Source organism: Candidatus Karelsulcia muelleri (genome assembly GCF_024818015.1).
Taxonomy (GTDB): Bacteria; Bacteroidota; Bacteroidia; order Flavobacteriales; family Blattabacteriaceae; genus Karelsulcia; species Karelsulcia muelleri_C.
Genome location: NZ_CP093908.1, coordinates 1 through 57,671, shown reverse-complemented (window position 1 = coordinate 57,671; position 57,671 = coordinate 1). Strand labels below are relative to the sequence as shown.

Below are 57,671 nucleotides of genomic sequence, written 5' to 3'. Positions count from 1 at the left end.
TTAAAACAACAGTCGGTAGAGTATTATTTAATAGAGTGGTTCCACCAAAAGTGGGTTATATAAATAAATTATTAACAAATCAATCTTTAAGAGAAATAATCTCTTCTATTTTATATCAAACTAATATCCCTACTACCGCAAGATTTTTAGATAAAATAAAAGATTTAGGATATTATCATGCCTTTAAAGGCGGTTTATCATTTAATTTAAATGATATAAGTATTCCAAAAGAAAAAAAATCTCTTGTCAAAAGAGCTATTGAAAAAGTTTCTTTGGTAAAAGACGATTATAATTTGGGATTAATTACTAATAATGAACGTTATAATAAAATTATAGATATATGGACTAATACTAATGTTAGTTTAACAGAAAAAGTGATTAATTATATGCGAAAAAGTAAACAAGGATTTAATTCAGTATATATGATGCTTGATTCTGGTGCTAGAAGTTCAAAAGAGCAAATCCGTCAATTATCTGGAATGAGAGGACTTATGGCTAAACCTCAAAAAACTAGTTCATTAGGTTCAGAAATTATAGAAAATCCAATTTTATCTAATTTTTTAGAAGGATTATCTATATTGGAATATTTTATATCTACTCATGGGGCAAGAAAAGGATTAGCTGATACTGCTTTAAAAACAGCAGATGCTGGATATTTAACAAGACGTTTAGTAGATTCAGCACAAGATGTCATTATACAAGAAGATGATTGTAAAACTTTAGTAGGAATTAAAATCTCAGCAATAAAAAAAAAAGAAAAAATAATAGAAACATTATCATCCAGGGTTTTAGGTCGTATTGCTATAAATAATATTTATGATCCTACTAATAATAAGATTTTAATAAAATCATCTCAAATGATAGATGAAAAAAATATTAATCTTATAGAAAAGGCTTCAATAGTATCTATTGAAGTAAGATCTCCTCTTACATGTAAATCTAAAACAGGTATTTGTATAAAATGTTATGGAAGAAATCTTGCAACAGGTTTAATGATTCAAAAAGGAGAAGCAATAGGAGTAATAGCTGCACAATCAATTGGTGAACCAGGTACACAACTTACACTTCGTACTTTTCATGTTGGAGGTACAGCTGGTAATATATATGAATATTCAAAATTAAAAGCTAAATATGATGGAATCATAGAATATGAAAATATTAAAGTAGTTAAAAACATAGTTATTTCTAGGTCATCTGAAATATTATTATTAAATAAAGATCAAGTTATTTTCATGAAAAAAAAAATTCCATATGGTGCTAAATTGTATGTTTCTAATAAACAATTAGTTAAAAAAAATGATACTATCTGTAGTTGGGATCCATATAATGCTGTTATTATTGCAGAATTTCCAGGAAAAATATTATATTCAAATATTGAAAAATCCGAACAGAAAGAAAAAGTAATATTGAAAGGTAAAACTAAAACACCTACTTTAAAAATAGTAAATCAAAAAAATGAAATCTTAAAAAGTTACAATCTACCTGTTGGTGCACATTTAGTAGTAAATAATGGAGACATTATAAATGAAGGAAGTATTTTAAGTAAAATCCCTATAAAGGATTTCAAATCAGGAGATATAACAGGAGGATTACCCCGTTTATCAGAATTATTTGAAGCAAGAAATGATGATGATGATAATGATAATGATAATGATAATGATAATGATCATGATAATGATAATGATAATGATAATGATAATGATCATGATAATGATAATGATAATGATAATGATCATGATAATGATAATGATAATGATAATGATAATGATCATGATAATGATCATGATAATGATAATGATAATGATCATGATAATGATAATGATAATGATAATCCTAATAATCCTTATAATGTTCTAAATGATATTTTAGACAGAAAAGGATTAAGAGCTGCTCAAAAAAAATTGATTAATGAAATCCAGGAAGTATATCGTTTACAAGGTGTAAAAATTAATGATAAACATTTTGAAGTTATTGTAAGACAAATGACACAAAAAGTAGAAATTATAAAATCAGGAGATACTTCTTTTTTAGAAGGTAATATTGAATTTACAGATGTCTTTTTAGAAGAAAATCAAAGAATTTTGAACATGAAATTTATTGAAGAATCAGGTGATTCTAAAAAAGTTTTTAAAGGTCAGTTAGTTAATTTTAATGAATTAAAAAAAGAAAATTGTTTATTAAAAAATAAAATATTATTTAGAGATGTAATCACCGCTATATCTAAACCCATAATTCAAGGTATAACTAAAGCTGCCTTACAAACTAAATCTTTTCTTTCTGCTGCATCCTTTCAAGAAACTACAAAAGTTTTATACGAGGCAGCTATAAGTAATAAAAAAGATGATTTAAATGGATTAAAAGAAAATGTTATATTAGGCAATAAAATTCCTGCAGGAACTGGATTAAAAAAATATTCTTATGAAGAAATTCTAATTGGTGATGGCAATCAAAAACTTAAAAAAAAAGATTCAGAAATGAAATTCATAAAAAATTTTAAAATAAATTAATATTTAATGGATAATTAATTTTTGTTAAAAACAGACCTTTTGCTGGTGCAGAAATTCCTGCAAGATTTCTATCTTTAGCATAGAAAATGTTAATAAAATCTTTTATTGTTATTTTTCCTACTCCTAACTCAATTATAGTACCTACTATAGATCTTATCATATTTCTTAAATATCTATTGGCTTCAATATTAAAAGATAATATATTCTTTTTTATATACCATTTAGCATTATATATATTACATATATATGTTTTATAATTACAGTTTTTTTTACAAAAACTAATATAGTTTTTATATATTTTAAGAATTTTAGCACCTTGATTTAAGGTATTTAATTTTATTTTGTTTTTTGATAACCATTGCCAACTTCTATCAAGATAAAAAGTATTTTTCCCTAAAGATATCCTATATACATATACTCTACTTATAGCCGTAAAACGAGCATGAATTGTTTTTTTAACAGGAAAAATATTTAGAATTTTAATATTTAAAGGTAAAAAAGAATTTAATTTAAATAGAAAATTTCGAGATAATAGAATTTCTTTTTCAGAAAAATCAAAATGAGCAAACATTTGTATAGCATGTACACCAGTATCAGTCCTTCCTGCGCCTATAATCTTTATACTTTTTTTTAATAAAAAACTTAAACAGTTTTCTATTGTTTCTTGTACAGAAATATTGTTTTTTTGGATTTGCCATCCATAAAATGAGGCACCATGATAAGTTATTTCTAAAAAAAATTTCATTATGATAAAAAAAAAATTTTAGTTAAAAAAAAAGAAAACTTAATAAGAATTGATACATATATCAAATATATTTTACATAAAAATAATAGAAATTTTCTACAAAAAATTCTAGAAAAAGGATTGGTTTATGTAAATAATATTTTAATCAAAAAAAATTATATAGTTAAAATAAATGATGTGATAGAAATTTTTCTTCCTGAAAAACAAAATATTATACCTGAAAATTTCAAAATAAATATCTTTTATGAAGATGAATACGTTATTATTATTAATAAACAATCTGGTTTAGTTGTCCATCCAGGTAAGGGAAATGAATCTATGACTCTAATTAATGGTTTACATTTTTATTTCTTAAAAAAGAATTTTTATAAGCAAATTCCAATTCTAGTACATAGAATAGATAAAGGAACAAGTGGATTAATTTTAGTAGCAAAAGATAAAAATATTTTAGCAAAAATTTCGAAACAGTTTTATATTAATCATCTAAAAAGAAAATATATTACTTTAGTATGGGGATATCTTAAAAAGAAGAAAGGAACTATTATATGTAATATAGGTAGAAGTTTAAAAAACAGAATATATATGAATGTTTTCCCTAATGGGATTTCTGGAAAATTTTCTATTACACATTATAAAGTAATAGAAAGATTTAAATATGTTACACTTTTAAAGTGTACTTTAGAAACTGGACGAACTCATCAAATTAGAGTACATTTAAAATATATAGGGCATCCAATTATTAATGATAAAGATTATGGATATATTGAAAAAAAATATATAAAAAGTATTGAAAAAAAAATAGCTTTACATGCTTATTATATAGAATATATACATCCGATATATAGAAAAAAAAATTATTTTATATGTCCTATTCCTGAGAGAATAAAATTTCTAATAAAAGATTTGCGAAATATTGGTGAACGTAGCTCAATTGGTTAGAGCATTAGATTGTGGTTCTAAGGGTTGCCGGTTCAATTCCGGTCGTCCACCCCTAAAAACTTATTTACATCATTAGAATTAACTATTTTTTCTTTAAAAGAATAATTCTTGTGTCTTTTAAACAGAAATATAATTTTAGTCATTCTTTTATATTTTTCTTTTTTCATATTATGATTTTATTTCTTGATGAATTGTATTTCTATTTAAAATAGAATTAAATTTTTTTAATTTTAATCTTTCTGGATTATTTTTTTTATTTTTTGTAGTAACATATCTAGATGTACCAGATAATCCACTATTTTTATGCTCTGTACATTCTATTATTACTTGAATTCTAATATCTTTTTTTGACATGACATTTTAAAGTTTTTTCAAGTCCTAATTTATTAATTGTTTTTATTCCTGCTGAAGATACTTTTAAAAGTATCCATTTTTTTTTAATAAAAAATCGTTTTTTACTTAAATTTAAATTAAAAGTACGTTTAGTTTTATTATTTGCATGTGATACTTTATTTCCCATCATTGGCTTTTTACCTGTTATTTGACATAATTTTGACATAAATTAATAAATTTTTTCAATTTTCATATATTTAATCAAAACTTTAGGAAGTATTATATAATTTTTATATTGATTATTTTCTAATATAGCTGAAATCATTCTGGGAATAGCTAAAGAACTACCATTCAATGTATGACATAATTTAATTTTTCCATCAAATGTACGATATCTTAATTTAAGCCTATTTGATTGAAAATTTCTACAATTTGATACTGAACTAACTTCTAACCATTTTTTTTGTCCAGGAGAATAAACTTCAAAATCATAAGTTAAAGCTGAAGTAAATCCTAAATCTTTTCCACATAACCTAATTATTCTAAATGGTAAATTTAATGATCTCAATAAAGATTTAATATGATTAACCATATCATTAAATGATAAATATGAATCTTTACATGTACTTATTTGTACAATTTCAACTTTATCAAACTGATGCAGTCTATTTAATCCACGAACTTTAGATCCATATGATCCTGATTCTCTTCTAAAACAAGAAGTATAAGTTGTTGCTTTTATAGGTAATTCTGATTCTTTAAAAATATTATTTTTAAAAATATTTATTAACGGAACTTCTCCTGTTGGAATAAGATATAAATTGTCAATATTATACATTTGAGATTTTTTATCTGGAATTTGACCTGTTCCATAAACAGAATTTATATTTACAATATATGGAAGAACATATTCTATGTATCCTGATGATATATTTTTTTCTAAAAAAAATTGTATTAAACTACGTTGTAGTAAGGCTCCTTTATTAATGAAAACATTAAATCCATTTCCAGAAATAATGGCACCTTTCTTTGTACTAAAAAGTTTAAATTTTTCTCCTAATTCCCAATGATCTATTTTTTTTTTAAAATTATTAAGAATTTCTCTCTTATAAAGAATTTCTTTTTCTTTATAATTTTTTTTTACTTCTTCAAATGTCAAATTAGGAATTTTAATAATTATTTCAAAAATTTTATTTTTAATTTTCTTTATAAGAAAAAGATTAATTTTTAATTTTTCTTTTAAAAAAGAAGAGTAATTACGTACTTCATTTAGTTTTCTGTTTTTAGAAAAATATTTAATATAATAAATTAAATTATCTAATTTAGATTTTATTTTGTTTTTCTTCTTATAAAGAAAAAGAATATAATTTATTAAATATACTTTATAAAAGTTTCTTTTTATTAAACCAATCATAATTATTTTTTTATTCCTTTCTATAAAAGAAACTTTTAGCATTTAAGTTTTTTTATTAAAAAATTTCTCATAAGTGTCTATTTTTCTTTTATAAAGAACCCCAAAAGGACATGGAGATCTTTTTTTTTCATAAAATAATTTTGATAAAAAAAATGCTTTATTGATATCGTAAATATCATGTATCCATATATTTTTTTTTAAAAAATTCTTCTTAAGAATAATCTTTATCTTATTATTATATAATGATATACATTTTTTTCCAAAAAATAATGGTTTTCTTTGCTCAAGATATAATGACTCTTTTTTTTTTACGAAAGAGTCAAAGACACCATTATTAAAAATGGTACAATTTTGATATATTTCTAAAAATGAAGTACCTATATGATTATTACTTGCTAGAAGCATTTTTTTTAAATGTTTTATATTTATATCTATACTACGTGCTATAAAAGTAGCTCCAGCTCCTAACGCTAATGACAAAGTATTAAAAGGTCTTTCAATAGTTCCTAAAGGAGAAGATTTTGTTTTTACTCCCAAAGAAGATGTTGGAGAATATTGTCCTTTTGTTAATCCATAAATTTTATTATTAAATAGTAATATATTAACATTTATATTTCTTCTAAATAAATGAATAAGATGATTCACTCCGATAGATAACCCATCTCCATCTCCTGTAATAATCCATACACTAAAATTTTGTTTTGATAATTTTATTCCTGTAGCAATAGAAGTAGCTCTTCCATGTATTCCATGTATACCATATGTATCTAAATAATATGGTAATCTAGAAGAACATCCAATCCCTGATACAAAAACTATTTTCTGTTTATTAACACCTATTTCTGGTAAAATCGATTGGATTTGTTTTAAAATAGAAAAATTTCCACATCCTGGACACCAGTTGACTTTATTCATTTTATATCTGATTAATGTGGTATCTCCCGGAATTGAACCGGGGCACACGAATTTTCAGTCCGTTGCTCTACCAACTGAGCTAAGATACCAGTTAAATAACAATATTTATAATTTTATTACGTAATATAAATATTTTTTTAGGTTTATTATTATTTAAATAATAAATAATCTTTTTATTATTTAATAAAATCTTTTCAAGATTCTTTAAATTTTCACATTTTTTAAATTTTATTTTAAAACGTAATTTACCATTAACTGTAACAGGATAATTAAATTCATCTTCTAAAAGAGAATTTATAGAAAAAAATGGAAATTTAGCAAAAAATATAGATTTTGTTTTTCCTAATTTATACCAAATCTCTTCAGAAAGATGGGGGGCATAAAAACTAAGTAAAATAGTTATTGGTTCTAATATCAGTCTTTTATAACATTTAATTTTTATTAATTTATTTAAAATTATCATAAATTCACTTATAGGTGTATTAAAAGAAAAATCTTTTATATTAGATCTTATTTTTTTTATAGTTTTATCTAAAAGTTTTAATTCTGCTATAGAAGGAGAATTTTCATCTACAGAAAATGTACCTTTTAAATGAAAAAAATGCCAAAATCTTTTTAAGAAATTCAAAATTCCATTAATCATTTTTATATCCCAAATTTTATATTTTTCTAATGGTCCTAAAGACATTTCATACAGGCGTAATGCATCAGCACCATATTGATCATAAATCAAATCTGGATTAACTACATTATACTTAGATTTAGACATTTTTTCAGTTTTACGATCACATATAAATCTTCCATTGTCTAATCTAAATTTAGAATTATTAAATTCATAACACAAATTATTTATTTTTTTTAGATCTACCTCATTATTCTTTTTAAGAAATTTAATATCTATATTAATTTCTTGTAGCCTTTTTTTTTCTTTTAAGTCTAAAAGACTAGATGAAATATATTCTTTTTTATTACAATAAATAATAGCAGAGTTTCCTAAAATCATTCCTTGATTCATAATTTTTTGAAAAGGTTCTTCTGAACTTACAAATCCATAATCTTTTAGGAATTTATGCCAAAATCTTGCATAAATTAAATGACCTGTTGCATGTTCTATACCTCCTACATAAAGATCAACATTTTTCCAATATTTTTCTTTTTTTTTTTTTACAAAAAAATCTGGATTCTTAGGATCCATATATCGGATATAATACCAACTAGAACCTGCCCAACTAGGCATAGTATTAGTTTCTAAAGAAAAAAGAGTTTTATTATTTATTAAATCTGTATATACAATCTTATTGAGATTTTTATCCCAAGCCCAAAATTTAGCTCTAGTTAATGGAGAATTACCATTAGGTAAATATGTCTCAATATTTGGTAATAATAAAGGTAACTTCTTTATTGTTTTCGGAATTTTCTTTTTAAAAAAAATTGGAATAGGTTCACCCCAATATCTTTGTCTTGCAAAGATAGCATCTTTTAATTTAAAATTAAAACTAATTTTTCCTAAATTATTATTTAGTATAATTTTATTAATATAATTAAAAGCATTTTTTCTATTTAATCCATTTAAAATTGAAGAATTGATACATATTTGATTTTTATAAAAAACTTCAAATATTTTTATTCCAAATTTTTTAGCAAATTTATAACTATTTATCTCATGAGCTGGAATACACATAATAGAATTTAAATTATAATCATCTTTTATAAAAGAACTTATATAAAGTGGAATTTCATTTTTAGTGAATGGATGTATCACGTAGTTTCCTGTAAAAATTCCAGATATCCTAACAGATTTTTTTTTCAAAGTAAAATCTAAGAGATATTTTTTAACTTTATTAATATATTGTTTATCAACAAAATTTTTTATATTTTTTTTTTTTAAAAAATAACTTTCTAATGGAATTAGAATAAATGTTACCCCAAAAAGACTATAAGGTTTATTCGTAAATATTTTAACTTTTATATTGTTATTATTTTTTAATGTAAAAAGAATGTTTATCCCATATTTTTTACCTATCCAATAGATTTGAGATTTTTTTAGCTTTTCAGTAAAATTAACTTTTTTTAAACCATTTAAAAGTCTTTCAGAATATGCACTAATTCTAAGACTCCATTGTAGCATTTGTATTTTATAAACAGGATATCCTCCTCTTTTACTTAAATTATTTTTGATCTCATCATTTGCTAATACTGTCCCTAATTCAGGACACCAATTTACTGATCTTTTTGATAAAAAAGCTAAACGATAGTTTTGTAATATATTTTCTTTTTCAAAAGAATTAAATTTTTTCCATGTATATGCATTGAAATTTATTTTACTTGTAGAACAAGCATTAATATTAAAATTTCCATTTCTATTAAATTCAGAAATTAAGATCTTAATAGATCTAGCTTTTTTTAATGTATTATCATACCAAGAATTAAACATTTTAATAAACATCCATTGAGTCCATTTAAAATATGAACTATCACTAGTAGTTAGTTTTCTTTCCCAATTAAAAAATATACCTAATTTTAATAATTGTAATTTATATCTTTTAAGATTAATTCTTGTAGTAATGTTAGGAGAAATTCCTGTTTGTATTGAATATTGTTCTGTGGGTAATCCAAATGAGTCAAATCCTATAGGATTAATTACATTATATCCTTTAGATTTTTTATAACGTGCATATATATCAGATGCAATATATCCGATAGAATGGCCAACATGTAATCCATCTCCAGATGGATAAGGAAACATATTTAATATATAATATTTTTTGTTTTTATAACCAAATTTTTTATTTAAAATATTTTTATCTTTCCAATATTTTTGCCATTTGTTTTCTAATTTTTTAAAATTATAATCCATATTCATTTAAAAATTATACAATTTTTATCATAAAAAATTGTTTTTTTCCTCTTTGCAAAAGAATATATGATATAAAATTCTTTTTTTTTAAAATAAATTTTTCATCTATCTTTTTTTTATTTATAGAAATTGAATTTAATTTTAATTGTTTAATAGCTTCTTTTTTAGATTTGAAAAATTCACTTTTATTTACTAATAAATCTATTATTGGAATCTTCTTAGAAATATATATCTTTTTATGGGGAATATTTTTATAAATAAAAATAATATCATTTTTATTTATTTCGTTTATTCTTTTTTTTTTATTAAAAATAATATTTGATATAAATTTTATTTTTTCAAAAGTTTTTTTTCCATGTATAAAAATAGTAACTGCATCAGCTAATTTTTTTTGAATTAATTTTAATTTTGGATCATTTTCATGATAAAAAATAATTTCCTTTATTTCTTCTTTTTTAAGAAAAGTATAGATTTTAATATATTTTTTTGCTTGTTCATCGGCAATATTTATCCAAAATTGATAAAATTTATATGGAGAAGTTAAATTTTTATCTATCCATATATTTTCTCCATTTTCAGACTTTCCAAATTTTGATCCATCAAGTTTAGTAATTAATGGAAATGTTAATCCATTTACTTTAACACCTCTTTTTTTTCTTATAAGTTCTATTCCACTTGTAATATTTCCCCACTGATCAGAACCTCCTATTTGTAATGAACAATTTTTTTCTTTATATAAATAAAGAAAATCATATGCTTGTAATAATTGATATGTAAATTCTGTAAATGATATACTATTATTATTCGATATCCTTCTTTTGATTGAATCTTTTGTTAAAAGATAATTAATTGTAAAATATTTTCCGATATCTCTAGTAAATTCAATAAATAATTTGTTTTTTAACCATTCATAATTATTGAATATTTCATGATTTTTAAAATCTAGATATAAAGATAATTGTTTTTTTAAACAAAATATATATAATAATTCGTTTTTTTTCAAAATTCTTTCACCATCTTTTCCAGATGGATCTCCGATCATTCCTGTTCCACCTCCAATAACTGATATGATATTATCACCTGATTTTTTAAAATGTATTAACATAATTATAGCTACTAAATTGCCTATATGTAAAGATTTATAAGTAGGATCAAATCCTGTATATAAAGTAATTATTTCATTTTTTATTTGTTCACTTTCACTATAAGTAGTATCATGTATTAATCCTCTCCACAATAATTCTTGTATTAAATTATTCATTTTTTATAAAACAAATTATCTGATCAATTTTATTAATTTATTATTCGTATACTATAGTTAAAATATAATAAAAAGCAACATGAAAAAAAAAAGGATTCAAATCTTTGATACTACATTACGTGATGGAGAACAAGTTCCAGGCTGTAAATTAAACACATCAGAAAAAATAAAAATAGCTCGTCAATTAGAAATAATGGGAGTAGATATCATAGAAGCAGGTTTTCCTATTTCTAGTCCAGGAGATTTTCATTCAGTAGAAGAAATATGCAAATCTATATATGAACCAATAATATGTAGTCTTTCAAGAGCTGTAAAAAAAGATATAGAAATTGCAGCATTAGCATTAAAATATGCTAAAAATCCTAGAATTCATACAGGAATAGGAACATCTCCATATCATATTAAATATAAATTTAATAGTAATCCTAAAAAAATAATAGACATAGCAATAGAAGCTGTAAAGTATGCAAAAAAATTTGTAGAAGATGTAGAATTTTATGCAGAAGATGCTGGACGTACAGAAAATATATTTTTAGCACAAATTTGTGAAGCTGTCATAAAAGCAGGGGCAACAGTAATTAATATTCCAGATACTACAGGTTATTGTTTACCTGAAGAGTATGCTGAAAAAATAAAATTTTTAAAAGAAAATGTTTATTCAATAGATAAAGTAACAATATCAACTCATTGTCATAATGATATGGGATTATCTACTGCAAACTCAATAGCTGGAATAATTAATGGAGCTCAACAAATAGAATGTACTATTAATGGAATTGGAGAACGAGCAGGTAATACTTCTTTAGAAGAAGTAGTAATGATAATTAAACAACATAAAGATTTAAATTTTTATACAAAAATAAATACAAAACTATTGTATAAAACAAGTAAATTGGTATCTGAATGTACAAGTATGTTTGTACAGTCTAATAAAGCAATAGTAGGAGCTAATGCTTTTTCACATTCTTCAGGAATACATCAAGATGGATTAATAAAAAAAAGAGAAACTTATGAAATAATTGATCCAAAAGATGTAGGAGTTAATAAATCATCTATTATATTAACAGCTAGAAGTGGACGTTCAGCTTTAGCTTATCGTTATAAAAAATTAGGTTATTCATTTAATAAATCAAAATTAAATGTAATATATAGTCTTTTTTTAAAGTATGCAGATAAAAAAAAAGAAATTGATGATGAAGATTTAAAAAAAATATTAAAGAAAATATGAAGAAAACTCTTTTTGAGAAAGTTTGGGAATCACATGTAGTTTTTAGTTTAAATAAAAAAATAGATGTTTTATATATTGATAGACATTATATACATGAAGTAACTAGTTCACAAGCATTTGAAGAACTAAAAAAAAGAAAAATTTCAATATTAAGAAATAATAAAATTATAGCTACTACAGATCATAATGTTCCTACAAAAAATCAACATTTACCAATAAAAGATGTACTTTCTAAATTTCAAATAGAAACATTAGAAAAAAATTGTTATGATAATGGAATATTATTTTTTGGATTAAAACATGATTTTCAAGGAATAGTACACGTTATTGGTCCTGAACTTGGAATTACACTTCCTGGAATGACAATAGTTTGTGGAGATAGTCATACTTCTACTCATGGTGCCTTTGGATGTATAGCATTTGGTATAGGAACTAGTCAGGTCGCTATGGTAATGGCAACTCAATGTTTACTACAAACAAAACCTAAACAAATGCGTCTCAAATTAGAAGGTAAATTAAATTTAGGAGTTACTGCAAAAGATATAATCTTATATATTTTATCAAAATTAGGTCCAGATGGAGGAACAGGTTATTTTATAGAGTATAGTGGATCTGTCTTTAAAAGAATGAATATGGAAGAACGGATGACAGTGTGCAACATGAGTATAGAAATGGGAGCTAGAGGAGGTATGATAGAGCCCGACTCAACTACTTTAAAATATTTAAACCCCAAAATTTTTTCCCCAAAAGAAAAAGAATTAAAAAAAATATGTAAAAATCTGAAAACAGATAAAAAAGCTCTTTTTGAGAAAGAATATAAATTTAATTCAAATAAGATTTATCCGATGATAACATATGGAACTAATCCAAGTATGTGTATAAACATATCTGATCCAATAGGAGATAAAAATATTCAATCTTTGAAATACATGGGATTAAAAGAAGGAGAGTATTTATTAGGATTAAAAATAAATTATGTTTTTATTGGAAGTTGTACTAATTCTAGAATAGAAGATATTAGGTTAGTATCTAAACTAATAAAAAATAAAAAAAAAGCAGATAATGTCTCTGTTATGGTAGTACCTGGATCAAAACAAGTATATAAAGAAATTCTAAATTCTGGAATAGATTTAATTTTATTAAAAGCAGGATTTGAGTTACGTAAACCTGGATGCTCAGCATGTCTAGGAATGAATGAAGATAAAATCCCTTATGGAGAATATTGTTTATCTACATCAAATAGAAATTTTGAAGGACGTCAAGGAAAAGGGGCACGCACTTTGTTAGCTAGTCCTTTAGTTGCCGCAATTACAGCTATTGAAGGAAAAATTGTTAATATTACAGAATATCTTCAAACCAATTATATGTAATTATGGAAAAATTTATTACTTTATTTAGTACAGCAGTTCCTCTATTTATAGATAATATAGATACTGATCAAATTATACCAGCTCGATTTTTAAAATTAACAACTAAATCAGATTTAGGAAAAAATTTATTTAGAGATTGGCGGTATGATTCAAATGGCAAAATCAAAAAAAATTTTATTTTAAATCAAAAAAAATATTCTGGAAAGATATTAATAACTGGAAAAAATTTTGGATGTGGTTCTAGTAGAGAACATGCAGCGTGGGCAATTAGAGATTATGGATTTAAAGTTGTAATCTCCAATATTTTTGCTGATATTTTTAAACAAAATGCTTTAAATAATGGATTATTAACTATAGAACTTAAAAAAGATTTTATCAATTTAATTTATAAAAAAATTTTTTTAAATACAAATCTTTTATTTGAAATCAATTTGGAACATCAATATGTTCAATTTGAAAACAATAAAGAATACTTTAAAATAGACGATTTTAAAAAAAAATGTTTTATAAATGGATATGATGATATTGAATTACTTTTTAGTATAAAAAAAAAAATAGAAATTTTTGAAAAAAATAATATTTATAATTAAATATGGAAAAAAATATAGCAGTTTTATCAGGAGATGGAATAGGGCCAGAAGTAATTAATCAATCTTTAAGAGTATTAGATGCTATAGGGGAAAAATATGATCATAGATTTATCTATCATAAGTGTTTAATAGGAGGAATTTCTATAGAAAAAACTGGTATTCCTTTAACAAAAGAAACTTTAGATACTTGTTTAGGATGTGATTCTATTTTGTTGGGTGCTATAGGAGATCCTAAATATGATAATAATTTAAAAAATAGACCGGAACAAGGTCTATTAAAACTTAGAAAAAAATTGGGATTATATTGTAATATAAGACCTATTAAAGTTTATAAATCTTTATTAGATAAATCTCCAATAAGAAAATCTTATATAAAAGATGTAGATTTTCTTATCTATAGAGAACTTACTAATGGTATATATTTTGGGAAAAAAAGAATTTCTAAAAGTGGAAAAAGAGCATATGATATATGTTCTTATAATAAAAAAGATATATCACGTATAGCGATTTATGCCTTTAAAGCAGCTTTAAAACGTAAAAAAAAAATAACATTAGTGGATAAGGCAAATGTTTTAGCAACTTCTAAATTATGGCGTGAAACTTTAAAAGAAATAAATAGAAAATATAAAGAAGTACAAATAGATTATCTATTTATAGATAATGCTTCTATGCAAGTGATTATTAATCCTAAACAATTTGATATATTATTAACTGAAAATATGTTTGGAGATATTCTTTCAGATGAAGCTAGTGCTATAGTTGGATCATTAGGATTAATCCCTTCTTCTTCTATTGGTGAAAAAACTCCCATGTATGAACCGATACATGGATCATATCCAAAAGCTGCGGGTAAAAATATTGCCAATCCATTGGGGGCTATATTATCTGTATCTATGATGTTAAAAGATTTTGGGATGAAAAAAGAAAGTTTATTGATCAATAAACTTGTAAAAAATTCATTAAAAAATGGAATTTATACTAAAGACATAAATTATAAGAATCCTTCTTCCACTAAAGAAGTAGGAGATTTTTTAATTAATTCTATAAAGGTAATAAATAAATTTTGAATATGCAAGACATAAGAGTATTATGTACATGTTTTATGGTATTATTTAGTATTATAGATGTAATCGGTAATGCTCCCATTATTATAGGATATAAAAAGAAAGGAGATATAATAAATCCTACTAAAGTTACTTTATTCTCATTGGTAATCTTTTTATTTTTTATTTTTTTAGGAAATTTTATTTTAAATACTTTTGGTATTGATCTATATACTTTTTCATTAGCGGGCTCAATAATCTTATTCTTTATTTCATTAGAAATGATTCTAGGAATAGAATTCTATAAAAGAGATAAAAGTACTAGTGCTCAAGTATCAATTATTCCTATATCATTTCCATTAATAGCAGGACCAGGTTCTGTAACAACTTTAGTGTCTTTAAAAAAAAATTATGATTTGCAAACAATATTAATCTCATTAATATTAAATATAATAATTGTCTATTTTGTAATAAAAAAAATTTCGGAGATAGAAAATCATATTAGTAATGAGAATTTAAATATTATAAAAAAAGTATTTGGAATAATATTATTATCTTATTCGATCAAATTATTTGGACGTAATATATGTAATATATTTAATACTGAAAGTGTAATAACAATTGTTTAATATGTTGATTTAAAGAAAATGAAAATCTATAAATTTGGAGGCTCTTCTGTAAAGAACTCTAAAAGAGTAAAAAAATTATATAATCTTCTAAAAGAAGTAGGTCATAAAAAGACTTTAATTGTAATTTCAGCTATTGGTAATACTACTAATAAGCTTGAAAAAGTAGTAAATAAATATTTTTTAAAACAAAATACAGAGATTCAAATATCTGAAATAGAAGGTAATCATTTAAAAATGATTAATGATTTATTCCCTTACAATCATAAGATAAATATCTATATAAAAAATATTTTTAATGGAATCAAATATTTTTTTAAAAAAAATAAATATAGGAAATATAATTTTCTATATGATCAAGTAGTTGGATCTGGTGAATTAATTTCAACTAAATTAATTAGCGAATATTTCAATTTCATAGGAATGAAAAATATTTGGTTAGATTGTAGAAATTATATAAAAACTGATAATTCATATGGTGAAGCACATGTTAATTGGACAAAAACAAATAAAAAAATAAAACAATTAAAAAAAAACTATTTATATATAACTCAAGGTTTTATAGGAGCTGATTATAATTATTTTACTACAACTTTAGGAAGAGAAGGATCTGATTATACTGCATCAATTTTTTCATATTGTTTAAAGGCGGAAAGTCAAACTACTTGGAAAGATGTTTCTGGAATATTAAATGCAGATCCTAGATTTTTTTTAAAAAACAATTTATTAAATAGTCTTTCTTATGACGAAGCTCTTGAATTATCTTATTATGGTGCATCAGTTATACATACTAAAACCTTACATCCTTTAAAAAAAAAACAAATTCCATTATATGTTCGTTCTTTTATTTACCCTAAAAAAAAAGGAACCTTAGTGAGTAAAAAAAGAAATAAAGAAATTATAAAACCTTGTTTTATAGTAAAAAAAAATCAGAAATTAATATCTTTTTATATGAAGAATTTCTCTTTTTTTCTAGAAACTAATATTAGGGATATATTTACTATTATATCAAAATATCAAATAAAAGTTTTTTTAATTCAAAGTTCCTCAATTAGTCTTTCAATTTGTGTAGAAGATCAATTTAATAATTTAAATATTTTAATTAATAACTTAAAAAGTGATTTTATAATAAAATTATTAAATAATGTGTATTTATATACAATCTTACATTATAATAATTATTATTTTAATTTTTTTTTTCAAAAAATTAAAATAATTTTAAGACAAATTAATTCTGATACAGCTCAATGGATTATAAAATAACTTTTTCTTCTAAAAGGATCTTTATTCAAGAAGTAATCTTTTTTTTTATGCGATTGGCTAATTCCATAATCATTATGTTATTTAAATATAAAAAAAAAATTTGTTTTTTATTTATCTTTTGTTTTTGGGTTAGTAATTTAACTTGTTTACATTCTCAAAAATTAAATTCTAATAAAACGTTTAATCCAGCTTTTTTTATAAAAAGTCATATTAATGATTCTCATGAATGGCATTTTAAAAAAAATGTTTATATTTCATTACCTATAATCCTTTTTGATAAAGGATTTAAATTATTTATGTCATCAAAATTTGATCATGGAAATAATTTAGTAAATATAAATAATAATTATTATAGATTAATAAATAATCAAATATATAAAACCAATAAATTTGGTTTCTTAAAACTAGATTCTAATGGGAAGATTCTTAATAATCTGCCTTTAGATTTTTCTATTACAAAAAATGTATTAACATTGATTATATCTATCTTTATTTTATGTTTAATTTTTATTAAATTATCTCTTTCTTATAAAGAGAAAAAACCTAATTATAAAACCGGTCTCTTATTAGAATCTATTTTTTTTTATATTAAAAATGAAATAGCTATTCCTAATTTGGGAATAAAAAATTCTAAACTGTATTTTCCTTTTTTTTTAACACTATTTTTTTTTATATTAATCAATAATTTGATAGGTCTCTTACCTATAGGGCCTAATATTACAGGTAATATTAGCGTTACTTTATCATTATCAATGATAATCTTTTTTATCATTATTTTTAGTGCTAAAAAAAAATACTGGAAACATATTTTTTGGATGCCAAAGGTTCCATTAATAATAAAATTATTATTAATTCCAATAGAAATATTTGGAATATTTCTTCGTCCTTTGACTCTTTGTATACGTTTATTTGCAAATATTACAGCTGGACATATCATTTTAATCAGTTTTCTTTCTTTAATTTTTATATTCAAAAACATTTATTCAATAATTATATCTATACCTTTTTCTATTTTTATTTTCTTATTAGAAATAATGGTAGGTTTTTTACAAGCATTTATATTTACATCTTTATCTGCCTTATTTTTAGGTATAGCAATAAAAGATTAAATTAAATGGGTTTATATGTAGGATTATCAGCTATAGGGGCAGGTATAGCCGTATTGGGAGCTGGGTTAGGAATTGGAAAAATTGGTAGTTCTGCTCTGGAGGCAATAGCTAGACAACCATCAGTTTCAAATCAAATACAAACTGCTATGATTATATCTGCCGCTCTTCTAGAAGGAGCATCTTTATTTGGAATAGTAACTGTTTTGTTAGCAGTCTTAAAATAACAATTTATGGATTTAATGACGCCTTCTTTAGGTTTAATATTTTGGCAATCAGTAATCTTTTTAATCTCATTTATTATTCTTAGTAAATTCGCATGGAATCCTATAAATAAATTGTTAGAAAAACGTGAAAAATATATTATTGATTCAATCAATAATGCAGAAAAAGCAAAAGAATCTCTAAAAAAGATAAAAGTAAAAAAAAGAAAGATTTTAAAAAATATAGAAAAAATGAAAAATTTAATTATAAATGAAGCTTTAAAAAAAAAAGAAGAAATAGAAAAAGAAGCAAAAAAAAAAGCAAAATTAGAAAGTGATTTAATCATAAATAAAATTCAATTATTAATTGAAAATAAAAAAAAAATAGCAATAGAAAAGAGAAAAAATGACATATTCAATATATCTATTATAATTTCAGAAAAAATCTTAAATAAAGAATTATGAATTTTTCATATAAAAAACTTTTGATTAAAAGATATGCAAAAGGATTTTTTTTTTTAGTTTTTAATTCTAAAAAAGAAATTTTTCTAAAAAATGAAATAGAAAAAATTTTCTTTCTTCTCAGAAAGAATTATATAAAACAAATAATTTTCAATACACATTTTTTTAAAAAAAAAGAAAAGATAATTGTTTTTAATAAATTAATGATAGATAAGATTTTATTAAAATTAATTCAATTGTTAATTGATGATAATAAAGAATTATTGTTTATATCTATTTGTTTAGAATATATAAAATATTTGAAAAAAAAATTATCGATAATAGATTTATTTTTTTTATCTAAAAAACCTATTATTAAATATAATATAATTTTTATTTTAAATAAAAGAGAGAAAACTTTTATTATTAATAATAATATAGATAATATTATTGGTGGTTTCCTCTTAAAAGGAGAAGATCAATATTGTAATTTTACAATTAATAATTTTTTAAAAAAAATAAAAACTTATGTTGGATATAAAATATGCTGATATATCAGCCTTAATAAAAAAAAAAATTTCAGACTTTCATTATAAAAATGAAATAATTGAATCAGGGATAATAATTAATATAGGAGATGGAGTAGCTAATGTCTATGGATTATTTAATGCAATATATGGAGAAATAGTAGAATTTGAAAATGGATTAAAAGGAATTGTTCTTAATTTAGAAGAAGAAAATGTCGGAATTATATTAATTGGGTCTTCGAAAGGAATAAAAGAAGGTGATAAAGTTATAAGAACAGGGATGATATCGTCTATAAATGTCGGAGAAGGTATGTTAGGTCGTGTTATAAACAGTTTAGGTGTTCCTATTGATGGAAAAGGTCCTATATCTGGAAATTTATTTCTAATGCCATTAGAAAGAAAAGCTCCTGGGGTAATTTATAGAGAACCAGTAATAGAACCTCTCCAAACTGGTATAAAATGTATAGATTCTATGATACCTATAGGTAGAGGACAAAGAGAATTAATAATAGGAGATCGACAAACTGGAAAAACAACTCTAGCAATAGATACTATAATTAATCAAAAAAAATTTTATGATATGGGAAATCCCGTTTATTGTATTTATGTATCAATTGGTAAAAAAGCATCTACTATAGCTAGTATAGTGAAATTATTAGAAGATAATGATGCTCTATCGTATACAGTTATATTAACTGCAAATGCTTCAGATTCTGCAGCTATGCAAGTGTTTGCTCCTTTTTCTGGTACGGCAATAGGTGAATTTTTTCGTGATACTGGACGATCAGCTTTAATTATATATGATGATTTATCTAAACAAGCAGTAGCATATAGAGAAATATCTTTATTATTACGTAGACCACCCGGTAGAGAAGCATATCCAGGTGATATTTTTTACTTACATTCACGTTTATTAGAACGTTCATCTAAAATAATAAGTGATAATAAAATAGCTTATAAAATGAATGATGTACCAAAAAGTATAGAAAAAAAAATTTTAGGGGGAGGTTCTTTAACTTCCTTACCAATAATAGAAACCCAATTTGGTGATGTATCTTCATATATTCCTACAAATGTTATATCTATAACAGATGGACAAATTTTTTTAGAAACAAATCTTTTTAATTCAGGAATCCGTCCTGCTATAAATGAAGGAATATCGGTTTCAAGAGTAGGTGCTTCTGCACAAATTAAATCAATGAAAAAAATATCAGGTACTTTTAAATTAGATCAAGCACAATTTAGAGAATTAGAATCTTTTTCTCAATTTGGTTCTGATTTAGATTCTACAACCAAAAAGATTATTGAAAAAGGAAAAAGAAATATAGAAATATTAAAACAATCAATTAATTCTCCTTATAGATTAGGCTATCAAATAGCAATAATATATGCTGGGACAAATAATCTTCTTAAAGAAATACCTATTAATAAAATTAAATTTTTTGAAAAAAAATATTTAAATTATTTAAATGAGAAATATTCATCAATTATAGATTTATTAGAAGAAGGTGAAATAAATGAAAAGATATTTTCAATATTAAACAATATTGCATTAAAAATAATGAATTATTATTTGATTAAATCTAAAGATAATGTATAATTTAAAAGAAATAATAGGTAGAGTTAAGACCGTAAGTTCTATTGTAAAAATTACAAATGCAATGAAAATGGTTTCATCTGTAAAATTAAAAAAATATCAAGAGAAATTATATAAATGTAAAATTTATAAAAAAAAAATAGAAGAAATCTTTAGATTATTATATCATTATCCTTATACTTATAATAAGAAAAAACCTATATTATTAATAGTAATTACATCAAATCGTGGACTTTGTGGAAATTTTAATAATTTATTATTAAAAAAAACAGAAAAATTAATTGAATCTTGTCAAAAAAAAATATATATATTATCTATTGGAAAAATAGGTAAGGATTTTTTAGATAAAAAATATCCTATATATTTCTATAATAGAGATTTAATTGAAAATCTAAATGAGATTAATTTATCTAATATAGTAGATGATATTTATCAAAAATTTTTAAATGGGTATTTTAGTAATATAAAAATTATCTATAATAGTTGTAAAAAATTAATTTCAATTAAACAAATATTACCTTTTAAAATGAAAAAGATTAAAAATCCGAATTATTTATTTGAACCATCTGAAGAAGAAATATTCAAATATTTATTTCCGGAAATAATAAAAATTAAGATATATAAATATATATTAGAATCAATAACTTCAGAACATTTATCAAGAATGATAGCTATGCATAAAGCAAAAGATAATGGGATTAAAATAAATCATGAATTATTATTTATTTATAATAAATTAAGAAAAGAAAATATTACAAAAGAAATACTTGAAATAGTTGGAGGTATATAAAAACTAGATCTGATCAAGTTTTAGACAATTTTCCTTTTCCCTTGACTTTGACTTTGACTTTGACTTTGACTGATGCAATTACATCATTACAATTATGAAGTATAATATACTTAGGATTATATATATCTTTTATAGATAAATTCTCTCCTATATCTAAATTACTAGTATCTAGATCCATATGATCTATTAGAAATTCAGGAATTACTTTTAAGTTGATTGTTTTTAGAAAAATTTTATATTCACCTCCTTTAGAGACTCCTAAAGAATGACCTACAGATATTATTGGTACTGAAATAATAATATATTTCTTTTTTTTTAATTCATAAAAATCAACATGTATGACATCATCATTTATTGGGTTAAATTGTATCTCTTTTAAAAGAGCTTCAATTTTATATTCATTTTTGATTTCTATAATCACTTTATATACTTTCAAAGTATAAATCACTTTTTTTAGTATTGATAATAAAATATAAAATTTTATATTTTTATTTATACCATATACTATGCAAGGAATATAACCAGAATTTCTTAATTCACGATTATTTATCTTTTTTAAAAATTTGTTTTTTTTCCCTTTAAGGTTTACACAATTCATATTTTGGAGTTTTTATGCATAACTTGTGCAAAAATTTTCGCACAATTTAAAATTGTGATTTTTTTTGAAATTTTTTTAGAATTTAATTTAATTGTATTAGTAACTACAAGTTCTTGTAAAGATGAATTTTCTATTTTTTCATATGCATATCCTGACAATATTGGATGCGTAGCAATTGCACGTATACTTTTAGCACCTTGTTCTTTCATAAGATTTGATGCTATTAAAATTGTGTCTGCTGTATCTACTAAATCATCTACAATAATTACATTTTTATTTTTTACATCTCCAATAATATTCATTAAATCTATATTATTAGCTTTTTTTCTTTCTTTATAACATATTACTACATCAGCATTTAAAGATCCAGCATAGCTTCTTGCACGTTTTACTCCTCCCATATCTGGAGAAGCAATTGTTAAACAATCTAATTTCAATTGTTTGATATACTCTATAAATAAAGTATAAGCATCTAAATTTTCTAAAGGTATTTCAAAAAATCCTTGGATTTGATCGGCATGTAAATCCATTGTAATTACTCTTGTAGCTCCAGAAGCTGTAATTAGATTAGATACTAATTTTGCTCCAATAGGAGCTCTCTTTTTTTCTTTTCTATCTTGTCTTCCCCACCCAAAATATGGTATAACTAATGTAATATTTCTTGCAGAAGCACGTTTTGCTGCATCACACATAAGTAATAGTTCCATAAGATTATCAGCCGGAGGCATAGTAGATCCAATTAAAAATACATTAGCCCCTCTAACAGATTGTTCAAAAGATGGTTCATATTCTCCATCACTAAACTCCAAAAAATTTATTTTACCTAAAATATCACCATAATAATGAGCTATTTCTCTTGAAAGGTGTAAACTTTTTCTGGTAGAAAATAAAATAGCTTTTTTATTCATATAAAAAAAATTAATTATATATAATTAAATATATTAATTTAATTTTTATAATTAGATTAATTGGCACCGTGGCCGAGTGGCAAGGCAGAGGTCTGCAAAACCTTTTACAGCGGTTCAAATCCGCTCAGTGCCTCTAGTCTTACCTTGTAAGATTATAACAAATTCTCCTTTTGGTTTTTTGTTTTCAAAAAAAAAAATTATATCATTTATATTCCCTATAATAGTTTGTTCAAATTTTTTAGAAATTTCTCTACAAATAGAAATTTGTTTATTTCCTATATAATTTTTTATTATATATAAAGTCTTTAAAATTCTATAAGTACTTTCATAAATAATTATTGTTCTACTCTCTTTACAGAGAGTTTTTATTTTTTTTTCTTTACTTTTTTTATGCGGTAAAAATCCAAGAAATGTAAATTCATTTATCGAAAAACCTGAATTTATTAATGCTGGTATAAAAGCAGTAGCTCCTGGAAGACAAGAAACTTTTATATTATTTTTTATGCAATGTCTTACTAATAAAAAACCTGGATCAGATATAATAGGTGTACCAGCATCAGTAATTAAAGCTATATTATTACATTTTTTTAAAAAAAGTATTATATTCAATATAATTTTCTGTTCATTATATATATTATATGATAATATCTTATTTTTTATTTTAAAAAAATTTAATAATTTTTTAGAATTTAAAAGATTTTCTGCTAAAATAAAATCTACTTCTTTTAGAATACGAATTGCTCTAAAAGTGATATCTTCTAAATTACCTATAGGTGTAGGAACAATATATAACATATATGGATTAATGATAAATTATTATTATGAAACAAAATTTAATTTATATAATGAATTTTATTTTTCAAAATGGATTTTTTTTGTTGTAAGTAAGGAAAAGGAATTTATAAAAGAACTAAATTTTATTTTTTGTAATGATCAATATTTGATTAATATTAATAAGAAATATCTTAAGAAAAATTATTATACAGATGTTATAACTTTTGATAATTCTGAAGAGAAAAATATAGATGGAGATATATTTATTAGCATAAAAAGAATTAAATATAATTCTTTAAATTTTAAAAAATCATTTTATGATGAATTAAAACGTGTTATTATACATGCTGTATTGCATTTACTAGGATATAAAGATAAAAAAGAAACTGAAAAATATATAATGTCTAAAAAAGAAGAGATTTATTTATTTTTTTTTAAAAAAAAATATGTTTGTTAAACAATATGATGTAATTGTAGTAGGTGGTGGACATTCTGGATCAGAAGCAGCTTTAGCTGCTTCTAATCTAGGATCAAATACTTTATTAATTACAACAAATTTATATAATATAGGACAAATGTCATGTAATCCAGCAATTGGAGGAATTGCAAAAGGGCAAATTATTAAAGAAATTGATGCATTAGGAGGTTATTCAGGAATAATAACCGATAAAAGTATGATTCAATTTAGAATGTTAAATAAATCTAAAGGTCCTGCAATGTGGAGTCCAAGAGCACAATGTGATAGACTAAAATTTTCTAAAGAATGGCGTTTAACTTTAGAAAAACAAAAAAAATTAGATTTTTTTCAATCTACAGTTGTCGATTTAATTATAAAAAATTATAAAGTCATTGGAGTTAAAACAATTCTTGGGATTTCTATTAAAAGTAAATCAGTAATTCTTACAAATGGAACATTTTTAAATGGTATTATTCATATAGGAGATAAAAAAAATAGTGGCGGAAGAATTTCAGAAAATTCAGTAAAAGGATTAACAGAAAAATTAAAAAAAATTGGATTTTTCTCAGGAAGAATGAAAACGGGAACCTCTCCTAGATTAGATGGCCGTTCTTTAGATTTTTCTAAAATGATTGAACAATTAGGAGATTTTCCTATAGAACCTTTTTCTGATTTAAGTAATTTAAATATTTTAAAACAAAAAAAATGTTATATTACGCATACAAATTTAGAAACTCACAAATTATTAAGTAAAGAATTTAATAGCTCTCCTATTTTTAATGGAAAAATTAAATGTGTAGGTCCTAGATATTGTCCTTCGATTGAAGAAAAGGTATATAGATTTTCTAATAAAGAAAATCATCAAATATTTGTAGAACCAGAAGGTGTTAACACTATAGAAGTTTATATTAATGGATTTTCTACTTCTATGCCAGAAGAAGTTCAATATAAAGCATTATTAACGATTCCTGGTTTTGAAAACGCAAAAATGGTTAGGCCAGGATATGCTATAGAATATGATTATTTTCCTCCTACACAATTAAAAAATAATTTAGAAACAAAATTAATTGAAAATCTTTTTTTTGCTGGTCAAATAAATGGAACTACAGGATATGAAGAAGCAGCAGCACAAGGATTAATAGCAGGAATAAATGCTAATTTAAAAATTAATGAAAAAGATCCATTTATTCTTAAACGTAATGAAGCATATATAGGTGTACTTATTGATGATTTAATTTATAAAGGGACAGAAGAACCATATAGAATGTTTACTTCAAGAGCTGAATATAGAATATTATTAAGACAAGATAATGCTGATGAAAGATTAACCCCTATGGGGATTAATCTAGGATTAGTTAGTAATGATAGAATCAAAAAACTAAAAAATAAAAATAAAAAGAAAAGACATTGTTTTTTCTTTTTTCAAAGAAATCAAGCCAATTTAAAAGAAAATCTTAAAATCTGTGATTTATTATCTAGGCCAGAAATATCTATATATGATATAATTAAATTATATTTAATAAAACATTTTAGAAAAAAAAATAATATAGATGAAAAAATTTTAGAACAAATATCTCTTTATATTAAATATAAAGGCTATATTCTAAAAGAAGAAGAAAATGTCAAAAAAATGTATAAATTAGAATCCATACGTATACCAAATAATTTTGATTATAATCAAGTAAAATCAATATCAATAGAAGCTAGGGAAAAATTATTAAATTATAAACCAAATTCTATAGGAGAAGCATCTAGAATAAGTGGAGTCTCTCCTTCAGATATAAGGATTTTAATTATTTTTTTAATAAAAAAATAAATATTATGAAAATAATAAATATATTCGATAAAATTATAGAAAAAGATTTAGAGTCAGGATTTCCTAAAAAAAAATTACTTTTTAGATTTCCACCTGAACCTAATGGTTATTTACATATTGGTCATGCTAAATCTATTTATTTAAATTTTAAATTAGCAGAAAAATATAAAGCTTCAGTAATATTAAGATTTGATGATACTAATCCAATAGAAGAAGAAAAAAAATTTATTAATTATATAAAAAAAGATATTTTTTGGTTAGGTTTTAAATGGAATAAAGTAACTTATGCTTCTAATTATTTTTCTAAACTTTATGACTTAGCTAAAGTCATTATAGAAAAAGGAAAAGCTTATGTAGATGATCAAAAACAAGATAAAATACAAGAACAAAGAAAAAATCCTTTTGAGGATGGTATAGAGAGTCCCTATAGGAATAGATTGATAAAAGAAAATATTTTTTTATTTAAAAAAATGAAAAATGGATATTTTAATGACGGTGATTGTGTTTTACGTGCCAAAATAGATATGAAATCACCAAACATGAATCTTAGAGATCCTATCATGTATCGTATTATAAAAAAAAAATTACATTATAGAACAAAAAATAAATGGTGTATATATCCGACTTATGATTGGACACATGGGCAATCAGATTATATAGAAAAAATATCACATTCTTTATGTTCTTTTGAGTTTGAAAATCATAAACAATTATATAATTGGTATATTTATAATATAAATAAAAAAAAGAGTCTAACACCTAGACAATATGAATTTTCTAGATTAAATCTAAATTATAATGTTTTAAGTAAAAGAAAGTTACAAATTTTAGTAAAAAAAAATCTTGTAAATGGATGGGACGATCCAAGAATGCCCACTCTATCAGGACTTAGAAGAAGAGGTTATACTCCAGAATCAATTAAATATTTTATTAAAAAAATTGGAATATCAAAACGATATAATCAGATAGATATATCTATTCTAGAATTTAGTATTCGAAAACATTTAAATCAAATTTCATCTAGAGTAATGGTTGTAATAAATCCATTATTAATAATAATTGAAAATTATCCTACTTTTAAAGTAGAATGGTTAAAAGCGGAAAATAATCCTGAAGACATAAAAAAAACTTATAGAAAAATCCCTTTTTCAAAATTTCTCTATATAGAGAGTGAAGATTTCATGGAAAAAAATACAAAAAATTTTTTCAGATTATCTTTAGGAAAAGAAGTACGTTTAAAAAATGCTTATATTTTAAAAGCTAATAATATATCTCGTAATCTAGATGGTAGCATTAAAAGTATATATTGTTCTTATGATAAAAACAGTTTATCTAAAACTGGTTTATCAAGTAAAAGAAAAATAAAATCTACATTACATTGGGTCTCTAAAATTCATGCTTTAAAAATTAAAATAAATATTTTTGATCAAATATTTAGAAAACAAATTCCTGAAAAATCTCAAAAATTTATTGATTTTCTCAATCATGATTCTTTAAAAACTAAAATAGCATATGCAGAACCCTCGTTAAGGACAGCTACAATTAAAGAGAAATTTCAATTTCAACGTATTGGATATTTTTGTTTAGATAAAAAAAGTAATAAAAAAACAATTTTATTTAATAAAACAGTAAGTTTAAAATAAATTCCTCAGTAGCTCAGTTTGGTTAGAGCACCTGACTGTTAATCAGGGTGTCGCTGGTTCGAATCCAGCCTGGGGAGCTTAAAATAGTAGCGGGTACAGGACTCGAACCTGTGACCTTCGGGTTATGAGCCCGACGAGCTACCAACTGCTCCACCCCGCAATATAAATATACAATTTGTTTTTTAAAAAAACAAATTTTTTAAAAGCTAGCAAGCAAAATGAAATCATTTACAGATAATTGTTCAACTCTTTTTTTTAAAAGAGGATTTTTATAAAACTCAGAAGATAACGATAATTTTTTTAATGAATTATATAATTTTTTTCTTCTATAAAGAAAAGCTGTTTTAACTATTTTAATAAAAATATCTTCTTTAAGAATAAGATTATCTTTTCTTTTTAACATTCTTACAACTGCCGATTTAACCTTAGGTTTAGGTATAAAAACAGTATTATTAACTGTAAATAAGTATTCTATCTTATAGAAGGCTTGCATTATTACAGATAATTTTCCATAGGATTTATTCATCTGTTTAGATGTAATACGATCAGCAACTTCTTTTTGAAACATTCCTATACATTCTGGTATATATTCACGATATTTAATTATCTTAAACAAGATTTGTGATGATATCTTATATGGAAAATTTCCAATTAATGTAAAAGAATCTAAAAAAAAATCCTTTGGGTTCCAAATTAAAAAATTTTTATTAAAAATATTATTTTTTATAATAGGATATTTAATTTTAAGATATTCGACATATTTTTTGTCTATTTCTATAAGAAATAGATTTTTATTATTTAATAATAAATATTGTGTTAATATCCCCATACCTGGACCAATTTCTACAATAGTTTTTGATTCTTTAAAAGAAATACTATTCACTATTTTTTTAGCAATATTTTTATCATGTAAAAAATATTGACATAATTTTTTGTTAAAAAACATATATATTATTATTATTAATATTAATTTTTTTAAAAAATGATTAACAAAGGTAAAATAATACAGATTATAGGTCCAGTGGTTGATGTTTTATTTGAAAATGTTTCATCATTACCTATGATATATGATTCTTTAGAAGTTTTTAATCCTAAAGGAAATAAAATTATATTTGAGGTCCAACAGCATATTGGAGAATGTACGGTACGTTGTATATCTATGGATATAACTGATGGCTTAAAAAGAGGACAAGATGTTTTTTCTCTAGGAACTACTATTAGTATGCCAATAGGGGAAGAAATAAATGGAAGAGTATTTAATGTCGTAGGAAATACGATAGATGGTTTAGGTGACTTAAATAATTCTAAAAGAATTTCAATTCATAGAAATCCCCCAAAATTTGAAGATTTATCAACAAATATTGAGATATTATATACAGGGATAAAGGTAATTGATTTAGTAGAACCTTATATAAAAGGTGGAAAAATAGGTTTATTTGGTGGTGCTGGTGTTGGAAAAACTGTCTTAATACAAGAGTTAATTAATAATATTGCTAAAGGATATGGAGGATTATCTGTTTTTGCAGGTGTAGGAGAAAGAACTAGGGAAGGAAATGATCTTTTAAGAGAAATGATTTCTTCTGGAATTATAAAATATGGTGATTCTTTTTTAGAAGATATGAAAAATGGAAAATGGGATATCTCTAAAGTTGATAAAAACGAATTAAAAAATTCTAAAGCAACATTTGTCTTTGGCCAAATGAATGAACCGCCTGGTGCAAGAGCAAGAGTAGTATTATCTGGATTAACATTAGCTGAATATTATAGAGATAGTTTTCTTTCGGGAAGGGGAAGGGGAAGGGGAAGAGGAAGAGGAAGAGGAAGAGAAAGAAAAGGAAGAGATGTTCTATTTTTTATAGATAATATATTTCGTTTTACTCAAGCAGGATCTGAGTTATCTGCATTATTAGGTAGAATGCCATCAGCTGTAGGTTATCAACCTACTTTAGCATCTGAAATGGGAACTATGCAAGAACGAATAACATCTACTAAAAATGGATCTATAACATCTATACAAGCAGTTTATATTCCTGCAGATGATTTGAGTGATCCTGCCCCAGCAACTACTTTTTCTCATTTAGATGCTACAACTGTTTTATCAAGAAAAATATCATCTTTAGGTATATATCCAGCTGTAGATCCGTTATCTTCTACATCACGTATTCTATCTATAGAATTTCTAGGTAATGATCATTATTTATGTGCACAACGTGTAAAACAAATCCTTCAGCGTTATCAAGAATTGCAAGATATAATCGCTATCTTAGGAATAGAAGAATTATCTGAAGAAGATAAAATTCTTGTTCATAGAGCTAGACGTGTACAAAGATTTTTATCTCAACCATTTAATGTTGCTGAACAATTTACAGGAATTACTGGAAAATTAGTAAATATAAAAGATACAATAGAAGGATTTAATCTTATTTTAGATGGGAAACTTGATAATATAGCAGAAGTACATTTTAACTTAAAAGGAACAATAAGTGAAGTAATTGATTCTTCAAAAGAAAAGATATAATGAAAATCTTAATTTTAAAAAAAGAAAAAACTCTCTTTGAGATAGAAGGATACGCCGTTTTTTTACCATCTTCAAAAGGGAAATTTGAAATTTTAAATAATCATTGTTCAATGATATCAATGATCTCATCTGGAATAATTAAAATTTATAGTAGTTTTTTGATGAAAAATTATCAGAATTCTGATATCAATATATCATATAATAATAATACAACAATTATCAAAGTAAAAATTAATTATGGTTTTTTAAATTTTAAAAAAAATATATTAACAATATTATTATGAATGAAATCTTCTTAAAAATAAAATCCATTATAATAGAAAAATTAGGGGTAGATGAAAAAAAAGTTATTCCTGAAGCTAGTTTTATAAATGATTTGGGGGCTGATTCATTAGATTCAATAGAACTAATTATGGAATTTGAAAAAGAATTTCAGATTATTATGTCTGATGATGAAAAATTCATGACTGTCGATGATGTAAATAAATATATAAAAAAATATCTCGATTATAAAAAGTGAATTAGTTCTTAATAAAACTAAAAATTCCTAATTTATAAGAATTTAATCCAAATCCAAATATACTGCCTTTGCAGACTTCTGTAATAAATGATTTATTTCTAATTTTTTCTCTAGAAAAAATATTTGTAATATGAACTTCAATTACAGGAGTGGATATAGATTTTATAGCATCTGCTATAGCTATAGAAGTATGAGTATATGCACCTGGATTAATTATAATCCCATGATATTCAAAACCTATATTATGTAATATATCAATAATTTCACCTTCATGATTACTTTGATAAAAAAAAATCTTAGCAAGATTCTTTATTTTTTTTTTTAATTTAAAAAGAAATTCTTCAAATTTGTATTTACCATATACTTCTGGTTCTCTTTTACCTAAAAGGTTTAAGTTTGGACCATTTATTATAGCTATTTTTTTCATATATCTTTTTCAAGAATTTTAAGAGCTGTTATCATTTCATTTATTTTTCCATTCATGAATTTATCTAAATAATAAATTGATTTATTTATACGATGATCTGTTACCCTTCCTTGAGGATAATTATATGTTCTTATTTTGGCGGACCTATCTCCTGTAGATATAAGATCTTTTCTCTCTTTAGAAAGTTTTTCATTTTTTATTTTCAATTCTGATTGATAAATTCTAGCACGTAAAACTTTCATTGCTTTTTCATAATTTTTATGTTGTGAACGTTCTTCTTGACATTCTGCTATTATCCCAGTAGGGATATGAGTTAAACGTATTGCAGATTCTGTTTTATTAACATGTTGACCTCCTGCTCCACTAGCCCTAAAAGTATCTCTTTTTATATCTGATAAAACTATCTTAATCTTATTGTTATAATCTTCTTCTGGAAGAATTGCTACTGTTATGGCAGATGTATGTAATCTACCTTGTGATTCAGTAGAGGGAACTCTTTGTACTCTATGTACACCTGATTCGAATTTTAATGTCCCATATACATTTTTTCCTTGTATTTCTATAATGATTTCTTTATAACCTTTTATTGTACCTTGCTGCATATTTAATATTTCATATTTCCAACATAATTCTTTAAAATACATAGTATACATTCGAAATATATTTTCTACAAAAATACATGCTTCATCTCCTCCTGTTCCTGCCCTTAATTCCAGAAGAACATTATTCGTATTATTCTTCTTCTTCTTCTTCTTCAAGAGATCTTCTATCTTCTTTAGAAGAAATTCTAATTCTAATAGATTGTTTTTTTTTTCAAAAATTGCAAATTCTAATAATTCTTTTTCTTTATCGTCATCTAATTTAATTAAATCTTCTATTTCTTTTAAAGATTTTTTTTTTTCTTTATAACTATTATAATAGTTAATTATTTTATAAATAATTTTATATTCTTTATAAAGTTTAACAGATTTTTGAATTTCAGGTTTTCTAAGTTCAGAAAATCTTTTTTTTAAAACTTCGATTTTTTTAAAGACAATCATTTTAAATGCAGAATGAATATAAATTTGAAGGTCTAGTAATTAGTGAAGGAGTATTAGAAATAATGCCTGAACATTATGGATTCTTAAGATTTCATTATTTATCATCAGATGATGATGTTTACGTATCACAATCTCAAATAAGACTTTTTGGAATTCAACCTGGTGATACTATAAGAGGAGAAGTTCGTACTCCTAAAAACGGAGAAAAATATTTTCCTTTAATAAAAATCTTCCAAATCAATGGACGTTTTCCATCTTCTATAATTTTTCGAAAGTCTTTTCAACATTTAACTCCATTATTTCCTAATGAAAAATTCAAAATTTCAGAAAAAAAAGTAACTCTTTCTACAAGAATTGTAGATTTATTTTCTCCTATAGGAAAAGGCCAAAGAGGTATTATAGTTGCACCTCCTAAAACTGGAAAAACAACTTTATTAAAAGAAATAGCAAATACAATATCTTATAATCATACAGAAGTCTATTTAATAATTCTTTTAATAGATGAAAGACCAGAAGAGGTTACAGATATACAAAGAAACGTAAATGGGGAAGTAGTATCTTCAACTTTTGATGAACCAGCAGAAAAACATGTAAAAGTTGCTAGTATTGTTTTACAAAAAGCAAAAAGAATGGTTGAATGTGGGCATGATGTAGTTATTTTACTAGATTCTATAACACGTTTAGCTAGAGCATATAATACTGTTTCTCCTACATCTGGTAAAGTTTTATCAGGAGGAGTTGATTCTAACGCATTACATAAACCTAAAAGATTTTTTGGGGCTGCTAGAAATATTGAAGATGGTGGGTCTCTTTCTATAATTGCTACAGCAATTATAGAAACTGGATCAAAAATGGATGAAGTAATATTTGAAGAATTTAAAGGTACAGGTAATATGGAACTACAATTAGATAGAAAAATTGCGAATAAAAGAATATATCCAGCTATAGACTTAGTTGCTTCTAGCACAAGAAAAGAGGAATTATTATTAAATGATAACACATTAAAAACAATTTTTTTTCTCAGAAAACGTCTTTCTGAGATGACTTCAATAGAGGCTATTGAATATATAATATTTCGTTTAAATAAAACAAAAAATAATAAAGAATTTATAACTACAACTACTCCTTTTCTATTTTTTTATAAAATCTGATGTATGAGAAACATAAAATGTTTTAATTTTAAAATTAAAATATATAATTTTAAATTTAGGATTTTTAAGTTCTACACCATGTTTTAAAATAGGCGCAAAAATTTTTATATTTTTTTTTTTTAATTTGATTATAGCTCCTTTATAAAAATATTTTCTAATTTTTCCAGTATGGATACTACCTATCATATTTTCATCCCAAAAATTTTTTATTAGTTGTTTACTACCAAAATTTATTTTACGTGTAATTAAGTCTAAACCTAACACAATTAGTTTAACTAAATCTCCTTTTTTATATATATCTATAGAATTATTTAGATTTTTAATCCATGAAATCTCATCATTGTATAATAAATATTCTAATTCTTCTAATTCTGATTTGAATTTTAATTCTAACTCTAATTCTGATTTGAATTTTGATTTGGATTTGTATTTGTATTTGGATTTGGATTTGGATTCTAAACGAACCCCAAAATTAGTAAAGCTTCTAACAGTTACAATATGAATTGAGCCCATTTTATATTTTGTTTTTATATTTTCCCATGGATTAGGTGTAAGTCTTTTCAGACTTAAAGACATTTTTTGATCTGAAATATCGTAATTTAATATTAAAACTTTAATTCTATCTCCAACTTTTACATAATCTTGTGAAGATCTTAATTTTTTAGCCCAAGACATTTCAGAGACATGTACTAATCCTTCTACACCTGGAAAAATTTCAACAAAAGCTCCATAATCTGTTACAACAGTTACTGTACCTATAACTACTTTCCCTTTTTTTATTTCATCTTCTAAAGAATTCCAAGGATTAGACTGTAATTGTTTTAAACCTAATTGAACTCTATTTTTGATTTTATCAATTGATAAAATCACAAAATTAATGGTTTGACCAATTTCTAATTTTTCTGAAGGATGCTCTATTCTTCCCCAACTTATATCTGTAATGTGACATAATCCATCTATTCCACCACCTATATCTATAAAACTTCCGTAATGTGTTATATTTTTTACTATACCTCTTAAAACTTGACCTTTTTCTAATTTAGAAATTAATTGTTTTTTTTTAATTTCAATATATTTTTCTATTAAAATTTTATGAGAAACAACAACATTTTTTTTTTTATTATTTATTTTTACTATTTTTCCTTCCATTGTCTTACCTACATAAAAATCAAAATCTTTTACAGGTTTTATATATATTTGTGATCCTGGTAAAAAACATTCAATTCCAAATAAAACTACTATTAAGCCTCCTTTTGTACGAGCTGCAACAAAAAATATTATTATTTCATTTTTAATAAATTTTTCTTGTATTATTTCCCAGGATTTTAATTTTTTGGCTTTATTATAAGATATAATACATCGGCCTTTATAATAAAGTTTCTCGACAATTACTTCAATTATATCATTTACTTTAGGTAGTTTTTTTTCATCACGAAATTCATTTAATGATATTACTCCTTCAGCTTTAAATCCAAAATCTATTACAACATTTCTATCAATTATTTTAATAATTTTCCCATTATAAATATAAAATTCATGTATACTTGAAATAGTATCAGAATACAATTTTTCCATTTTTTTTCTCTCTTCTTGTTCTTCTTTACTTAAACCCAGTTCATAAGAACTCCAATCAAAATTTGATAATTTCACATTTTTATTTATATTAATTATATCTTTTAATATAAGAGATTCATTTTTCTCTTCTACAGACAGATTTTTATCCATTTTCATTAATTTAAATTGCTTTCTTGTTTAGAATAGATAATTTTTAATACTTTCTTTTATTAATTCATAATCTACTTCAATATTATATAAACAATATCCTATTTCTTTTATTAAAGAAAATTTAATTTTTTTATTTTTATTTTTTTTATCATGTTTCATAAAATATAATATTTTATATATATCCGAATTATATATTTTAATTTTTTTATATAAAATTGATAATACGTTATATATTTCTTCAAATTCCGTTTTTTTTATAATTTTCATTTTATATGAAATCCAAGATTCACATATCATTCCTATAGCTATACTATGTCCATGGGATAATCTTTTATTTAAATTATAAATAAAATAACTTTCTATTGCATGTCCAATAGTATGACCAAAATTTAAAATTTTTCTTAATCCTTTTTCTTTATAATCTTTTTCTATTATATTAGATTTTCTAATTATAGATTTATATATAATCTCATCTTTCATTTTGCTAAAAACTATAATTTTTAATAAATTCCATAAATTAATATCATATATTAATCCATATTTTAGGATTTCTGATAATCCTGATTTTATTTCATCTTCTGATAGGGTTTTTAAATAATTTTTATCTATTAAAATTATTTTAGAATCGTTAAATAATCCAATTTCATTTTTTAATGAAAAAAAATTAATAGCTGTTTTTCCACCTATAGAAGCATCAATCATACTAAGAAGAGTAGTAGGAATATTAATAAAATTTAAACCTCTTTTAAAAACTGAACAAGCAAATCCCCCCATATCTGTAATTACTCCTCCTCCTAAATTTATAACAATACTATTTCTATCTGCATTTAGTTTTATTAATTTTTTCCATATTTTTTTACAAGTATCAATATTTTTTTCCTCCTCTCCTGAGAATATATTTATCAAATAATATTTATTAAATAAATTTGTTTTAGATAAAAAATAATCTAAACAATATTTTTTTGTATTTATATCTAATAAAAGTATTTTTTTTGAAAAAAAATTTTGATTTAAAAATATATTTTTTAATAATTTATAATATTTACCAAAATATATACCATAATATGGTTTATTTAAAATTTTCATAATTCCTTTTTGGAAAGTTATATCAATTATCTTATTTTCGCTTTTAGTTTTTTTAGAAATCTTAGTTTTAAACTATTAATAGTCTTCTCAATGAGAGCATCATTAAGATTTTCATACTTTGAAAAAAGATTTTGTGTTTAAAACCAAAATCCGACTATCATTTTAATTGTTTTCAAAACCAAATTATAAATAAAAATCAATTTATATTTTTCAACATTAAAACCAATATCCGTTAATAGATTACATATTATAGAAATATATTTTTTTAACCAATTGTAAGATCTTTTCATAATAAGAGGCATTAAGATTTCTATTTTGAAAATAGAAGAAAAATATTCTTTATCGTTAAAATTCATTTATCTTTTTTTTAAGAAGAAAAATCTTTTTAAGACAATCTAATTCTTTTTTTTTTTCTTTTTTAACTATATCTAATAAAGCATGTTCTAAAAATTTTTTATTATAAATTTTATTTTTAATTTGTTTTAAAAACATTTTTTTTATAAATATTTTTTTTTTTTGTTCTAATTTATTATAGTTTAATAATTTTGGGATAAAATATTCTTTCGTTTCGAATATTAAAGAATAATATTTTTTTTTAGGTTTTTTTTTTAAAACATGTAAGGAACTTAGATTTCCTAATTTTAAAATTAAAGAATAAAATAAGTTTTTTTTATTTTCGGATAAAATTAATAACTTTATTTTTTTCTGAATACGTAAATTCCGTATTATACTTATAAAAGTAATAGATTTTTTAAATTTTTTTATTAATTTCTTTTTAAAAAAATATTTGTTTTGCAAATTTGTAATGATTAAATCATTTTCATTTTTTTTTGATTTAAAATTTTTCCAAATTTTTTCTGTTATAAAAGGCATATAAGGATGAAATAATTTTATTATTTTTTTAAATAAAAAAAGAGTTTGATTAATTATTTTTTTATTTAAAAATCTTGAATTTGATTTTATTAATTCTAAATATAATGAACAAAAATCATTCCAAAATAATTTATATATCATCATAAATGATTCATAAAATCTATATTTTTTTAGATAAAATTCTATTTTATAGAAAAATTTATTAATTTTATTATCAAACCATTTGATAGCTAATTCAGCGTAAATATTTGTTTTTAAACAATTTCCTGATTTTAAAGTATTTATTAATATAAATGCATTCCAAATTTTATTAGCTAAATTACGTCCTTTTAAACAAAGATTTTCCTCAAAGATTAAATCATTTCCTGTATTAGCACTTAATAAAATCCCAACACGAACAGCATCAGCTCCATATTTATCTATCAAATCAATAGGATTAGGGGAATTACCTAAAGATTTAGACATTTTTAGATTTTGTTTATCTTTAACAACTCCGGTAAAATATATGTTTTTAAAAGGTGGAGTACCCATTAGATAATATCCTGACATTATCATACGAGTTACCCAAAAAAATAATATATCAGGTGCAGTAACTAAATTTTGAGTAGGATAATAATATTTAATTTCATTATTATTAGGAAACCTAATTCCATCAAATACAGATATCGGCCATAACCATGATGAAAACCAAGTATCTAAAACATTATTTTCTTGTCTAAGCTCTTTATAAGATAAAAAAATCTTATCACTTTTTATACGCGCTTCTTTTAAAGCTCCTTCAATTGTTTCAGAAACTACAAAATCTTCATTATTATAATAATAAACAGGTAGCCTATGCCCCCACCAAAGTTGACGTGATATATTCCAATCATGAATATTATAAAGCCAATGATTAAATTTTTTTATATTTTTTGGATAAAAATGAATTTTTTTATTATTTATAAAATTTAAAGTGGGAATAATAAAATCCTTCATATTTACAAACCATTGTATAGATAATTTTGGTTCAATAATAGATTTTGTACGTTCAGAAATCCCTATATTATAGATATAATTCTCAATTTTTACTAATCTTTTTTTACTTTTAAGAAATTCAATAATTTCTTCTCTAGCCTTAAATCTTTCTTTCCCATTAAAAATTAATCCATTTTTATTTATTATAGCTCTATCATCAAAAATATTAATAACTGATAAATTATGCCTATCAGCAATTAATTTATCATTTTTTTCATGAGCCGGAGTGATTTTTAAACATCCTGTGCCAAAATTCATATCAACGTAATCATCTTCAATAATAGGAATTGATCTTGAGCATAAAGGAATAATAACTCTTTTATTTTTTAAATTCAAATATCTTTTATCTTTTGGATTTACGCAGATTGCAGTATCTGCTAGTATAGTTTCTGGCCTTGTAGTAGCTACTGTTAAAAAGTTATTTTCTCCTTCAATTTTATATTGAATATAAAATAATTTCCCATTATATTTCTTATAAATTATTTCTTCATTTGACACTGTAGTTTTAGCATATGGATCCCAATTAACAATACTATAATCTCTATATATTTTTCCTTCTTTATATAGTTTAACAAAAATTTTTGTTACAGATTCATTCATAATACTATCCATTGTAAATTTCTTCCTATTCCAATCACAAGAACATCCTATTTTTTTTATTTGGTTAATAATAATTTGTTCATATTTATTTTTCCATTGACGTGCAAGTTTTAAAAATTCTTGTCTACCTATTTTTTCTTTAGAAAGACCTTTTTTCTTTAAGTAAGAAGCTATTTTTGCTTCAGTAGCAATAGAAGCATGATCGGTCCCTGGAATCCAACATGCATTATATCCTTTCATTCTAGCATAACGTATTAAAATATCTTGTATTGTGTTATTAAGAATATGTCCCATATGTAATATCCCTGTTATATTAGGTGGAGGCATTATTACAGTATATGGTTTTCTCTTATCTGGATAAGATGAAAAGTAATTTTTATCTATCCAATATTGATATATTTGATTTTCTACATTTTTATGATCATATAGTTTTCTATTATTCATAATTTAAAGAAATTTAATTTGAAATAAAAAATTTATTTTATTTTTAAAAATTAATTTTACTTCCAAAATATCAATATGATTTATTTTTTCTACATTTAGTGATGTAACACTTTTTTTTATTCCACATGGAATTATATTCTGAAAATAACTTAAATCTGTATTTACATTTAACGCAAAACCATGCATTGTTACAAATCTACTTACTTTAATACCAATTGCACATATTTTCCTAGTATATACCCATACCCCTGTTTCATGATAAATTCTATATCCTTTAACACAATAATTATATATAAGTTGAATTATAACTTCTTCAATAAGACGTAAATATTTATTTATGTCTAAAGACAAATTAATAATATCAAATATAGGATAACAAACTAATTGACCTGGACCATGATATGTAATATCTCCTCCTCTATCAATTTTATAAATTATAAGATTTTTATTATTCAATAATAAATTTTTATATGATCCTATTTTACCTAATGTATAAACATTGTTGTGTTCTACAAATAATAAATAATTAGGTACAATTTTTATTATTTTTTTAAAAAATCTATTATAGATTTTAATATTAATTATAATATAAAATATTTTGTTTTGATAAACCCAAGTAGATTTAAAATCTTTTTTATTCAAGTCTTCAAAAAAAACTTTATACAAATTTAATGGCGAATAATACATTTAGTATTAAATTAACTAAAAATAATACTTTACCTGCTGCACAAGCAATGCTGTATGCTACTGGGTTAAAAGAATATGATTTTAATAAAGCTCAAGTTGGCATAGTTAGTAATTGGTATGAAGGTAATCCATGTAATATGCATTTACATATTATTAGTAATAATATAAAATCATCTATAAAAAAAAATGGGATGGTGGGTTTTAAATTTAATACTATAGGAATTAGTGATGGTATGTCTATGGGAACATCAGGAATGAGATATTCTTTACCATCAAGAGAATTAATAGCTGATAGTATAGAAAGTGTTGTTAAAACTCACCATTATGATGGATTAATAGGAATTCCAGGATGTGATAAAAATATCCCTGGAATAGTTATGGCAATGTTACGTATGAATAGACCTTCTATATTAGTATATGGAGGTAGTATATCATCAGGATATTATAATGGGAAAAAATTAAATATAGTTTCTGCTTTTGAAGCTTTAGGAGAAAAAAATATAGGGAAAATTACAGAATTAGAATATAAAAATATAATTAAACATGCTTGCCCTGGTCCTGGAGCTTGTGGAGGAATGTATACAGCTAATACAATGGCTTCTTGTCTTGAAGCAATGGGAATTACAATTCCATATTCATCTTCATCATTAGCTAATACTAGCTTTAAAAAAAAAGAATGTATTAATATAGGTTATTATATAAATAATATTTTAAAAAATAATATTAAACCATTGGATATTATTACTTATAAATCTATAAAAAATGCTATAACTCTAGCAATAGCCTTAGGAGGATCAACAAATTTAGTAATACATATTTTAGCAATAGCTAAAACTGCTAATTTAGATCTAAAATTAAATGAGATTAAAAATCTAAATAATAATGTTCCAATTATAGCTAATTTAAAACCAAGTGGAGATTTTTTAATGGAAGATATACAATCTATGGGAGGTATTCCTATAATTATAAAATATTTATTAAAAGAAGGATATATAGAAGGAGATTGTCTTACTGTAACCGGAAACACAATAAAAAAAAATTTAGAAAATATACCTGATATTTCTTTTAAAGAAAAAATTATCTATCCTTTATTAAGACCTATAAAAAAAAATGGGCATATACGTATTATATATGGTAATCTAGCACCTTATGGGGCTGTTGCTAAAATTACTGGAAAAGAAGGTGATATTTTTTCAGGATTTGCACAAGTTTTTAATTCAGAAAACTCTGCTAATAAAGCAATAATTGATAAGAAAATTAAAGAAGGAGATGTAATAGTAATTAGATATGTAGGTCCCAGAGGAGGTCCAGGAATGCCTGAAATGCTTAAACCTACTTCTTATATAATGGGGGCTAATTTAAGTAAAAAAATTGCTTTAATAACTGATGGTAGATTTTCAGGAGGATCTCATGGATTTGTAGTAGGTCATATTACTCCAGAAGCTCAAAATGGAGGATTAATTGCTTTAATAGAAAATGGAGATATTATAATAATTGATGCAATAAGGAATACTATAACCTTAAAAATCTCAAAAAAAGAAATAAAAAATAGAAAAAAATTTTTAATTGCTCCACCTTTGAGAGTAAATTCAGGTTATTTATATAAGTATACAAAAACTGTATCATCTGCTTATAATGGATGTGTAACAGATATGTAATTATGAATCATGAGATGAAAGGATCAGAAATTATAATAAAAACACTGATTATTGAAAATACTAAATATATATTTGGATATCCTGGAGGCGCTATTATGCCTATATATGATGCATTATTTTTTTATAAAAAACATATATCACATATTTTAACACGTCATGAACAAGGTGCTATACATGCCGCTCAAGGTTATGCTAGAGTTAGTGGAAAAGTTGGCGTATGTTTTACTACTTCAGGTCCAGGAGCAACAAATTTAATTACTGGCTTAGCGGATTCGTTAATAGATAGTACAGCAATACTATGCATTACTGGACAAGTTTCATCTAATTTATTAGGTACTGATGCATTTCAAGAAACTGATATAATAGATATCTCTCTACCTGTTACAAAATGGAATTATCAAGTAACAAAAGCTAAAGATATATCATATATTATATCAAAAGGTTTTTTGATAGCTAAATCTGGAAGACCAGGTCCAGTTCTAATAGATATTACAAAAGATGCACAACTAGAATTCTCAAATTTAGAATATAAAAAATTTATTAAAATAAATAAAATTTTTTATAAAAAAAGTATAAATCGAAAAAGAATAAAAAAAGCAGCTACTGTTATTAAGAATTCTAGTCAACCTTTTATTCTTATTGGGCAAGGAGTAATTTTAGCTAATGCAGAAAAAGAATTACAAAAATTTATAGAAAAAACTAATATTCCTGCAGCTAGTACCCTTTTAGGGTTATGTGTGTTAAAAACAGGAAATATTTTAAACATGGGAATGTTAGGAATGCATGGGCATTATGCACCTAATATGTTAACAAACCAATCGGATGTAATAATAGCAATAGGAATGCGTTTTGATGATAGAGTTACCGGAAATATAACTAAATATGCTAAAGAATCTAAGATTATTCATATAGATATAGATGAATATGAAATTAATAAGAATCTTAATACAAATATATTTTTATTAGGAAATTGTAAAAAGATTTTAAAACAATTATTATCTAATCTTAATAGAGATCTAAAAATTAATCATCATTGGATAGAAAAATTTAATTTTTTAAAAAAAAAAGAAAAAAAAAAAGTTATAAAATATGATTTATATCCTCTTAATAGAGGAATAACTATGGGTGAAGTTATTAATTGTATTAATTTATATAAAAAAGATAATAGTGTTTTAGTAACAGATGTAGGACAACATCAAATGTCTGCTTCTAGATATTTTAATTTTACTTGTCAGAAAAGTCAAATTACTTCTGGTGGATTGGGAACAATGGGGTTTGCTTTACCAGCCTCTATAGGTGCTAAAATAGGTGCTAAAAATAGTCAAATAATATGTGTAGTGGGAGATGGAGGAATTCAAATGACTCTACAAGAATTAGGTACTATTCTGCAACAACAGATCTCTCTAAATATAATTATATTAAATAATAATTTTTTAGGAATGGTGAGACAATGGCAAGAATTATTCTTTGAAAGAAGATACTCACATACTAATATTGTCAATCCAGATTTTATTAAAATTGGTGAAGCTTATGGAATAAAGTCTAAAAAAATTCTTTATAGAAAAAAATTAAAAAAATATATTAAAATGATGTTAAATCAAACAAATTCATATTTACTTGAAATAATTATAGAAAAAGAATATAATATTTTTCCTATGATTCCTCCTGGGGATTCTATAGAGGAGATTAGATTAATTTTATGAAAAAAATTAATATAATAATTATATCAGATAATATAATAGGTTTATTAATAAGAATGATTCTAATCTTTAATAGAAGAAATATTAAGATTAATAATATTATTTTAATAAATAAAAAATTATATACTAATTATGTATACATTATAAAAATTGAAATAACAAATTATAAAATATATTATTTTAATAAAATTATTAAACAAATAAAAAGAATTTTAGGAATAAAAAAAATTTATTTTTATAATTTAAAATAAAATTTATGAAATTAAAATTTGGAAATATAGAAGAAGAAATTATAACAAGAAAAGATTTTTCTTTAGAAAAAGCTATAGATTTTCTTTTAAATGAAACTATATGTGTATTAGGTTATGGAGTTCAAGGTCCTGGACAAGCACTTAATTTACGTGATAATGGATTTAATGTAATAGTCGGGCAAAGAAAAAATTCAAAATCATGGGAAAAGGCTTTACAAGATGGTTGGATAGAAAATAAAACATTATTTTCTATAGAAGAAGGAGTAGAAAAAAGTACAATAATAATGTTTTTATTATCTGATGCTGGGCAAATTGCAGTATGGCCAAAAATTCAAAAATCTTTTTCTGAAGGAAAAGGTTTATATTTTTCACATGGTTTTGGATTAACTTTTAATAAAAAAACAAATATTGTACCTCCCAAAAATATAGATATATTTCTTGTTGCCCCAAAAGGGTCAGGAACTAGTTTAAGAAGACTCTTCAAAGAAGGAAAAGGTCTTAATTCAAGTTATGCTATATATCAAAATTATACTGGAAAAGCAAAACAAAGAGCTTTTTCAATAGGAATTGGAATAGGATCAGCTTATTTATTTGAAACAACGTTTCAAAAAGAAGTTTATTCTGATTTAACAGGAGAGAGAGGCACTTTAATGGGTGCTATACAAGGAATTTTTTCTGCTCAATATCAAGTTTTAAGAGAAAATGGTCATTCTCCATCAGAAGCATTTAATGAAACTGTAGAAGAATTAACACAAAGTCTGATGCCTTTAATAGCAGAAAAAGGAATGGATTGGATGTATGAAAATTGTTCTACAACTGCACAAAGAGGAGCTTTAGATTGGTGGAAAAAATTTAGAGATATTAATCTTCCTATATTCAGAAATCTTTATAAAGAAGTTTCTTCAGGAAAAGAAGCTGAAAAAACGATACTATCAAATAGTAAAAATGATTATAGAGAAAATCTTAAAAAAGAATTAAAAGAAATTAAAGAAAGTGAATTATGGAAAACAGGTGAAATAGTACGTAAACTAAGACCATAATTAATTTAGTTTAGGCTTATTTTAAATAAAGTAAAAAAATAAGCCTTTTAATAATATTTAATTTCTAAATAAGTGAATTCATCAATAAACGAATATTTTCCATCAGTTAAAGATATAATAGAAGCAAAATATATATTAAAAGATATAATCTATAATACTCCTTTACAAAAAAATACAATTTTATCAGAAAAATATAAATGTAATATTTTCTTAAAAAGAGAAGATTTACAAATCGTAAGATCATATAAAATTAGAGGTGCATACAATAAAATTAAAAGTATATCAAATGATGATCTGAAAAATGGGATTGTATGTGCAAGTGCAGGTAATCATGCACAAGGTGTAGCATATTCATGTAATAAATTAAAAATATTTGGTACAATATATATGCCTATAACTACTCCCAAACAAAAAATAGATAGAGTTAAAATGTTTGGAAAACATTATATTAATATAATCTTAACAGGAGATACATTTGATGAATGTAGTTATAAAGCATTTAAATCTTGTAAAAAAGAGAAAAAAAAATTGATACATCCATTTGATGATAAAAGAATTATAGAAGGACAAGGAACAGTAGGATTAGAAATTTTACAACAAATGAAAGATAAGATAGATTATATTTTTCTCCCTGTTGGAGGTGGTGGATTAGCTTCTGGAGTTGGAAGTTATTTTTATCATATAAGTCCATATACTAAAATAATAGGTGTAGAACCTAAAGGAGCGCCTTCTATGAGTTTTTCATTTATTGAAAATAAAGTAATTGAATTAAAAAATATAGATAAATTTATAGATGGTGCATCTGTAAAAAAAGTAGGATTATTAAATTTTAATATTTGTAAAAAAGTTTTATATGATATAAAACCTTTACATGAAGGTAAAGTTTGTACAACAATACTTGATTTATATAATTTAGAAGCAATCGTAGCAGAGCCTGCTGGTGCTTTATCTATATCAGCATTAGATATTTATTCTGATAAAATCAAAAATAAAAATGTAGTCTGTATCTTAAGTGGAGGAAATAATGATATTATTAGAACGGAAGAAATTAGAAAAAGATCTTTGATCTATAAAGGATTAAAACATTATTTTTTAGTTAGATTTCCTCAACGTGCTGGAGCACTTAAAGAATTTGTAAGTACTATTTTAGGTCCCAATGATGATATCACATATTTTCAATATTCTAAAAAAACTTCTAAAGAAGAAGGTCCAGCTGTAATAGGAATAGAATTATCAGATAAAGAAGATTTTTCAGGAATGATTGAAAAAATGAAACATTATAATATACATTATCAATATATTAATGATAATCCAGATTTATTTGATATACTTATCTAATAAAAAAGTCTTTGTCTAATAGCTTCATATAAAAGAGCCCCACAAGCTACTGAAACATTTAAAGATGTTAAAGAATTTTTTATTAAAGGTAATTTAACTCTATTATTACAAATAGATAAATAATTTATTGATATACCCTTTTCTTCACTTCCTAATAGAAAAGCTGTAGGATTTCTATAATTAATATTATAGCATATATAATCTGTTTTTTCTGTTACAGCTATAATTTGAATTCCATAATTTTTTAAAATTTTAATTATTTTAATAATATTGTTTTCTTTACAAATTGGGACTTTAAAAAGTCCACCTGATGAGGTTTTGATAGAATCACTATTTACTAGATTGTTATTAGATATAATAATAGCATCTACACCAGTACAAGCTGAAGTTCTAACAATAGAACCAAAATTTCTAACATCTGTTATACTATCTAAAATTAGTAACAATGGAATTTTTCCATTATTATAAATATTAGGTATTATATCTTCTATTTTATAGAATTCTATAGGATCAATAATTGCAAACACTCCTTGATTATTTTGATTCTTTTTATTCTTTTTTTTAAGATTAAATCTTTCAAAAAGTGGAATTTTTTTTAAATAAGAAAATTTTATTATTTTTTTTAATTTAAAATTAAGAAATTTTTTTATTATGAATATTTTATAAATTTTTTTTTTATATTTTATTGCTTCAAATAAAGGGTTTATTCCATAAATAGTAAGTAGATTTTTTTCCATAATTTTAAAAACATTTAATATGAAAATGAAATATAACTTTGAATATAAATATCATAATAATAATACATATATTTATTGTCTAATTAGACAGAAATATTATATTCTTACTAAAGAAGAATATGTTAGACAACATATGTTATATTATTTAATATATAATAAAGGTTATAATATATCTTCTATTTTTGTAGAAAAATATTTTACAATTAATAATGTTAAAACACGTATAGATATTATCGTTTATAAAAACAAAAAACCTTATCTTCTTATTGAATGTAAATCTTCATGTATTTTTTCCCAAAAAGTATTATCTCAAATTCTGAGATATAATTTTTATATTAAAACTAATTTTTTAATAATAACTAATTGGATAAATAATCTCATTTTTAAAATTGATAGAAAAAATAAGATTCTTATTTTTTTAAATGAAATTCCAAAATAATAATTACAAAGTATTTATATATTCTATTAAATCTAGTAATTTATTAGAATAAGCTACTTCATTATCATACCATGATATTATTTTTAAGAAAGTAGAATTTAACATAATACTTGCGTTGGCATCAAATATTGATGTTCTTTTATCTCCAATCAAATCCATTGATACTACAGGATCTTCTATATATCCTAAAATATTTTTATATTCATTTTCTGAAGCTTGTTTCATAACATACTTTACATCATCATAATTTGTTTTAGTTTTTAAACTAACTGTCAAATCTACTACTGAAACATTAACAGTAGGAACCCTAAAAGCCATTCCTGTTAATTTTCCAGATAATTCAGGTATTACCTTGCCAACAGCAATAGCTGCACCTGTATATGATGGAATAATATTAACTAGTGCAGAACGGCCTCCTCTCCAATCTCTAATTGATGGAGAATCAACAACTTTCTGAGTTGCTGTAGCTGAATGAACAGTTGTCATTAATCCTTCTAAAATTCCAAAATTATCATTTAATATTTTAGCTATAGGAGCTAAACAATTAGTAGTGCATGATGCATTAGATATGATGTTTTGATTTTTTTTTAAAAGAAAATTATTTACACCCATTACAAACATAGGTATATCATCTTTAGGAGGTGCAGACAATATTACTTTTTTAGCACCAGATTTTAAATGATTATATGCTTTTTCATATGTAAGAAAAGCTCCTGTTGATTCTACTATGTAATCTGCATTTATAACTCCCCAATCAAGTTTAGATGGATTTTTTTCAGAGGTTATTCTAATTTTTTGATTATTAACTATTAGATGATCATTATCTATTTCTATTTTCCCTTTAAAAAGTCCATGTGTTGAATCATATTTTAACATATAAGCTATATAATCAACATTTAATATATCATTTATAGCCACTATTTCAATATTTTCTCTCTCTATAGAAGCATTAAATAGCAACCTACCTATTCTTCCAAATCCATTTATCCCAATTCTAATTTTAGACATATATTTAATTTAATGAATTTTAATAATTCTTAACAAGCTATACTAGAATCCGAATACGAATACGAATACTTTATATTCACACTTATGTATAAAAAATTTTTAAAAGAAATTTTAGACATATATTTAATTTAATGAATTTTAATAATTCTTAACAAGCTATACTAGAATCCGAATCCTTTATATTCACACTTATGTATAAAAAGTTTTTAAAAGAAATTTTAGACAATCCTCTACATTCTATATGTAAAATTTTTAACTTAGTATTAATAGAAGCTATCTTATCTATAGATAATGCTGCAATATTAACTACTATGGTTAGTAACCTGAATAAAGAAGATAGAAAAAAAGCGCTAAAATATGGTATTATCGGGGCATCTATATTTAGAATAATTTCTTTATTTATTGCTTCTGTAATAATGAAAATGTGGTTGTTAAAGATAATTGGGGGTTCATACTTAATATATTTAGGAATTAATCATTTTCTCTCTAAAAAAAGACCATTGATGGTTTTAAACTTAAAGAAAACTAAAGTTTGGAAAACGATTATTTATATCGAAATAATCGATATTTTATTTTCAATAGATAACATTTTGGGAGTATTATCTTATTCCAATAATACATTATTAATTGTTTTAGGAATCTTTATAAGTATCTTTTTAATAAGAATTAGTACAGTAAAGATATTAAGATATCAAAAAATCTATTCGTCTTTAGAAGAATCTGCATTTATTATAATAATATTATTAGGAATCAAATTAATCATTTCTATTTATGAGATTCTCTATCCAGATGATTATTTTACTTTTTTTTTACAAAGCAAAATTTTCAATATTTCATTTTCTTTAATTAGTCTTAGTATCTTCATACTTCCAATTCTATATTTAAAATTTGTTAAAAAAAGTAATTTAAATCATTATATTTAATGGCTCTTGTAATAAGTGTTTTAAACTTTTTAAATAATCACTACCTACGGCGCCATCTATAATTCTATGATCACATGTTAATGTAAATTTAGTAGTATGACCTATTACAATTTTCTCATTATTTATAATAGGTTTTTTTTTAATACTTCCTACAGATAAAATACAAGAATTAGGTTGATTTATAATAGAAGTAAATGAATCTATACCAAACATTCCAAGATTTGAAACAGTAAAAGTACTACCTTCTAATTCATTAGATTTTATTTTTTTTTCTTTAGCTTTTATTACTTTTTCTTTTATTTCAAAAGAGATTTGTCTTAAAGATTTTTCATCTACCTGATTAATTACAGGAACAATTAAACCATCTTCTAATGCTACTGCTATCCCTATATTTATCTTATTATGATATAATATACTTTTTTCTGTCCAAGAAGAATTTATTTTTGTATTTTCTTTTATAGCTAAAGCTGAAGCTTTCACAATTAAATCATTAAAAGAAATTTTATCTAAATCTTTTTTTTCGTTAATCGAGTCTCTTAATTTAATTAAATTATCCATAATTACTTCTATAAATAAAGAATAATGAGGTGATTCAATTTTAGAATTAATTAATCTTTTGCTAATTATTTTTCTAATATTAGAATGGTTAACTTCATTAGAACTTTTTTTCTCATCATCATCTAAATTATTATCAATATATCTTTCTATATCTTTTTTTAGAATTCGTCCATTAATTCCAGTCCCTTTAATATTATCTAATAATATGCCTTTATCAAAAGCTAATTTTTTAGCTAAAGGAGAAATAAAAATTCTTTTATAATTATTATTAATTTTATTTTGCTTTAACAAAGAACTAATATCTTCATTTTCAGAACCTAAAATAGCTAATACACTATTTACTGGGGCACTTTCTCCCTCTTTGATCCCAATATAAAGCAATGTAGAATTATATTCAGCTTCCAATTCCTGAATTGCTTTATCAGTCTCTATTTCCGCTATAATATCTCCTTCTAAAATTTTCTCACCTATCTTTTTCTGCCATTTTACAACAGTACCTACTACCATAGTATCACTTAGACGAGGCATAAATATAACTTCTGCCATATTATTTATTTTTTTCTTTTTTTCTCTAAAAATGGATAATCTTTTTGATTATAAACCACACTATACAGTTTTTCTACATTTGCAGAATCTGACAATTCTGCAAATTTCACACATTCATTAATTTTTTTATTAATTTCATCTTGAAATGAATTTAAAACTTTTTCTGTAACTATTTTAGTTTTTAAAATATATTGCTTTATAAGAAGAATAGGGTCTCTATTTTTAGATTCATTTACTTCTTTTTTACTCCTATATGTTTCTGCATCTGACATTGAATGACCTCTATATCTATAAGTGAGAATATCTAAAAATGTAGGACCATTACCATTTCTAGCTCTTGATATTGCATTATAAGCATGTTCATATATTTTTAACGGATCCATTCCATCTACACAAAAAGATGGCATTTTATATGAAAAACCTATTTTATATATATCTTTAATATTAGAACTTCTTTTTACAGAAGTTCCCATTGCATATCTATTATTTTCGCATATAAACACAACAGGTAATTTCCAAATCATTGCCATATTAAAACTTTCATGAAGTGATCCTTGATTAACAGCTCCATCCCCCATAATTGTTATTGTTACACCATCACGATCAAAATATTGATCAGCAAATGCAATTCCTGCCCCTAAAGGGATTTGTCCGCCAACAATTCCATGACCTCCATAAAAACGATATTTTTTACTAAAAATATGCATAGACCCCCCCATTCCACAAGAAGTTCCAGTATTTTTACCAAATAATTCCGCAATAATATTTTTAGGGTTTACCCCCATAGCAATCGGTAAAATATGACATCTATAAGCGGTAATCATCTTATCTTTCTTAAGATCCATAGCATGAACAAGACCTGCAGGTATAGCTTCTTGCCCATTATATAAATGTAAAAATCCTCTTATTTTTTGTTTTAAGTATAAAGACCTACATTTATCTTCAAATTTTCGCCAAAATGACATATCTTTATACCATTTTAAATATATATCATTATTAATTTTTTTCATTAATTTATATTATATTTATATTATAACTGTAAAAAGGCCTCGTAGCTTAATTGGATAGAGCATCTGACTACGGATTAGAAGGTTGGGGGTTCAACTCCCTTCGAGGTCACTTAATAATTTATTAATTGCGTTATTAACAACCTCAAATTTAAAATTTTTTATTAATTTTATCATTAAATATTTTAGTTTTTTATTACATAAATTGCCTATACTTCCTTCATGAGAATGTTTTATATCAGTAATAGGGGGAAAATATCCTTTTTGGATATCTAGTCCCACTTTTTTATATGCTTCTCTAAATGAAAGACCATCTTTAACTAAAGAATTAACTACTTCTACACTAAACAAATATTTATATTTCTTTTCAGATATTATATTTTTATTTATAATTAGTTTTTTAAGCAGATAAGTAAATCTTAATATTAAATTTTTTATTTCATCAAATACTGGTAAAAAAATTTCTTTAATAGTTTGGAAATCTCTATGATATCCTGAAGGAAGATTAGTAGTTATAATTGATATTTGATTAGGTAAAGAAATAATTTTATTACATCTAGATCTTATTAATTCAAATACATCTGGATTTTTTTTGTGTGGCATTATGCTAGATCCTGTAGTGAAATTTTCAGGTAAAGAAAAAAAATCAAAATTCTTACTCATATATAAACATATATCTTGAGATATTTTAGTAATAGTATTAGCTATTGATGAAATAGCTTGTGAAACTATACGTTCTGTTTTCCCTCTACACATTTGTGCATATACTACATTATAATTTAAATCTTCAAAACCTAAAATCTCTGTTGTCAGTTTTCTATTTAATGGAAAAGATGATCCAAATCCAGCTGCTGAACCTAAAGGATTTTTATTAGAAATATTATATGCGCTTTTTAAGAAAAAAATATCGTCTATAAGACTTTCTGCATAAGAGGCAAACCATAAACCAAATGAAGAAGGCATAGCAATTTGATAATGTGTATAACCAGGAATTAATATATGTTTATAACGATTACTTAACTGTATTAAGACATTGAATAAATCTTGAATTATAAAGACTAATTCTTGTATTTTATTACGAATAAATAATTTTATATCTAATAAAACTTGATCATTTCTAGATCTTCCACTATGGATTTTCTTACCTATTTTTCCTAAACGTTTAGTTAACATTAATTCGATTTGAGAATGTATATCTTCTACATTATACTCTATTTGAAATTTTCCAGAGATGATTGTATCATAAATAATATGTAATTCTTTAATTAAAGAATTTAATTCGTTAATGTTTAATACACCTATTGTTTCTAACATTATTATATGTGCTAATGTACCTATAACATCATGAGGTGCTAAAAATAAATCTAAATATCTATCTTTTCCTACTGTAAAAAATTCTATTTCTTTATTAAGTACAAAATTTTTTTGCCAGAGTTTCACAATATTACTTACTTTATAATGACTGATGTAATCAAATTTTTATCAAATAAATCTGGAGATGTAATACATATCTTAAAAGAGATTTTAGAAAATTCTATAGATGCTTCTGCAGAAAATATTAAAATAATATTAAAAAATGGAGGCAAAAATAGAATACATATTATAGATGATGGTATAGGAATGAGTAAAAATGATGCCATCAAAAGTTTTGAGAGAAAAATAGAATCAACTAAAGGATTTGAGGCTTTAACCCAGATAGAGACAAGATATATAGAATCAGATATAGGAATAAGGCTTATAATAGAAAATGGTAAATTAAAATATAATACATTGCCAATTGCAATGGATAAAGGGTGTAGCATATGTATAAAAAATATTAAGATTCCTGCTAAAAGAAAATATTCGAAATTAGAATTAAAAAATATGATTAATGAATTTTATAAACTTGTATTAAGTCATAATGATATAAATTTTTATTTAGAAAATGATAACAAAATTTTATTTGATTTAAAATCATCTTCATATAAAAAACGTATAATACAGATGATGGGGGAAAAAATGAAAGATTTTTTAATTAAAATAACTAAATATTACAAATCTAATAAATTAGAACAAAATAATCCGGAATTATGTAAGCAAATTAATTCTAAAGAATGTTTAGGTATAAATATAAAGAATATCTCGAATGTTTTGTTAAAACAAGTAAATGTCAAAAAACTTTCTACTAGAGAGATAACCTATTTTAATAACGAATATAAAAAATTAATTAAAAAAATAAAGTAAATGTGAAAGGAAATCTAGAGATAAAAAAAAATTATGATGAAATATCTAAAATTGATATTCCCCAATATATTGGAAATGAAAAAATTTATACTTCTAAAAAAGGATCAGAAAAAGATATTCAGAAAGCAATTAATTCATCTTTATCAGTTTATAAATATTGGTCAAATATATCTTGGGCCGATAGAGCTTATCTTTTTTTAAAAGCAGCTGATTTAATTTCTGGGCCATATAGATCTATAATTAATGCCGCTACAATAAGATGTAAATCTCATTTTAAGGTTTGTGAATTAATATTTTCTTTAAGATTTAATGTATTTTATACAAATAAAATATTTAACAAGCAACCTCGTTTAGGATTTGTTGTTGCTAGAACACCATTTAATATAGCTTTACCAGCCCTTATGGGAAATGTTGTATTATGGATACCATCTGAAAAACATTATGCATATGTTTTAATGGAAATTTTTAAAAAATCTGGATTCCCTGATGGGATCATTAATTGTTCTTTTTGAATGTGTGGAAAAAATAAAAAGACTACTTTATCGCGTTTATTTATATTTTAAATAAAATGAGGAAAGTCCGGACACCTTAAGGGAACACATCGGGTAATAACCGTCCATCGTGAGATGAGGAATTGTGCAACAGAAATAAAGTACAGTTTGGCTGTAGTGAAATATTGTAAACTCTGTGTTGTGAAATGTCATATATACCGGATACTTTTTTTTAAAAAAAGTGTAGTTTTCCCTTTAACTATTATTCGGGGGGTGGGCAGATATAGGTAAAAGGTAACTAACTTTTATCACAGATAAATTATGACATAATCCGGCTTATAAGTAAGTTTTTAGATTTTTTTTTCCGCTATTCTTAATATAGCACTTCTTGATCTGTTATTTTCTTTTTTTTCTTCTTTAGAGGAAAAAATTATTCTAGGTTCTAAAAGAATTAAAGGTGATAAATTATTCCCATATTTATCATATGGAACTATTCCATTAAAATTTCCAGTTTTTAAAAATTTTTTTACTATTCTATCTTCTATAGAATGATAAGAGATCACAGCAATTCTACCTCCAGGTTTTAATATTGATAAAGAGTTTTTTAATAAATCTTTTAATGCATTGATTTCATCATTTACTTCTATTCGAAGAGATTGAAATATTTTTGAGAAAAATTTATTTTTTTTTTTAGAAAAAAAATTTATACTATTGATTAGATCAAATGTAGATTTGATCTGTTTTTTTTTTCTATGTTTAAGAATTAATTTTGATATATTATTTTTTATTTCTCCAAATCTAATTAATAGATTAGATAATTCATTATCTGAATAATTATTTATTATATGTTGGGCATTAATCTTATTATCCGGATCCATTCTCATATCTAAGAGACTATTATATCTAATTGAAAATCCTCTTTTGGGAGAATTTATTTGATGAGAAGAAATTCCTAAATCAGCTAATATACCAGATACCTTATTATTATTAATATTAAATAATTTCATTATTTTTTTTATAAATCTATAATTTGTCTTAATAAGATGAAATCTTGCATCAATAATATTATTCTTTTTTATAGAATCTATATCTTTATCAAAAGCAATTACCCTACCTTGATTACTTAATTTATTTAATAATGATAAAGAATGCCCTCCACCACCAAAAGTAGTATCTATATAAATCCCATTTTTTTCTTTAACTAAGAAAGACAATATCTCATCTAATAAAACAGGAATATGATATTCATTCATTTTTTTAAATAAACAAAATATGAAAATTATCTTTTTGAAATATAAAGCAACAGGAAATGATTTTATTATAATTAATAATACTGAAAAATTATTTCTTTTAAGTGAAAAAATAATTAAAAACATGTGTAATAGAAATTTGGGAATTGGGGCTGATGGTCTAATTTTAATTGAGAAAATTAAAAAATATGATTTTTATATGAAATACTATAATTCTGATGGAAAAGAAGGAACTATGTGTGGAAATGGGGGAAGATGTTCTGTACATTTTGCAAAAAAAATAGGTATTATAAATAATAATAATACATTATTTCAAACAATAGATGGTTCTCATTATGCATCAATAAAAAAAAATATTGTGTCATTAAATATGAAAAATATTGAACTTGTGGAAGTATATAAAAAACATATCTGTATAAACACAGGATCTCCTCATCATATTCTATTTATAGATAATAAGAAAAATTATATAAATGTATATAATAAAGGAATCAAAATACGATTTAATAAAAAAAATCTAAAAAAAGGAGTAAATGTTAATTTTGTTAAAGTAAAAAAAAACATTTTAAATGTTAGAACTTATGAACGTGGGGTGGAAAATGAAACTTTCTCCTGTGGAACAGGAGTAACTGCCTCTGCAATTGCAGCTTATAATATAAAAAAATTATTATATAATAAAATTATAGTCCAAACCCTAGGAGGTGCTTTACAAGTTAAGTTTGAAAAACTACTTAAATCTTATAAAGAAATTTTTTTAAAGGGGGAGGTTACCTTTGTTTATAAAGGGATATTAAAACTAGCAGAATGAATAATCAACTAATTCAATGATTGCAGTTTCTGAAGAATCACCTACACGAAATCCAGTTTTTATAATTCTTGTATAACCTCCAGTACGATTATATATTTTTGATGATATTTTTTCTAAAAGTTCTAAAACAGATTGCTTATTATTACGTCTATAATGAATTGTATTTTTTTTACTTTTCGTAAGTAAAGGCTCAATATAATTTCTTAATGCTTTAGCTTTTGCTAAAGTAGTCATAATTCTCTTATTCTTTAGAAGAGAAAAAGCCATATTCAATAACATTGATTTACGATGAGAACTCTTTACTCCTAAATGATTATTTTTTTTTCCGTGTCTCATATATAAACATTTTTAAATGTTGTATTAATATATTAGAGGCATTGGTTAATGCATCTCTAGGATTTAGAGACCCATCAGTTTTTATTTCTAATAACAAACTTTCATAGTTTGAATTTTTATTGAGACTACAGTTATCTATTTTATATTTTACATTCTTTATAGGAGTAAATATAGAATCCATTGGAATTGATCCTATCAAATTATCTTTATTTTCTTCTGAAGTGACATAACCTATCCCTTTTTTTATTACAATAGTTATATCTAAAGATATTAATTTTTGTTTATTTAAAATTATTAAATCAGGATTTAATATATCAAATTTATTAATAGATTTCCCTAAATCAGCAGCAGTGATTTCTTCTTTATTATTAGATATTATCATATGAAATACTTCTGAGTCAAAATTTTCTTTTTTTTTGTTCTTTTTAAAACGTACTTTTTTCAGATTTAAAATAATTTCTGTCATATCTTCTATTACCCCTTTTATCGTAGAAAATTCATGATTTACTCCTTCAATTTTAACTGACGATATTGCATATCCTTCTAAAGACGATAAAAGCACTCTCCTAAGACTATTTCCAATTGTTACTCCCCATCCAGGAAATAACGGTTCTATTTTAAATAAACCTTCTACAGGTGTTAATTTTAATACTCTGAAATTTTTTGATTGTTTAAATTTTAAAAAAAACATATTTCTATTATTTAGAATATAATTCAACTATTAATTTTTCATTAATTTTTTCAGGAATTTGTTTTCTTTTTGGAATATATTTAAAGATACCTATCATTTTCTCATTATCCCAACTTAACCAATCAGAGCCTTTTAAAGAGCCTTTTAAAGAGCCTTTTAAAGAGCCTTTTAAAGAGCCTTTTAAAGAGCCTTTTAAAGAGCCTTTTAAAGAAATTTTATCTCCTGGTTTTAAATTAAAAGAAGGTATATTTACAATTTGCCCATTCACAGTAATATTACGATGTGATACTAATTGTCTTGCTTCAGGTCTAGAATGTGAGAGGTTTAATCTATAAACAATATTATCTAACCTAGATTCACATAATTGTAAAAGTATTTCACCTTTAATTCCTTTTTTTTTTGAAGCCTTATAAAACATTTTTCTAAATTGTCTTTCTAATATACCATAAGTATATTTACTTTTTTGTTTTTCCAACAATTGAGTTGAATAAAATGTTTTTTTTATATTTCTACTATTAGCATGTTGACCAGGTGGATATTTTTTTTTTTCAAAACTTTTATTAGTCTTTCCATATATTAATTCTCCAAATTTACGAGAAATTTTGGTTTTTGGTCCTATATATCTTGCCAT

Annotated in this window: 58 protein-coding genes, 6 tRNA genes, 1 other RNA gene and 1 pseudogene (1 of these 66 running past the window's edge); 36 read left to right on the top strand and 30 right to left on the bottom strand. The window is 23.5% G+C overall.

The genetic code is table 11. The annotated features are described in order from the left end of the window. On the top strand, positions 1–2,507 hold the 3' portion of the coding sequence (gene rpoC, locus MP018_RS00330; RefSeq protein WP_259288664.1) for a DNA-directed RNA polymerase subunit beta'. 1,777 nt of this gene lie to the left of the window's left edge; 2,507 of the gene's 4,284 nt are visible here — the last part of the coding sequence; its start codon lies off the left edge, out of view; the stop codon is at positions 2,505–2,507. Here rpoC and truA read toward each other — a convergent pair. After that, complete coding sequence (gene truA, locus MP018_RS00325; RefSeq protein ID WP_259288646.1) at positions 2,494–3,252, bottom strand: tRNA pseudouridine(38-40) synthase TruA; 759 nt, start codon at positions 3,250–3,252, stop codon at positions 2,494–2,496. The two genes, rpoC and truA, sit on opposite strands and share 14 nt — an antisense overlap. 15 nt (positions 3,253–3,267) lie before the next feature. Between truA and MP018_RS00320 the strand changes: the two genes are divergently transcribed. Both MP018_RS00320 and MP018_RS00315 read left to right on the top strand, forming a co-directional pair. Further along, a complete protein-coding gene (locus MP018_RS00320) occupies positions 3,268–4,191 on the top strand; it encodes an RluA family pseudouridine synthase (RefSeq protein ID WP_259288663.1) in 924 nt (307 codons plus the stop codon). Continuing rightward, positions 4,168–4,243 (top strand) — tRNA-His (locus MP018_RS00315). Before MP018_RS00320 ends, MP018_RS00315 begins: the two co-directional genes overlap by 24 nt. Here the strand turns inward: MP018_RS00315 and MP018_RS00310 are convergent. The 8 genes from MP018_RS00310 to tyrS form a co-directional block, all read right to left on the bottom strand. After that, on the bottom strand, positions 4,224–4,358 hold the full coding sequence (locus tag MP018_RS00310) for a DUF4295 domain-containing protein (RefSeq protein WP_259082653.1): 135 nt from the start codon (positions 4,356–4,358) through the stop codon (positions 4,224–4,226). The two genes, MP018_RS00315 and MP018_RS00310, sit on opposite strands and share 20 nt — an antisense overlap. Before the next feature lies 1 nt (position 4,359). Continuing rightward, positions 4,360–4,545 (bottom strand): 50S ribosomal protein L33, encoded by a 186-nt coding sequence (rpmG, locus tag MP018_RS00305; protein WP_259082655.1) that lies wholly within the window; start codon positions 4,543–4,545, stop codon positions 4,360–4,362. Continuing rightward, on the bottom strand, positions 4,526–4,750 hold the full coding sequence (gene rpmB / locus MP018_RS00300) for a 50S ribosomal protein L28 (protein ID WP_259288645.1): 225 nt from the start codon (positions 4,748–4,750) through the stop codon (positions 4,526–4,528). The genes rpmG and rpmB overlap by 20 nt, the downstream gene beginning before the upstream one ends. Positions 4,751–4,753: 3 nt before the next feature. Further along, positions 4,754–5,980: a serine--tRNA ligase gene (serS, locus tag MP018_RS00295; RefSeq protein WP_259288644.1), complete on the bottom strand. Its 1,227-nt coding sequence runs from the start codon at positions 5,978–5,980 to the stop codon at positions 4,754–4,756. Continuing rightward, positions 5,981–6,853 (bottom strand): 2-oxoacid:ferredoxin oxidoreductase subunit beta, encoded by an 873-nt coding sequence (locus MP018_RS00290; protein ID WP_259082659.1) that lies wholly within the window; start codon positions 6,851–6,853, stop codon positions 5,981–5,983. Between the two features lie 17 nt (positions 6,854–6,870). Continuing rightward, positions 6,871–6,942: transfer RNA gene (locus tag MP018_RS00285), tRNA-Phe, on the bottom strand. 2 nt (positions 6,943–6,944) lie between these two features. Next, positions 6,945–9,710 carry a class I tRNA ligase family protein gene (locus MP018_RS00280; RefSeq protein WP_259288662.1) on the bottom strand — a complete coding sequence of 922 codons (2,766 nt, stop codon included), beginning with the start codon at positions 9,708–9,710 and terminating at the stop codon, positions 6,945–6,947. Positions 9,711–9,723: 13 nt separating this feature from the next. Further along, positions 9,724–10,971 carry a tyrosine--tRNA ligase gene (tyrS, locus tag MP018_RS00275; RefSeq protein ID WP_259082662.1) on the bottom strand — a complete coding sequence of 416 codons (1,248 nt, stop codon included), beginning with the start codon at positions 10,969–10,971 and terminating at the stop codon, positions 9,724–9,726. 79 nt (positions 10,972–11,050) lie between these two features. On the opposite strand from tyrS, the gene MP018_RS00270 reads away from it, so the two are divergent. The 12 genes from MP018_RS00270 to atpG all read left to right on the top strand — a co-directional run bounded on the left by MP018_RS00270 (position 11,051) and on the right by atpG (position 21,755). After that, entirely contained in the window at positions 11,051–12,199 is a 1,149-nt protein-coding gene (locus MP018_RS00270) for a 2-isopropylmalate synthase (RefSeq protein ID WP_259082664.1), read from the top strand. Beyond that, positions 12,196–13,569, top strand: a complete 1,374-nt coding sequence (gene leuC / locus MP018_RS00265) for a 3-isopropylmalate dehydratase large subunit (protein ID WP_259288643.1) — start codon at positions 12,196–12,198, stop codon at positions 13,567–13,569. Before MP018_RS00270 ends, leuC begins: the two co-directional genes overlap by 4 nt. A gap of 2 nt (positions 13,570–13,571) precedes the next feature. Next, on the top strand, positions 13,572–14,159 hold the full coding sequence (leuD, locus tag MP018_RS00260; protein WP_259288642.1) for a 3-isopropylmalate dehydratase small subunit: 588 nt from the start codon (positions 13,572–13,574) through the stop codon (positions 14,157–14,159). Positions 14,160–14,161: 2 nt separating this feature from the next. Further along, on the top strand, positions 14,162–15,226 hold the full coding sequence (leuB, locus tag MP018_RS00255; protein WP_259288641.1) for a 3-isopropylmalate dehydrogenase: 1,065 nt from the start codon (positions 14,162–14,164) through the stop codon (positions 15,224–15,226). Positions 15,227–15,228: 2 nt separating this feature from the next. Next, entirely contained in the window at positions 15,229–15,831 is a 603-nt protein-coding gene (locus MP018_RS00250; RefSeq protein WP_259082857.1) for a MarC family protein, read from the top strand. An 18-nt stretch (positions 15,832–15,849) separates the two neighbouring features. Further along, complete coding sequence (locus tag MP018_RS00245; RefSeq protein WP_259288640.1) at positions 15,850–17,091, top strand: aspartate kinase; 1,242 nt, start codon at positions 15,850–15,852, stop codon at positions 17,089–17,091. Positions 17,092–17,165: 74 nt separating this feature from the next. After that, positions 17,166–18,200 carry a F0F1 ATP synthase subunit A gene (gene atpB / locus MP018_RS00240; protein ID WP_259288639.1) on the top strand — a complete coding sequence of 345 codons (1,035 nt, stop codon included), beginning with the start codon at positions 17,166–17,168 and terminating at the stop codon, positions 18,198–18,200. A 5-nt stretch (positions 18,201–18,205) separates the two neighbouring features. Next, positions 18,206–18,424 (top strand): ATP synthase F0 subunit C, encoded by a 219-nt coding sequence (atpE, locus tag MP018_RS00235; protein ID WP_259082674.1) that lies wholly within the window; start codon positions 18,206–18,208, stop codon positions 18,422–18,424. Positions 18,425–18,430: 6 nt separating this feature from the next. Further along, entirely contained in the window at positions 18,431–18,865 is a 435-nt protein-coding gene (gene atpF / locus MP018_RS00230; RefSeq protein WP_259082676.1) for a F0F1 ATP synthase subunit B, read from the top strand. Beyond that, complete coding sequence (locus tag MP018_RS00225) at positions 18,862–19,392, top strand: F0F1 ATP synthase subunit delta (protein WP_259288638.1); 531 nt, start codon at positions 18,862–18,864, stop codon at positions 19,390–19,392. Before atpF ends, MP018_RS00225 begins: the two co-directional genes overlap by 4 nt. Continuing rightward, a complete protein-coding gene (atpA, locus tag MP018_RS00220; protein WP_259288637.1) occupies positions 19,370–20,968 on the top strand; it encodes a F0F1 ATP synthase subunit alpha in 1,599 nt (532 codons plus the stop codon). The genes MP018_RS00225 and atpA overlap by 23 nt, the downstream gene beginning before the upstream one ends. After that, complete coding sequence (gene atpG, locus MP018_RS00215; protein ID WP_259288636.1) at positions 20,961–21,755, top strand: ATP synthase F1 subunit gamma; 795 nt, start codon at positions 20,961–20,963, stop codon at positions 21,753–21,755. Before atpA ends, atpG begins: the two co-directional genes overlap by 8 nt. Before the next feature lie 13 nt (positions 21,756–21,768). Here atpG and MP018_RS00210 read toward each other — a convergent pair whose 3' ends face one another. Together MP018_RS00210 and MP018_RS00205 are read right to left on the bottom strand one after the other, a co-directional pair. Further along, the gene (locus MP018_RS00210; protein WP_259288635.1) at positions 21,769–22,353 is read right to left on the bottom strand and encodes a 50S ribosomal protein L25; all 585 of its coding nucleotides are present in this window, start codon (positions 22,351–22,353) and stop codon (positions 21,769–21,771) included. Beyond that, positions 22,350–23,261, bottom strand: coding sequence for a ribose-phosphate diphosphokinase (locus tag MP018_RS00205; protein WP_259082684.1), 912 nt, complete (start codon positions 23,259–23,261; stop codon positions 22,350–22,352). Before MP018_RS00205 ends, MP018_RS00210 begins: the two co-directional genes overlap by 4 nt. A gap of 62 nt (positions 23,262–23,323) precedes the next feature. Here MP018_RS00205 and MP018_RS00200 point away from each other — a divergent pair. Then, positions 23,324–23,394, top strand: a tRNA-Cys gene (locus MP018_RS00200). Here MP018_RS00200 and rsmI read toward each other — a convergent pair. Beyond that, positions 23,376–24,056 carry a 16S rRNA (cytidine(1402)-2'-O)-methyltransferase gene (gene rsmI, locus MP018_RS00195; RefSeq protein WP_259082686.1) on the bottom strand — a complete coding sequence of 227 codons (681 nt, stop codon included), beginning with the start codon at positions 24,054–24,056 and terminating at the stop codon, positions 23,376–23,378. The two genes, MP018_RS00200 and rsmI, sit on opposite strands and share 19 nt — an antisense overlap. Positions 24,057–24,066: 10 nt before the next feature. Between rsmI and ybeY the strand changes: the two genes are divergently transcribed. The 4 genes from ybeY (at position 24,067) to MP018_RS00175 (ending at position 28,028) form a co-directional block, all read left to right on the top strand. Beyond that, a complete protein-coding gene (gene ybeY, locus MP018_RS00190) occupies positions 24,067–24,492 on the top strand; it encodes an rRNA maturation RNase YbeY (protein WP_259082687.1) in 426 nt (141 codons plus the stop codon). After that, on the top strand, positions 24,482–26,308 hold the full coding sequence (mnmG, locus tag MP018_RS00185) for a tRNA uridine-5-carboxymethylaminomethyl(34) synthesis enzyme MnmG (protein ID WP_259082689.1): 1,827 nt from the start codon (positions 24,482–24,484) through the stop codon (positions 26,306–26,308). The genes ybeY and mnmG overlap by 11 nt, the downstream gene beginning before the upstream one ends. A gap of 5 nt (positions 26,309–26,313) precedes the next feature. Continuing rightward, positions 26,314–27,951 carry a glutamine--tRNA ligase gene (gene glnS / locus MP018_RS00180; RefSeq protein WP_259082691.1) on the top strand — a complete coding sequence of 546 codons (1,638 nt, stop codon included), beginning with the start codon at positions 26,314–26,316 and terminating at the stop codon, positions 27,949–27,951. A gap of 2 nt (positions 27,952–27,953) precedes the next feature. Beyond that, positions 27,954–28,028, top strand: a tRNA-Asn gene (locus MP018_RS00175). 10 nt (positions 28,029–28,038) lie between these two features. Here MP018_RS00175 and MP018_RS00170 read toward each other — a convergent pair. Together MP018_RS00170 and rsmA are read right to left on the bottom strand one after the other, a co-directional pair. Beyond that, a tRNA-Met gene (locus tag MP018_RS00170) sits at positions 28,039–28,111 on the bottom strand. Positions 28,112–28,150: 39 nt separating this feature from the next. Further along, positions 28,151–28,897 carry a 16S rRNA (adenine(1518)-N(6)/adenine(1519)-N(6))-dimethyltransferase RsmA gene (rsmA, locus tag MP018_RS00165; protein WP_259082693.1) on the bottom strand — a complete coding sequence of 249 codons (747 nt, stop codon included), beginning with the start codon at positions 28,895–28,897 and terminating at the stop codon, positions 28,151–28,153. Between the two features lie 36 nt (positions 28,898–28,933). Between rsmA and MP018_RS00160 the strand changes: the two genes are divergently transcribed. The 3 genes from MP018_RS00160 to MP018_RS00150 are packed head-to-tail and all read left to right on the top strand — an operon-like array spanning position 28,934 to position 30,989. After that, positions 28,934–30,469: a F0F1 ATP synthase subunit beta gene (locus MP018_RS00160; RefSeq protein ID WP_259082694.1), complete on the top strand. Its 1,536-nt coding sequence runs from the start codon at positions 28,934–28,936 to the stop codon at positions 30,467–30,469. Beyond that, entirely contained in the window at positions 30,469–30,753 is a 285-nt protein-coding gene (locus MP018_RS00155) for an ATP synthase F1 subunit epsilon (RefSeq protein WP_259288380.1), read from the top strand. Before MP018_RS00160 ends, MP018_RS00155 begins: the two co-directional genes overlap by 1 nt. Continuing rightward, positions 30,750–30,989 carry an acyl carrier protein gene (locus MP018_RS00150; protein WP_259082698.1) on the top strand — a complete coding sequence of 80 codons (240 nt, stop codon included), beginning with the start codon at positions 30,750–30,752 and terminating at the stop codon, positions 30,987–30,989. Before MP018_RS00155 ends, MP018_RS00150 begins: the two co-directional genes overlap by 4 nt. A gap of 1 nt (position 30,990) precedes the next feature. Here the strand turns inward: MP018_RS00150 and aroQ are convergent, their stop codons facing one another. Both aroQ and prfA read right to left on the bottom strand, forming a co-directional pair. Further along, entirely contained in the window at positions 30,991–31,416 is a 426-nt protein-coding gene (gene aroQ, locus MP018_RS00145) for a type II 3-dehydroquinate dehydratase (protein WP_259288634.1), read from the bottom strand. After that, complete coding sequence (gene prfA / locus MP018_RS00140; RefSeq protein ID WP_259288633.1) at positions 31,413–32,456, bottom strand: peptide chain release factor 1; 1,044 nt, start codon at positions 32,454–32,456, stop codon at positions 31,413–31,415. The genes aroQ and prfA overlap by 4 nt, the downstream gene beginning before the upstream one ends. 11 nt (positions 32,457–32,467) lie before the next feature. On the opposite strand from prfA, the pseudogene rho reads away from it, so the two are divergent. Continuing rightward, positions 32,468–33,607, top strand: a pseudogene (gene rho, locus MP018_RS00135) (transcription termination factor Rho); the annotation flags it as partial. Here rho and MP018_RS00130 read toward each other — a convergent pair. The 5 genes from MP018_RS00130 to lipB form a co-directional block, all read right to left on the bottom strand. Next, positions 33,587–35,338 (bottom strand): S1 RNA-binding domain-containing protein, encoded by a 1,752-nt coding sequence (locus MP018_RS00130; RefSeq protein ID WP_259288632.1) that lies wholly within the window; start codon positions 35,336–35,338, stop codon positions 33,587–33,589. The pseudogene rho and the gene MP018_RS00130 sit on opposite strands and share 21 nt — an antisense overlap. Positions 35,339–35,359: 21 nt before the next feature. Continuing rightward, positions 35,360–36,418, bottom strand: coding sequence for a 3-dehydroquinate synthase (gene aroB, locus MP018_RS00125; RefSeq protein ID WP_259082705.1), 1,059 nt, complete (start codon positions 36,416–36,418; stop codon positions 35,360–35,362). Positions 36,419–36,555: 137 nt separating this feature from the next. Next, positions 36,556–36,774, bottom strand: coding sequence for a hypothetical protein (locus tag MP018_RS00120; RefSeq protein ID WP_259082707.1), 219 nt, complete (start codon positions 36,772–36,774; stop codon positions 36,556–36,558). Further along, complete coding sequence (locus MP018_RS00115; RefSeq protein WP_259288631.1) at positions 36,764–39,349, bottom strand: valine--tRNA ligase; 2,586 nt, start codon at positions 39,347–39,349, stop codon at positions 36,764–36,766. Before MP018_RS00115 ends, MP018_RS00120 begins: the two co-directional genes overlap by 11 nt. 3 nt (positions 39,350–39,352) lie before the next feature. Continuing rightward, a complete protein-coding gene (gene lipB / locus MP018_RS00110) occupies positions 39,353–40,036 on the bottom strand; it encodes a lipoyl(octanoyl) transferase LipB (RefSeq protein WP_259082710.1) in 684 nt (227 codons plus the stop codon). On the opposite strand from lipB, the gene ilvD reads away from it, so the two are divergent. From ilvD to ilvA, 5 genes are all read left to right on the top strand, one after another. Beyond that, a complete protein-coding gene (gene ilvD / locus MP018_RS00105; protein ID WP_259082712.1) occupies positions 40,021–41,694 on the top strand; it encodes a dihydroxy-acid dehydratase in 1,674 nt (557 codons plus the stop codon). The two genes, lipB and ilvD, sit on opposite strands and share 16 nt — an antisense overlap. 2 nt (positions 41,695–41,696) lie before the next feature. Further along, entirely contained in the window at positions 41,697–43,397 is a 1,701-nt protein-coding gene (gene ilvB / locus MP018_RS00100) for a biosynthetic-type acetolactate synthase large subunit (protein ID WP_259288630.1), read from the top strand. Then, positions 43,394–43,645, top strand: coding sequence for an acetolactate synthase (locus MP018_RS00095; RefSeq protein ID WP_259082715.1), 252 nt, complete (start codon positions 43,394–43,396; stop codon positions 43,643–43,645). The genes ilvB and MP018_RS00095 overlap by 4 nt, the downstream gene beginning before the upstream one ends. Before the next feature lie 5 nt (positions 43,646–43,650). Further along, positions 43,651–44,685, top strand: a complete 1,035-nt coding sequence (gene ilvC / locus MP018_RS00090) for a ketol-acid reductoisomerase (protein ID WP_259082717.1) — start codon at positions 43,651–43,653, stop codon at positions 44,683–44,685. Positions 44,686–44,757: 72 nt separating this feature from the next. After that, on the top strand, positions 44,758–46,023 hold the full coding sequence (ilvA, locus tag MP018_RS00085; RefSeq protein WP_259082718.1) for a threonine ammonia-lyase: 1,266 nt from the start codon (positions 44,758–44,760) through the stop codon (positions 46,021–46,023). Here ilvA and MP018_RS00080 read toward each other — a convergent pair. Then, positions 46,020–46,760, bottom strand: coding sequence for a TrmH family RNA methyltransferase (locus MP018_RS00080; RefSeq protein WP_259082719.1), 741 nt, complete (start codon positions 46,758–46,760; stop codon positions 46,020–46,022). The two genes, ilvA and MP018_RS00080, sit on opposite strands and share 4 nt — an antisense overlap. A gap of 25 nt (positions 46,761–46,785) precedes the next feature. Between MP018_RS00080 and MP018_RS00075 the strand changes: the two genes are divergently transcribed. After that, positions 46,786–47,199 carry a type I restriction enzyme HsdR N-terminal domain-containing protein gene (locus tag MP018_RS00075; RefSeq protein WP_259285630.1) on the top strand — a complete coding sequence of 138 codons (414 nt, stop codon included), beginning with the start codon at positions 46,786–46,788 and terminating at the stop codon, positions 47,197–47,199. 3 nt (positions 47,200–47,202) lie between these two features. Here MP018_RS00075 and gap read toward each other — a convergent pair whose 3' ends face one another. Next, the gene (gene gap / locus MP018_RS00070) at positions 47,203–48,207 is read right to left on the bottom strand and encodes a type I glyceraldehyde-3-phosphate dehydrogenase (protein ID WP_259082721.1); all 1,005 of its coding nucleotides are present in this window, start codon (positions 48,205–48,207) and stop codon (positions 47,203–47,205) included. Positions 48,208–48,398: 191 nt separating this feature from the next. Here gap and MP018_RS00065 point away from each other — a divergent pair, with 191 nt between their 5' ends. Beyond that, a complete protein-coding gene (locus MP018_RS00065; protein WP_259082722.1) occupies positions 48,399–49,130 on the top strand; it encodes a DUF475 domain-containing protein in 732 nt (243 codons plus the stop codon). Here MP018_RS00065 and MP018_RS00060 read toward each other — a convergent pair. Beyond that, complete coding sequence (locus MP018_RS00060; protein WP_259288629.1) at positions 49,113–50,234, bottom strand: dihydrolipoamide acetyltransferase family protein; 1,122 nt, start codon at positions 50,232–50,234, stop codon at positions 49,113–49,115. The genes MP018_RS00065 and MP018_RS00060 overlap by 18 nt on opposite strands. A 5-nt stretch (positions 50,235–50,239) precedes the next feature. Further along, complete coding sequence (gene pdhA / locus MP018_RS00055) at positions 50,240–51,244, bottom strand: pyruvate dehydrogenase (acetyl-transferring) E1 component subunit alpha (protein ID WP_259288628.1); 1,005 nt, start codon at positions 51,242–51,244, stop codon at positions 50,240–50,242. Positions 51,245–51,279: 35 nt separating this feature from the next. On the opposite strand from pdhA, the gene MP018_RS00050 reads away from it, so the two are divergent. Then, positions 51,280–51,353 (top strand) — tRNA-Arg (locus MP018_RS00050). On the opposite strand, the gene argH is transcribed toward MP018_RS00050, so the two are convergent. Further along, the gene (gene argH / locus MP018_RS00045) at positions 51,335–52,681 is read right to left on the bottom strand and encodes an argininosuccinate lyase (protein WP_259082725.1); all 1,347 of its coding nucleotides are present in this window, start codon (positions 52,679–52,681) and stop codon (positions 51,335–51,337) included. The two genes, MP018_RS00050 and argH, sit on opposite strands and share 19 nt — an antisense overlap. An 18-nt stretch (positions 52,682–52,699) precedes the next feature. On the opposite strand from argH, the gene MP018_RS00040 reads away from it, so the two are divergent. The 3 genes from MP018_RS00040 to rnpB all read left to right on the top strand — a co-directional run bounded on the left by MP018_RS00040 (position 52,700) and on the right by rnpB (position 54,310). Then, positions 52,700–53,464 (top strand): ATP-binding protein, encoded by a 765-nt coding sequence (locus MP018_RS00040; RefSeq protein WP_259288627.1) that lies wholly within the window; start codon positions 52,700–52,702, stop codon positions 53,462–53,464. 2 nt (positions 53,465–53,466) lie between these two features. Next, a complete protein-coding gene (locus tag MP018_RS00035; protein WP_259082727.1) occupies positions 53,467–53,976 on the top strand; it encodes an aldehyde dehydrogenase family protein in 510 nt (169 codons plus the stop codon). A gap of 17 nt (positions 53,977–53,993) precedes the next feature. Beyond that, positions 53,994–54,310, top strand: an RNA gene (gene rnpB, locus MP018_RS00030) — RNase P RNA component class A. Here the strand turns inward: rnpB and rsmH are convergent. Further along, positions 54,306–55,208 (bottom strand): 16S rRNA (cytosine(1402)-N(4))-methyltransferase RsmH, encoded by a 903-nt coding sequence (rsmH, locus tag MP018_RS00025; protein WP_259288626.1) that lies wholly within the window; start codon positions 55,206–55,208, stop codon positions 54,306–54,308. The two genes, rnpB and rsmH, sit on opposite strands and share 5 nt — an antisense overlap. Positions 55,209–55,227: 19 nt before the next feature. On the opposite strand from rsmH, the gene dapF reads away from it, so the two are divergent. Continuing rightward, entirely contained in the window at positions 55,228–56,013 is a 786-nt protein-coding gene (gene dapF, locus MP018_RS00020) for a diaminopimelate epimerase (protein WP_259082729.1), read from the top strand. On the opposite strand, the gene rplQ is transcribed toward dapF, so the two are convergent. From rplQ to rpsD, 3 genes are read right to left on the bottom strand one after another with little or no spacing between them, the layout of a single operon-like run. Beyond that, entirely contained in the window at positions 56,002–56,349 is a 348-nt protein-coding gene (gene rplQ, locus MP018_RS00015; RefSeq protein ID WP_020931734.1) for a 50S ribosomal protein L17, read from the bottom strand. The two genes, dapF and rplQ, sit on opposite strands and share 12 nt — an antisense overlap. Further along, positions 56,327–57,040: a DNA-directed RNA polymerase subunit alpha gene (gene rpoA, locus MP018_RS00010; protein ID WP_259082730.1), complete on the bottom strand. Its 714-nt coding sequence runs from the start codon at positions 57,038–57,040 to the stop codon at positions 56,327–56,329. Before rpoA ends, rplQ begins: the two co-directional genes overlap by 23 nt. A gap of 7 nt (positions 57,041–57,047) precedes the next feature. After that, on the bottom strand, positions 57,048–57,671 hold the full coding sequence (gene rpsD, locus MP018_RS00005; RefSeq protein ID WP_259288625.1) for a 30S ribosomal protein S4: 624 nt from the start codon (positions 57,669–57,671) through the stop codon (positions 57,048–57,050).

Excerpts from the sequence above, each read along its gene's own strand:
- truA (WP_259288646.1), bottom strand. The coding sequence starts at position 3,252 with ATGAAATTTTTTTTAGAAATAACTTATCATGGTGCCTCATTTTATGGA.
- MP018_RS00310 (WP_259082653.1), bottom strand. The coding sequence starts at position 4,358 with ATGAAAAAAGAAAAATATAAAAGAATGACTAAAATTATATTTCTGTTT.
- rpmG (WP_259082655.1), bottom strand. The coding sequence starts at position 4,545 with ATGTCAAAAAAAGATATTAGAATTCAAGTAATAATAGAATGTACAGAG.
- rpmB (WP_259288645.1), bottom strand. The coding sequence starts at position 4,750 with ATGTCAAAATTATGTCAAATAACAGGTAAAAAGCCAATGATGGGAAAT.
- serS (WP_259288644.1), bottom strand. The coding sequence starts at position 5,980 with ATGCTAAAAGTTTCTTTTATAGAAAGGAATAAAAAAATAATTATGATT.
- MP018_RS00290 (WP_259082659.1), bottom strand. The coding sequence starts at position 6,853 with ATGAATAAAGTCAACTGGTGTCCAGGATGTGGAAATTTTTCTATTTTA.
- MP018_RS00280 (WP_259288662.1), bottom strand. The coding sequence starts at position 9,710 with ATGGATTATAATTTTAAAAAATTAGAAAACAAATGGCAAAAATATTGG.
- tyrS (WP_259082662.1), bottom strand. The coding sequence starts at position 10,971 with ATGAATAATTTAATACAAGAATTATTGTGGAGAGGATTAATACATGAT.
- MP018_RS00270 (WP_259082664.1), top strand. The coding sequence starts at position 11,051 with ATGAAAAAAAAAAGGATTCAAATCTTTGATACTACATTACGTGATGGA.
- leuC (WP_259288643.1), top strand. The coding sequence starts at position 12,196 with ATGAAGAAAACTCTTTTTGAGAAAGTTTGGGAATCACATGTAGTTTTT.
- leuD (WP_259288642.1), top strand. The coding sequence starts at position 13,572 with ATGGAAAAATTTATTACTTTATTTAGTACAGCAGTTCCTCTATTTATA.
- leuB (WP_259288641.1), top strand. The coding sequence starts at position 14,162 with ATGGAAAAAAATATAGCAGTTTTATCAGGAGATGGAATAGGGCCAGAA.
- MP018_RS00250 (WP_259082857.1), top strand. The coding sequence starts at position 15,229 with ATGCAAGACATAAGAGTATTATGTACATGTTTTATGGTATTATTTAGT.
- MP018_RS00245 (WP_259288640.1), top strand. The coding sequence starts at position 15,850 with ATGAAAATCTATAAATTTGGAGGCTCTTCTGTAAAGAACTCTAAAAGA.
- atpB (WP_259288639.1), top strand. The coding sequence starts at position 17,166 with ATGTTATTTAAATATAAAAAAAAAATTTGTTTTTTATTTATCTTTTGT.
- atpE (WP_259082674.1), top strand. The coding sequence starts at position 18,206 with ATGGGTTTATATGTAGGATTATCAGCTATAGGGGCAGGTATAGCCGTA.
- atpF (WP_259082676.1), top strand. The coding sequence starts at position 18,431 with ATGGATTTAATGACGCCTTCTTTAGGTTTAATATTTTGGCAATCAGTA.
- MP018_RS00225 (WP_259288638.1), top strand. The coding sequence starts at position 18,862 with ATGAATTTTTCATATAAAAAACTTTTGATTAAAAGATATGCAAAAGGA.
- atpA (WP_259288637.1), top strand. The coding sequence starts at position 19,370 with ATGTTGGATATAAAATATGCTGATATATCAGCCTTAATAAAAAAAAAA.
- atpG (WP_259288636.1), top strand. The coding sequence starts at position 20,961 with ATGTATAATTTAAAAGAAATAATAGGTAGAGTTAAGACCGTAAGTTCT.
- MP018_RS00210 (WP_259288635.1), bottom strand. The coding sequence starts at position 22,353 with ATGAATTGTGTAAACCTTAAAGGGAAAAAAAACAAATTTTTAAAAAAG.
- MP018_RS00205 (WP_259082684.1), bottom strand. The coding sequence starts at position 23,261 with ATGAATAAAAAAGCTATTTTATTTTCTACCAGAAAAAGTTTACACCTT.
- rsmI (WP_259082686.1), bottom strand. The coding sequence starts at position 24,056 with ATGTTATATATTGTTCCTACACCTATAGGTAATTTAGAAGATATCACT.
- ybeY (WP_259082687.1), top strand. The coding sequence starts at position 24,067 with ATGATAAATTATTATTATGAAACAAAATTTAATTTATATAATGAATTT.
- mnmG (WP_259082689.1), top strand. The coding sequence starts at position 24,482 with ATGTTTGTTAAACAATATGATGTAATTGTAGTAGGTGGTGGACATTCT.
- glnS (WP_259082691.1), top strand. The coding sequence starts at position 26,314 with ATGAAAATAATAAATATATTCGATAAAATTATAGAAAAAGATTTAGAG.
- rsmA (WP_259082693.1), bottom strand. The coding sequence starts at position 28,897 with ATGTTTTTTAACAAAAAATTATGTCAATATTTTTTACATGATAAAAAT.
- MP018_RS00160 (WP_259082694.1), top strand. The coding sequence starts at position 28,934 with ATGATTAACAAAGGTAAAATAATACAGATTATAGGTCCAGTGGTTGAT.
- MP018_RS00155 (WP_259288380.1), top strand. The coding sequence starts at position 30,469 with ATGAAAATCTTAATTTTAAAAAAAGAAAAAACTCTCTTTGAGATAGAA.
- MP018_RS00150 (WP_259082698.1), top strand. The coding sequence starts at position 30,750 with ATGAATGAAATCTTCTTAAAAATAAAATCCATTATAATAGAAAAATTA.
- aroQ (WP_259288634.1), bottom strand. The coding sequence starts at position 31,416 with ATGAAAAAAATAGCTATAATAAATGGTCCAAACTTAAACCTTTTAGGT.
- prfA (WP_259288633.1), bottom strand. The coding sequence starts at position 32,456 with ATGATTGTCTTTAAAAAAATCGAAGTTTTAAAAAAAAGATTTTCTGAA.
- MP018_RS00130 (WP_259288632.1), bottom strand. The coding sequence starts at position 35,338 with ATGAAAATGGATAAAAATCTGTCTGTAGAAGAGAAAAATGAATCTCTT.
- aroB (WP_259082705.1), bottom strand. The coding sequence starts at position 36,418 with ATGAAAATTTTAAATAAACCATATTATGGTATATATTTTGGTAAATAT.
- MP018_RS00120 (WP_259082707.1), bottom strand. The coding sequence starts at position 36,774 with ATGAATTTTAACGATAAAGAATATTTTTCTTCTATTTTCAAAATAGAA.
- MP018_RS00115 (WP_259288631.1), bottom strand. The coding sequence starts at position 39,349 with ATGAATAATAGAAAACTATATGATCATAAAAATGTAGAAAATCAAATA.
- ilvD (WP_259082712.1), top strand. The coding sequence starts at position 40,021 with ATGGCGAATAATACATTTAGTATTAAATTAACTAAAAATAATACTTTA.
- lipB (WP_259082710.1), bottom strand. The coding sequence starts at position 40,036 with ATGTATTATTCGCCATTAAATTTGTATAAAGTTTTTTTTGAAGACTTG.
- ilvB (WP_259288630.1), top strand. The coding sequence starts at position 41,697 with ATGAATCATGAGATGAAAGGATCAGAAATTATAATAAAAACACTGATT.
- MP018_RS00095 (WP_259082715.1), top strand. The coding sequence starts at position 43,394 with ATGAAAAAAATTAATATAATAATTATATCAGATAATATAATAGGTTTA.
- ilvC (WP_259082717.1), top strand. The coding sequence starts at position 43,651 with ATGAAATTAAAATTTGGAAATATAGAAGAAGAAATTATAACAAGAAAA.
- MP018_RS00080 (WP_259082719.1), bottom strand. The coding sequence starts at position 46,760 with ATGGAAAAAAATCTACTTACTATTTATGGAATAAACCCTTTATTTGAA.
- MP018_RS00075 (WP_259285630.1), top strand. The coding sequence starts at position 46,786 with ATGAAATATAACTTTGAATATAAATATCATAATAATAATACATATATT.
- gap (WP_259082721.1), bottom strand. The coding sequence starts at position 48,207 with ATGTCTAAAATTAGAATTGGGATAAATGGATTTGGAAGAATAGGTAGG.
- MP018_RS00065 (WP_259082722.1), top strand. The coding sequence starts at position 48,399 with ATGTATAAAAAGTTTTTAAAAGAAATTTTAGACAATCCTCTACATTCT.
- MP018_RS00060 (WP_259288629.1), bottom strand. The coding sequence starts at position 50,234 with ATGGCAGAAGTTATATTTATGCCTCGTCTAAGTGATACTATGGTAGTA.
- pdhA (WP_259288628.1), bottom strand. The coding sequence starts at position 51,244 with ATGAAAAAAATTAATAATGATATATATTTAAAATGGTATAAAGATATG.
- MP018_RS00040 (WP_259288627.1), top strand. The coding sequence starts at position 52,700 with ATGACTGATGTAATCAAATTTTTATCAAATAAATCTGGAGATGTAATA.
- rsmH (WP_259288626.1), bottom strand. The coding sequence starts at position 55,208 with ATGAATGAATATCATATTCCTGTTTTATTAGATGAGATATTGTCTTTC.
- dapF (WP_259082729.1), top strand. The coding sequence starts at position 55,228 with ATGAAAATTATCTTTTTGAAATATAAAGCAACAGGAAATGATTTTATT.
- rplQ (WP_020931734.1), bottom strand. The coding sequence starts at position 56,349 with ATGAGACACGGAAAAAAAAATAATCATTTAGGAGTAAAGAGTTCTCAT.
- rpoA (WP_259082730.1), bottom strand. The coding sequence starts at position 57,040 with ATGTTTTTTTTAAAATTTAAACAATCAAAAAATTTCAGAGTATTAAAA.
- rpsD (WP_259288625.1), bottom strand. The coding sequence starts at position 57,671 with ATGGCAAGATATATAGGACCAAAAACCAAAATTTCTCGTAAATTTGGA.